Below are 56,038 nucleotides of genomic sequence, written 5' to 3'. Positions count from 1 at the left end.
TTTGCGCATCCGGCCCCCAGACTTTCTCTGGTTTTTTCTGACGAAAAACCCTGTAACTCCTTTCACAAGGGTTACGCATTATGGCAGGAATCGCTATTTAGTTGGGGGAAATGTTCTTAATTGGTTAAAAAACGGTGCAATTATCTGGATTAATGTGAAGGTAATCGCATTCATGAAAGAAACTAACGAAAGACTTTCAGTGAAAATCGATTCACTTCTCGGCAGCGGAATGCCTTAGCAATAAGGAATATTTATAAAAAAACGAGAATCTCCTTCTCTCAGGCGGTAAGAGAAGGAGAGCATGCTGGGGTTTCGGCGATCAATGTATCTGCGGATCTGCCGGAGCGGAGTTATTCCGAATTTCTGCGATGTCCATGGCGTTAAAGACGTAGTGGTTACCGCAGTAATCACAGTGCATGTCGATCTCGCCTTCGTCTGCCAGGATGCTGTTGATTTCTTCATCCGGTAACGTTTTCAGCGCGCCAGCACAACGTTCGCGTGAGCAGGTACATTTGAATTCCACGCCCTGCGGATCGTAGACCGTCACTTCTTCTTCATGGTACAGGCGCCACAGCACGTCGTTAGCGGGCAGTGAGAAGAGCTCTTCGGCTTTGATGGTGTCGGTCAGCGCCACCAGATGCTCGAAATCTGCCGTCTGTGCGTTCTGCGCTGGCATCACCTGCAGCAACATACCGCCCGCCGCCGGTTTACCGTCATGTTCGCCGGTACGGATGATCAGACGTGTTGGCAACTGTTCAGAGCGCAGGAAGTAATCTTCCAGGCATTCCGCCAGCGTCTCGCCTTCCAGACCGACAACGCCCTGATAGCGCTCGCCCTCGTCCGGAGAGATGGTGATCACCAGATAACCATTGCCCACCAGCGTTTTCAGCGACGCATCTTCCGGGACGTCGCCCTGCACACGGGCCACGCCGCGCAGCTGCTGATTGTTGTCGCCATTAATCACCGCCAGCGTCATCGGGCCATCGCCCTGCAACTGAACGGTGATATCACCGGCAAACTTCAGTGTGGCAGTCAGCAGACTGGTGGCGACCAGCAACTCTGACAGTACGTTTTTCACCGGCTGCGGGTAATTGTGGTTGGCGAGGATCTGATCCAGCGTTTCAGAGACTGTCACCAGTTCACCGCGTACGGCATAATTTTCAAACAGATAGCGGTGTAGTTGATCGTGTTGCGTCATAATTTTCTCTCTTACGGGTGACAATTATTCATTCTCACCATGCTTAAATCTCATCAGGTCGCGGCGTTCTTTTTTGTCCGGCCGCCTGTCGGGATGCGGCATCGTCAGCGCGTTCAGTTTCCGCGCCAGCGCCGTTTTCTCGCGCTTTTCGATGCTTTCAGGTGTTTCTTCATACAACAGCACCGCTTCGCTGGCAGGGCGTCGTTGCTCAGTAATGCCCTTAATCACCACGGTGCGCTCGTCGTTGCCCTGGCGTAGCGTCAGTACGGCATTGAGCTCTACCACTTTGCTAGGCTTACTTCGCTGGCCGTTGTAGTGCACTTTGCCGCCATCCACCATCTCTCTGGCCAGCGCGCGTGTTTTGTAAAAGCGGGCCGCCCAGAGCCACTTGTCGAGCCTGACAGCCTCGGTGGGTTTCTCTTTCATGGTCACTCCCTTACAGTGAGTGAGGGGATCAGCCGACGATAATCATTTAACCCCGGATGGCGCAGATACTGCTTTTCCGCCAGCCCGGAATCGGGGTTCGTCACGCCCAGGCAATAACGAATGCCAAACCGGGCTGCTGCATCCAGAATGGGTTCACTGTCGTCGATAAACAGCGTTTTTTGCGCCGCAAGCCCCGTCTCTTCTGCCACCGCCTGCCACAACCGCTGATCCTCTTTCGGATAACCAAATGTGTGGGTGGAAAGCAATAAATCAAGGTGCGAGGCGAGACCGGTATGTTCCAGCTTCACAGCCAGATTATGTGGATGCGCATTGGTCAGCAAAATGCGGCGCTTACCGCTGGATTTCAACGCATCAAGAAATGGCACCGTGTCATCGCGCAGTACCGCTTGCGGCCCCTGCGCGGTGGTCATCGCACAAATGTCCAGACCGAGGCGGTCGCTCCAGTAATCCAGACAGTACCAGTTTAGCGTATGCTGAACGGCGTGATACTCTTTGCGGATCACCGTCTGGGCTTCCTCTGCGCTGATGCCATGCAGGGCGCCATAGGTTTCCGGCACCAGTTTTTGCCAGAAATGATTGTCAAACGCGAGGTCGAGCAGGGTGCCGTCCATATCTAACAGTACGGTATCGACCTCCTGCCAGGCGATGTCAAAATGCATGGTGAAACTCCAGCGAGACGCAATGCGCGACAGGGTATCACAACCTGTCGCGCCCTGGTGTTAGTCGTGTGCTTCCTGAGAGGGGAGGAGAACCGGATTGTGGCAGCTCTCGTAATATTTATGGATCTCTTCCAGGCGCGTGCGGTGACGCTGATAACGACGGATAGCCTGAATACCGCTGTAGAGCGTGCAGGCCAGCATCGCCAGCATCAACAGCGTGGTGCCGATATAACGCCACAGTCCGGCGCTGTCGGGGATGCGGTGTAAGTTCACGTGGCGGGTGCCGTTGGCGTCGGTGTAGAGCGTGGTGACGATCCCTTCGGCCTTGAACGGCGTGTGCATTAACATTTGTGCCAGACGCTGGAATTCGCCCCACTGCTCGTGGGCAGGATAATCATACAGTGCAACGGGCGGATAGGGCTGAGAGACCAGATCGCTGCCTTCATCGCTGCTGATGAGGAACCCGCCAGGCGCCGGGCTGTTCAGTGCCTGCGCCGCGCGTGCGGTTTCGCGCATCACAAACGGCGCGGTAGACGAACTGACCAGGCTATCCAGCGATTCAGCCTGCACCGGGCGCAGGAGTACGTTTACGCCATCGAGTTTGCCGGAACTGGCGCGACGATTCAGCGCCTCCCAGTCTTTGGTATTGCCGAGGTTCACCAGCGCCGTTTTGAGGCGCACGCACTCGTCGCCACCGGAACAGAGATCCTGCGTTTTCAGCACGATATCCGCGAAGTCATCCAGCAGCACCATCCCTGATTTTTGAATGGCGGAACGCAATGCCGGGCTGACGCGCGAGCTGTCGTCCGGCGACGGATGCAACTGACGGCTCACTGCCTGCACCAGCGCGGTGGCTTTGGTGACGATTTCAGATTCCGGCAGTGGCAGCGGCGGTGCGTCGTTCCAGATGATCTGCGAGCAATCAAACGGCATAAACGGCGAGTTTTCCTGCGCGGTCCAGCTGCCCGGCGAATGAATATTACACATCCCGGTGCCGCGGATCCGCAACGTATCGCCGACGCGCAGGCCAGAATCTTCCAGTTGATTCACCGTGGTGGCTTCAATCGTCTGTGCGCCTTTCAGCCACGACAGCGTGAATTTAAACGGCATATTGAGCGGAACGCTGACCCACAACATCACCACCACTAACAGCGCGCCGCCCGCAATAACGGCGCTGCGCAGCCAGTGCTGTAACGGAAAGTTGCGCACTTCGTCGTGCAGCGACAGGAATCGCCCCTGACGTGCAACGTTGCGATCAAGGTAAATATCGATGTCGGTTTGCTGCCCGAGATCGTTCGCAATCCACGGCTGCCAGTGGCGGGGATAGATCAGATCAATAATGCCCAGCGAGATGTTGTTGAGCTGTTCCTGGTTGTTTTCGCCGAACAGCCCCCAGCGTTTCGGTGTGCCGCGCAGGCAGTGGATTTCACGCAGCGTGGTTTTCGCCGGTGGCGCAAAAAGCCCCCACAGCCCTGCCAGCAGCAGCAGGATAGCGCCGCCGAGCAGCCATGGAACGAACACGTCTGGCGCCAGCAGGCAAAAATAGGCAAGCAGAAACGCGCCGACAATCAGCACCGCTTCACGCAACCCGTCCGGGCGGCTGAGGGCATGCTCTTCGCGGGTTTCCTGGCGAATATTCAGCAGTTCAATCTGCTCGCTCTCTTCACCGCGAATCGAGGCCTGCGTTGATGAGGTTCTCTCCAGCGCATATTTGTGGGCTTCGTGGCGGTAATCGCTGAGCGTATGGCCGTTGAGCGAAATGACCAGCGGCAGCGAGTCGGTATAAATCAGTTCAACGCTGTTTTCGTCATTGATGTACTGCTCCCAGAACGGGGGCAGGTGGACTTCAACCGCGTCGAGAAAATAACGCCATTTGTTGGGATCGTCAGTGGTGATGCCGTAGCGGGTGATGGACTGGGTGACGGAATAGACTGTGCCGCTCTGCGCGTTAAGCGTCATCGCCACCGGGGCGACGCTGGCGCCGGATGCCGGAACCTGCTGAACGCGGCTTAACCCGTCGAGATAATTTTCAACCGCTGTGCGTTCTTCTTCGGTCAGCTTACGCGAGGCCGCGCCGGTAAAGGCATGCAACCACGGCAGGCGACGGCGTTGTGGTCGATGCAGGAAAAACCATCCCGCCGCCAGAACGCAGGCCAGTAATATGACAAAGAAGATCAAAAAGGTGCCCATGCGTTTCCTATCTTACTTTTTCTTACAGGTTTCGTTGGTTGCATAGTTACAGTTAACGTGAGCCCGTAGGTAGCTATCGGCACGTATCGCGTGATCTTGAAAGGTTAATTGCACTTAATCGCAACTTGCGAGCTTACCAGAGCAATTCCCTGGGCAATATCAGCAAATTCTCAATTCGATTTCAACCTCTTGACTTTTGTGTGTTATTAAGGACTGATAAGATAGGTTGCATAAATGTAAATAAACGGCAATTTGGATTGCCGAAACCGTGCAGCCTGTCGCACAATGATGCCTGTCATCACTGCAAAGACCCATCACAATGAGCAAATCATTACAGAAGCCCACTATCCTCAATGTCGAAACCGTCGCACGCTCGCGTCTTTTTAACGTCGAAAGTGTGGATCTGGAATTCAGCAATGGTGTGCGCCGCGTTTATGAACGCATGCGTCCGTCGAGCCGGGAAGCGGTAATGATTGTGCCGATTGTTGATGATCACCTGATCCTGATCCGCGAATATGCTGTCGGTACCGAATCCTACGAACTGGGGTTTTCGAAAGGGCTGATCGACCCGGGCGAAACGGTTTTCGAAGCGGCGAATCGTGAGCTGAAAGAAGAGGTGGGTTTTGGTGCGCAGGATCTGACGTTTCTGAAGAAACTGAGTATGGCGCCGTCCTATTTCTCCAGCAAAATGAATATCGTGGTGGCGGAAAATCTCTACCCGGAATCGTTGCCAGGTGATGAACCCGAGCCGTTGCCGCAGGTACGCTGGCCGCTGGCAAATTTGATGGAGTTGCTGGAAGAATCCGATTTCAACGAGGCCCGTAACGTCAGCGCGCTGTTCCTCGTCCGGGAATGGCTGAAAGCGCAGGGGCGGTTGTAGCAGAGCAAGAAAAAAGGCGCCAGCGGCGCCTTTTTTGATCAGAACAGTTCGTGGGTTTCACCGTTATCGATAATGGTGGTTCCCACCTCACGCACCGCCTGATGCGTCGGCTGCGTTCCCTCGATAAAGTATTCCGCACGGCTGTTGCCGCCACTGGACAGTTGCCCGGTGTAACGGTCAATGTTGATCGTCACCACGCCAGGCGGTGGCGTCAGTGGTTGTTCCTGCACCCCATCCAGCACGACTTTCATGAAATCGTCCCAGGCCGGTTGCGCGCTCTTGGCGCCGCCTTCGTAACCGGAAATCTGATCTTTGATCGCCCCGGACGCGGTGGTACGACCCAGATCGCGGCGGTGATCGTCAAAGCCAATCCACACCGACGTTACGACATCCGGGCCGTAACCGGAGAACCACGCGTCTTTAGAACTGTTGGTAGTACCGGTTTTGCCGCCGATATCGTGGCGTTGCAGATCGCGACCTGCGCGCCAGCCAGTACCCTGCCAGCCGGGTTCGCCAAAAATGTTGGTATTCAGCGCGCTTTTAATCAGGAACGCGAGCGGCGTGCTGATCACATGCGGCGCGTATTCCTGACCGCCGCTCTGTGCTACCAGCGCCTGGTTTGCCTGCTCAAGCTGCGGCATTGGCACTGTTGAGTTTTGTGGCGTCTGCGAGGTGGCGACATCTTCAACGTCTTTGTTTTCCAGCACGTCAGATTTCGCGGTATCGCCGTAAATCACCGGCAGATTACACTCGGCGCAGGCGATTTTCGGTTTCGCCTCAAAAATCACGCCGCCCTGATCGTTTTCGATTTTGGCGATGAAATACGGGTCCACCAGGAACCCGCCGTTCGCCATCACTGAATAGCCGCGCGCCACCTGTAATGGTGTGAACGATGCAGAACCCAGCGCCAGCGATTCGGTATGCACGATGTTTTGCGCCGGGAAGCCGAAGCGCTGCAGATATTCAGCAGCATAATCAACGCCCATGGCGCGCATCGCGCGAACCATCACCACGTTTTTCGACTGCCCCAGCCCCTGACGCAGACGAATCGGACCGGCATATTCGGCAGGCGAGTTTTTCGGTCGCCAGTCGGAGCCTGCACCGGCATCCCAGCGGGAAATCGGTACGTCGTTAAGGATGCTCGCGAGCGTCAGCCCTTTATCCATCGCCGCGGTATACAGGAACGGCTTGATGTTTGAGCCGACCTGACGCAGCGCCTGAGTTGCGCGGTTAAACTTGCTCTGGTTGAAATCAAAGCCGCCCACCAGCGCAATGATCGCGCCGTTTTGCGGATTAATGGAGACCAGCGCGGAGTTGACGTCCGGCACCTGTGCCAGCCACCAGTTCTCGTCTACGCGACGAACCCAGATCTGCTGCCCCGTCTGCACGGCGTCTGTCACTTTACGCGGCGTGGTGCCCTGCAGGGTATCCGAGCGGTACGGACGCGCCCAGCGGATGCCTTCCATGCGTAATGAAATCGAGGTGCCGTCAGCCATCATCGCTGTGGCTTCCTGCGGATTCGCCGCCGTCACCACCGCAGGAACGAGTGGTCCGTAGGTCGGCAGACTTTTGAGCGAATCAGTAATGCGTTTGCTGTCCCACGCGGCTTCGCCCACTTTCCACAATACATTCGACGGGCCGCGATAGCCGTGGCGCATGTCGTAATCCATCACGTTCTTGCGCAGTGCATCCTGCGCAGCAAGCTGCGTCTTGCGGGTGATGGTGGTGTAAATGCGATAACCGTCTTCATACGCCAGTTCACCATAACGGCTGACCATCTCCTGGCGCACCATTTCCGTCAGATACGGTGCAGAGAAGGCGATTTCCGGCGTGTGATAGCTGGCATCGATAGGCTCGCGGAGAGCCTGATCGTACTGCGGCTGGGTGATGTAGCCTTCGCTCAGCATACGCGACAGCACCACATTGCGGCGGGCCGTGGCGCGTTCCATGGAGTAGAGCGGGTTAAAGGTCGATGGCGCTTTTGGCAAACCGGCAATCATCGCCATTTCGCTGAGGTTCAGTTGCGCCACGGATTTGCCGAAATAGACCTGCGCTGCGGCGCCAACGCCATACGCGCGATAACCGAGATAGATCTTATTCAGGTAGAGTTCGAGGATCTCATCTTTATTCAGCAGTTGCTCAATGCGGATGGCCAGGAACACTTCCTTAATTTTACGCATCAGCGTTTTTTCAGGGCTCAAGAAGAAGTTACGCGCCAACTGCTGCGTGATGGTACTCGCCCCCTGTGAGGCGTGCCCCGAGAATAACGCGACACTGGCGGCACGGAAGATCCCCACCGGATCGACGCCGTGATGCTCATAGAAGCGGCTGTCTTCCGTGGCGATAAACGCTTTTACCAGTTGCGGGGGCATTTCACTCAGCGTGACCGGAATACGTCGCTTCTCGCCATACTGGGCAATCAGTTCACCGTCAGCGCTGTAAACCTGCATTGGAATTTGCAGGCGCACGTCTTTGAGCGTCGCAACATCAGGGAGTTGCGGCTCTATATACTTGTAGAGGCCGTAGATCGAGCCTGCTCCCAGCAGAATGCAACAGACTGCAAGGATCAATAAATACTTTACGAACTTCACCGGAGAATTCCCATTAAGTTTCACTTGGGCAGTTTATAAGCAAACGCGCGGTAGTATAAAGGCAAGCCTGATGCATTGATAGCCGTTAAGGTGACGGCGGATAAGGAGATCGCAAATATGGCATTCAGGTGCTGGCAGGTGGGTTTGCATATTCAGCACGAGCGAATCGTGATTGTGGCAGTACAGCGAGAGCGTGTGGGCTGGGCGCTGCGCCGCTGGTGGTCGATTCCGTTACCCGACAGCGCGGCGGAACGGGGCATCATTATCCGGTCTGACGACATGGTTAACGCACTCCGATCCTGGCGGCGCGAATTGCCGCTTCAGCATCAGGTGGCGCTAGCGTTTCCCGCCAGCAGGACACTGCAAAAAACTATCCCGCGCCCGGCAATGACCCTCCGTGAACGGGATTCCACCCAGTGGGTGGCAAGCAATATGGCGAAGCGGATGGAAATGGACGCTGCGGCGCTCTGTTTTGATTACGCGCCTGATGAATCGCCCCGCGAATATCGGGTGACGGTGGCGCAGCAGCGGGAAGTCGTCGCGCTGCAACAGGTGGCGCAGAAACTCAATCTGCGGGCCGTCGCGATCACGCCGGATGCCAGCACGCTGCACTATTTTCTTCCTTTCCTGCCTGAACCGGAGCAGGGCGTGGCCTGGCGTGACGCCGATGCCTGGCTGTGGGCGACGCGTAATCGTTGGGGCGCGACGGGGTTTACGCAGGCGGCAACGCTCAACGAGCTTCACTCGCATGTACAACAGCCGCTGACGCTCTGCTCCGCGCAACCAGCAACGCAACCGCATCTTGATCCGTGGAGCCTCATCGTTAAACGCCAGCCGCCGTTGCCACCCGATAGCGACGCGTTCGCTGTTGCCATCGCGCTGGCGCTGGGAGTGCACGCATGGTGATGCATCAGGTGAATTTTCTCCCCTGGCGCGAACGCCGACAGCAGCGCTGTTTGCGTTTCTGGACGCTGATTTTTCTCAGCACCCTTTTCGTCATCACGCTTGTCTGGCTGCTGACCCGAGTGACGCTGGAGAACTCGCAGCGCATTGCTGATCTATGTTCAACGGCGAACCGCGAGCTGGAGCAGGCGCTGGCGCAGCGTGAAAAACCACTCCGGCTGGCGCTACAGCAGGCGGAAGCCCGTCAGCAGTGGCAGGCACGGCGCGCCATGACGCAGGCGTGGCAGCCACGGTTACAGACGATCGCGACGCGTTTTCCTGAGCAGGCATGGCTGACGGAACTGTCCTGGCAACACAACGCGTTGACGCTGAACGGCTACGCCTCTGCCTTTCCGGCACTCGCCGCGCTGAATGATGCGTTGCGGGAACTGCCAGGCCTGAAACCAGCGAAGGCCGGGAAAACTGAGCGGGATGCGCAGGGGCGCTGGCAGTTTACCCTGCGGCTGGAGGGTGCTGATGCGGCAACTCCCTGAACGCTGGTGTGGCCTCACGCCATTCACCCGCTTCGGCTGCTGGCTGGGTGCGGTACTTTTATTATCGGCCGCTGGCGGTTATTGCCTGCCGTGGTCAGGGGCGGCGTTGAGTACCGCTTCTCCGCTCCGCCAGTGGCAAACGCTGCGGGCGCTGCAAATGCAGGCGGCGCAATATCAGCAGACCCTGCCCGACGCGGTGCCCTTTTCACCACTGGATTTTCAGCGCGAGGGTACGCATCTGGCGCGCTGGCAGCCTGCGGAAACGGGCGGGGAAATGGTGCTGGAAACGCAGTGGCAGCAGATCCCGTCAGTTTTCCTGCGTCTTGCTGAGCGCAATATGCAGGCCGCCGCGTTCAGCATTCGCCCAGCGGATGGCAGATTGCGGCTGACGTTACAGCTGGAGGTGATTGATGGCGAGTAAAGCAGTCACCGTGCTGCTGATTGTTCTGCTGCCTGCCCTGACGGGAATGCGCGACCCGTTCGCGCCACCGGTCGACCGCTGTCACACGGCGGAACTGACGCAGTGGCATTACAGGGGAAGCGTCGGCCATCAACAGCGACGCATTGGCCTGATAAAAGACGGCGGCGGGAAATGGCATCGGGTGGAGCCGGGCGAACGGTTCGCCACCGGCTGGCGTCTGGTGGCGCTTACCGAATCCGACATGACCGTCGACATGGGCGAAGGGTGTGACCCTGCGCGCTGGACCTGGATCAAGGAAGGAGAAAAAAATGAAAGTATGGATAAGCCTGTGGATCTGTCTGCTGGCGCCGCTGGCGCTGGCCGAAAAGAACGTCTCGCTGGTGGTTGATGAGGTTCCCGTCGCGCAGGTTCTGCAAAGCCTTGCGGCGCTGGAGCAACGCAACCTGGTGGTGGGGCCCGAGGTGAGTGGTGTGATTTCACTGCATCTGACAAACATCCCCTGGAAACAGGCACTGTACACAGTGGTGAACAGCGCCGGTCTGGTGCTGTCGCAGGAGGGGCGCGTTCTCTCGGTGCATTCGCAGTCATGGCAGAAAGAAAAGCTGGCGCAGCGGGAAGCGGAAAATGCCAGGCAGCAACTCGCCACGCCACTGGTAGGGCAGAGCATTCCGCTGGAATACGCCGATGCGGCAGAACTGGCGAAAGCGGGGGAAAAACTGCTCTCTGCGCGCGGGAATCTGACGGTAGACAAACGCATGAACCGGTTGGTTGTCCGCGACGACAAAAACCATACTCAGGCGCTGGCAGCGTGGGCGAAAGAGATGGATCTGCCGGTGGGGCAGGTTGAGCTGGCGGCGCATATTGTCACTATCAATGAAAAGAGTCTGCGGGAACTGGGCGTGAAGTGGAGTCTGGCAGAAGCGGAAGGTGCTGTGGGCAATGGAAAGCTCACAACGCTTGGCAGCGATTTGTCCGTCGCAGAAGCGCCCACCCGTGTGGGATTCAATATCGGCCATATTAACGGGCGGTTGCTTGAGCTGGAACTTTCGGCGCTGGAGCAAAAGCAGAAGGTGGATATCATCGCCAGCCCGCGTTTACTGGCTTCACACCTGCAGCCCGCCAGCATTAAACAAGGCAGCGAGATCCCCTATCAGGTGTCCAGCGGCGAGAGCGGCGCCACCTCGGTGGAGTTCAAAGAGGCGGTGCTCGGCATGGAAGTGACGCCGACAGTGTTGCAGAACAACCGTGTGCGACTAAAGTTACGCATTAGCGAAAATATGCCGGGTCAGGTACTTCAGCAGGCGGATGGCGAAGTGCTGGCGATTGATAAGCAAGAAATTGAAACGCAGGTGGAAGTTAAAAGTGGCGAAACGCTGGCATTGGGTGGAATATTTTCGCAAAAGAACAAATCTGCCCGCGACAGCGTCCCGTTACTTGGCGACATTCCATGGCTCGGGCAACTCTTTCGTCACGACGGGAAAGATAATGAACGACGTGAGCTGGTGGTGTTTATCACCCCGCGTATTGTTTCTGTTCACTAAGCAGTAAGCCAGACGGCTTTTTTACGCTGAACACGTTTCAGGTGTTTGACGTACGGATGGATTTAGCATACAAGGGGTACCGATTTTGAGCGTCAGTGGCGAGCCCCATCCCTGAAGTGGGTATGCCCGTAGCCCGGCGATCTTTACTGTTGCCAAACCCGCCGGAGTATTGAGATAATTTTTAGTCTGACTCTCGCACTATCGCATATGAGGTTTCAGTTCATGTCCCACTGCGCAGGATGTAAGCGACGTGGGTTTACCATTAACGAATAGTCTTAGTAGTACCGAAAAAATGGCAGAGAAACGCAATATCTTTCTGGTTGGGCCTATGGGTGCCGGCAAAAGCACTATTGGGCGCCAGTTAGCTCAACAACTCAACATGGAATTTTACGATTCTGATCAAGAGATTGAGAAACGCACTGGTGCAGATGTAGGCTGGGTCTTCGATGTAGAAGGCGAAGAAGGTTTCCGCGATCGTGAAGAAAAGATCATCAACGAACTCACGGAAAAACAGGGTATTGTGCTGGCCACTGGCGGCGGCTCTGTAAAATCCCGCGAAACCCGTAATCGTCTCTCCGCGCGTGGGGTGGTCGTCTACCTGGAAACCACTATCGAAAAGCAACTGGCGCGCACTCAGCGCGACAAAAAACGTCCTTTGCTGCAGGTGGAAACGCCGCCGCGCGAGGTGCTTGAAGCGCTGGCCGACGAGCGTAATCCGCTGTACGAAGAGATTGCTGACGTAACAATCCGTACTGACGATCAAAGCGCGAAAGTCGTGGCAAACCAGATCGTTCATATGCTGGAAAGCAACTGATTCTGGCAACAGAAATACGCCAGCGAAAAACAAGCAAATAAGGTGGATGCGCGTTATGGAGAGGCTCACTGTCACGCTCGGGGAACGTAGTTACCCGATCACCATCGCGGCTGGTTTGTTCGACGAATCAGCATCGTTCTTGCCACTGAAATCAGGCGACCAGGTCATGCTGGTCACCAATGAAACGCTGGCGCCGCTGTATCTGAATACGCTGCGCGCCGTGCTTGAAAAGGCAGGCGTGAAGGTCGACAGCGTCATCCTTCCTGATGGCGAGCAGTACAAAAGCCTGACCGTCCTGGATCAGGTCTTTACCGCGCTCCTGCAAAAACCTCATGGCCGTGACACCACGCTGGTGGCGTTGGGCGGCGGTGTGGTGGGTGATCTCACCGGTTTCGCCGCAGCCAGCTATCAACGCGGCGTGCGCTTTATTCAGGTGCCGACTACGCTGTTGTCGCAGGTTGATTCCTCCGTGGGCGGCAAAACTGCCGTTAACCATCCGCTCGGCAAAAATATGATTGGTGCCTTCTGGCAACCCGCCTCCGTGGTGGTTGATCTGAACTGCCTGAAAACCCTGCCGACGCGTGAACTCTCTTCGGGTCTTGCTGAAGTCATTAAGTACGGCATCATTCTTGATGGCGACTTTTTTGACTGGCTGGAACAGAATATTGATGCGCTGATGGCGCTGGATGAAAAAGCAATGGCGTACTGTATTCGCCGTTGTTGTGAGCTGAAAGCCGAAGTTGTTGCAGCAGACGAGCGCGAAACCGGCTTACGTGCTTTACTGAATCTTGGGCATACGTTTGGTCACGCCATTGAAGCCGAAATGGGGTATGGCAACTGGCTGCATGGCGAGGCCGTGGCCGCCGGGATGGTGATGGCGGCGCATGCTTCAGAACGTCTTGGGCAGTTTAATGCTCAGGATACGCAGCGTATCATTGCGTTGCTCAAGCGGGCAGGGCTTCCGGTCACGGGGCCGCGGGAGATGTCTGCGCAGGCGTATTTGCCTCACATGATGCGCGATAAGAAAGTACTGGCTGGCGAGCTGCGTTTAGTGCTGCCGCTGGCGATAGGGAAAAGTGAAGTGCGCGGCGGAGTGTCGCACCAGGTAGTTCTGGATGCAATTGCTGATACTCAGCAGGAGCTCAAATAAAAAAGTCAGTTTCAGGTGATGTGCAACAGTCTCAGGCACAAGCCTTTTAGTGGGGTGTTAAATGGATGAATTCAAACCAGAAGACGAGCTGAAGCCCGATCCCAGCGATCGTCGTGCTGGTCGTTCTCGTCAGTCTTCCGACCGCGATAACGAGCCACAGATCAACTTTGATGATGTGGACTTTGATACGGACGATCGTCGTCCGACGCACGCCCGCCGGGCGCGTGAAGAGGAAGAAGAATATTACGAATCTGACGACGAGTATGAAGAGCAGGACGCTCCGGTTGAGCGCCGCCCCCGTAAACGTAAAAAAGCCGCTGCCAGTAAACCGGCGTCTCGCCAGTACATCATGATGGGTCTGGGGATCCTGGTTCTGCTGCTGCTCATTATCGGCATCGGCTCTGCGCTGCAGGCGCCATCCTCTCCATCTTCAAACGAACAAATCGCGTCTACCGAGCGCAGCATCGATCTCTCCGGTAGCACAGCGACTGATCAAGCGAACGGCGCACAACCAGCCCCGGGCGACACCGCGGGCGGCCAGACGGCAAATAATGCACCGCAGGACGTCTCCGTACCGCCGATTTCCTCTACGCCGACGCAAGGCCAGGTTAACACGGCGCCGGAAGGTCAGCAGCGTGTGGAAGTCCAGGGCGACCTGAACAATGCGTTGACCCAACAGCAGGGCCAGATTGACAACGCCGCGGTCGGCTCTACGTTACCGACGGAACCGGCAACCGTTGCGCCAGTGCGTAATGGCGCCGCGGGAACGGCAGGTACGACACCGCGCCAGACAGCAACGACTGAAACAGCGCCGCGCCAGACGACGCCTGCCCGCCCGGAACGCAAACAAGCGGTGATTGAAGCGAAACCACAAACGAAACCGCAGGCCACCGCGAAAACCACCACCACCGCGCCGAAACCGGTCGCGCAGCCAAAACCGACCAGCACTCCGGTCAGTACGCCAGCGGCGACCGCGCAGACGAAACCTGCCGCGACAGCCACCACGGCACCGGCGGCGACTTCTGGCGGCAAAACGGCAGGTGATGTGGGTTCGCTGAAGTCTGCGCCGTCAAGCCATTACACGCTGCAGCTCAGCAGTTCGTCTAACTACAACAACCTGAATGGTTGGGCGAAGAAAGAAAACCTGAAAAATTACGTCGTCTATGAGACTACCCGCAATGGTCAGCCGTGGTACGTGCTGGTGAGCGGTGTTTATGCCTCGAAAGATGACGCGAAACGCGCGGTAGCCACGTTGCCTGCTGATGTTCAGGCAAAAAACCCGTGGGCAAAACCGCTGCACCAGGTCCAGGCCGATCTGAAGTAATGCATGGGCAAACGCCCGGAGCGCAGGATGCTGTCGGAGCCCTTCTCCACAGCCGGAGAAAGTGTGTAAGTAGCCAGACAGCATGAAAAAAAATCGCGCTTTTTTGAAATGGGCAGGGGGCAAATACCCCCTGCTCGACGACATCAAAAAGCATTTGCCGAAAGGCGAGTGCCTGATTGAGCCTTTTGTGGGCGCCGGATCAGTGTTTCTCAACACTGATTTCTCCCGTTATATCCTTGCGGATATCAACAGCGATCTGATCAGTCTCTATAACATCGTTAAGACGCAAACGGAGACGTATGTTACCGCCGCGCGTGAAATGTTTACGCCAGCGACTAACACCTCCGAGGTGTACTATCGCTTTCGTGATGAATTCAACCAGTGCCAGGATCCGCTGCGACGCGCGGTGCTGTTTTTGTATCTCAACCGGCATGGTTACAATGGCTTGTGCCGTTACAACCTGAAGGGCGAGTTCAACGTGCCGTTTGGTCGTTATAAAAAGCCCTACTTCCCGGAAGCTGAGTTGTATCATTTTGCGCAAAAGGCGCAGAATGCTTACTTCTATTGCGAGTCCTACGCGGACAGCCTGGCACGCGCCGACAACAAAACCGTCGTTTATTGCGATCCGCCGTATGCGCCGCTTTCCGCGACCGCTAATTTTACGGCGTATCATACAAACAGCTTTAGTCTGGAACAGCAGGCGCACCTGGCGCAACTCGCGGAAGGGCTGGTGAATAATCACATTCCGGTGCTGATTTCGAATCATGATACGGCGCTGACGCGCGAATGGTATCAACTGGCCAAACTGCATGTCGTGAAGGTGCGACGCAGCATCAGCAGTAATGGCGGCACACGTAAAAAGGTGGACGAACTACTGGCGCTGTATCGCCCAGTCAACGTATCGACCGCTAAAAAATAATGCACGCGCCGGTCTGCCCGGCGTCCAAGGAGATGCGGATGAAACAGTATTTGATTGCCCCCTCAATTCTGTCGGCTGATTTTGCCCGCCTGGGTGAAGACACGGCGAAAGCGCTGGCGGCCGGTGCGGATGTCGTTCATTTCGACGTCATGGACAACCACTACGTTCCGAACCTGACCATTGGCCCGATGGTGCTGAAATCGCTGCGCAAATACGGCATCACGGCGCCGGTGGATGTGCATCTGATGGTTAAACCGGTCGATCGCATCATTCCTGATTTTGCCGCGGCTGGTGCCAACATCATTACTTTCCACCCGGAAGCGTCCGAGCATATCGACCGTTCCCTGCAACTGATCAAAGAGAACGGCTGTAAAGCGGGGCTGGTGTTTAACCCGGCCACGCCGCTGACTTATCTCGACCATGTGATGGACAAACTTGACGTCATTCTGCTGATGTCCGTCAACCCGGGTTTTGGCGGCCAGTCGTTCATTCCGCATACGCTGGAAAAACTGCGTGAAGTGCGCCGCCGCATTGATGAATCCGGTTATGACATTCGTCTTGAAGTGGATGGTGGTGTTAAGGTAAGCAATATCGCGGAAATCGCCGCGGCAGGCGCCGATATGTTTGTCGCGGGGTCCGCTATTTTCGATCAGCCAGACTACAAGAAAGTGGTCGATGAAATGCGTAGTGAACTGGCAAAGGTACGTCATGATTAATATGCAGTTGATAAAAGGCGTTGCGTTCGATCTCGACGGGACGCTGGTTGACAGCGCGCCGGGGCTCACTGCCGCCGTTGACAGCGCGCTGTATGCGCTGGAGCTGCCGGTCGCGGGCGAAGAACGCGTCATCACCTGGATTGGTAACGGTGCGGATGTGTTGATGCAGCGCGCGCTGACCTGGGCGCGTCAGGAGCGGGCAACACTGCGCGCCACGATGGGAAAACCGTCGGTGGATGACAGCGATATTCCCGCGGAAGAGCAGGTGCGTATTCTGCGCAAGCTGTTTGATCGTTACTATGCCGAACATGCCGAAGCGGGCAGTTTCCTGTTCCCGGCGGTGGCCGAAACGCTCGGTGCACTGCATGCCAGCGGTCTGCCACTGGCGCTGGTGACCAACAAGCCGACGCCGTTTGTCGCGCCGATCCTCGACGCGCTGGGCATTGCGCATCTGTTTGACGTTATCATTGGCGGCGACGATGTGCAGAACAAGAAACCGCATCCCGAACCGCTGCTGCTGGTCGCCGAACGTTTGGGCCTCGCGCCGGAAGCGTTGCTTTTTGTCGGCGATTCCCGCAATGATATCCTTGCGGCGAAAGCCGCGGGTTGCCGTTGTGTCGGATTGACCTACGGCTACAACTATGGCGAATCGATCGCACTCAGCGAACCCGATGTGATTTTTGATCGTTTCGATGAACTACTGCCCGCACTCGGGCTTCCGTACAGTGAACTTCAGGAATTGAAAAATGACTAAGCCCGTTGTTTTTAGTGGCGCACAGCCCTCAGGTGAATTGACCATTGGCAACTATATGGGTGCGCTGCGTCAGTGGGTGAACATGCAGGACGACTATCACTGTATTTACTGCATCGTTGACCAGCACGCCATCACCGTGCGTCAGGATCCGCAACAGTTGCGTAAAGCGACGCTGGACACTCTGGCGCTGTATCTGGCCTGTGGCATTGACCCGGAAAAAAGCACGATTTTCGTGCAGTCTCATGTGCCGGAACATGCGCAACTGAGCTGGGCGCTGAACTGCTACACCTATTTCGGTGAGCTGAGTCGTATGACGCAGTTTAAGGATAAATCAGCCCGTTACGCGGAAAACATCAACGCCGGTCTGTTTGATTACCCGGTACTGATGGCGGCAGATATTCTGCTGTATCAGACCAATCAGGTGCCGGTGGGCGAAGACCAGAAACAGCATCTGGAACTGAGCCGTGATGTCGCCCAGCGCTTTAACGCCATCTACGGCGATATCTTCAAAGTGCCAGAGCCGTTTATTCCGAAAACCGGCGCGCGCGTGATGTCGCTGCTGGAGCCGACGAAGAAGATGTCCAAGTCTGACGATAACCGCAACAACGTGATCGGGCTGCTGGAAGATCCGAAATCGGTGGTGAAGAAAATCAAACGTGCGGTGACCGACTCTGACGAGCCGCCAGTGGTGCGTTACGACCTGCAAAACAAAGCCGGGGTGTCGAACCTGCTGGATATTCTCTCTGCCGTCACCGGCAAGAGCATTCCTGAGCTGGAGCAGCATTTCGAAGGCAAAATGTACGGTCACCTCAAAACCGAAGTGGCTGATGCCGTCGCCGGTATGCTGGGCGAGTTGCAGGAGCGTTATCACCGCTACCGCAACGACGAAGCCTTCCTGCAACAGGTGATGAAAGCAGGCGCAGAGAAAGCGCGTGCGCGGGCATCGGTTACGCTGAAAGCGGTCTATGACGCGATTGGTTTTGTCGCGCATCCGTAAGTGATGCCAATAAAAAAACCGGGGAAACCCGGTTTTTTTATGCCGTGTGCAGCAGGTGGCGCGATTATTGATCCGCCGCCGGGCCGCAGCCGCCGATGATTTTCGAAATAGAAATGGCGGGATGTAAGAGATAATCGTAACTGCAGTTTTTGCTTTTATTGTCGATGTGACCCGTACAGGCGGTCAGCGTTGACAGTGCGCCAAGCAGCGCAATGATTTTAATGGTTTTTCCCATCATGACATCCTTGCTGGTAATGTATTGAATATCCACAGCGCATGAATTACGCAATGGTTTAAAGGATTAATCCGTTAATAATTCACGATGAATCCAGCCGGGGAATTTAAGCAATTATCCCAGGCGCGACAATGGATTACGGGCTGAAATCGGAGTAATAATCCGGACTTGAAATAACGATATTGTTGATGTCGGCTTCCTTTCCCAATGTATGCCGCGATAGTCATTGCATTTAGTTATGTGACGCGATTCGCTGTTTACACTTTCCTGACTTGTGCTTTATCTTCACTTTAATGAATATAAAAATATTCAATTTACTGAAGATTTGTAATGCGCAGAACATTCATCAAGAAAGAGGGCATGACGTTAACCACGCTTGCGCGCTACCTGTTAGGGCAGAAATGTGGTAACCGATTGAAAACCATCGAAGAACTGGCTACGGAATGTGGCTCATCGGTGGGATTAACCCAGGCGGCCCTGAAAACGCTGGAATCCGAAGGGGCGATTCGCATTGAGCGACGCGGGCGCAATGGAAGCTACCTGGCCGACATGAATCATAAAGCGCTGTTGTCGCATGTGGATATCCGCAATGTCGTGTGTGCCATGCCACTGCCCTACACCCGGTTATACGAAGGGTTGGCCAGCGGCCTGAAATCACAGTTTGAGGGCATTCCTTTTTATTTTGCCCACATGCGCGGCGCGGATGTTCGCGTGGAGTGTTTGCTGAACGGCGTGTACGACATGGCGGTGGTGTCGCGACTGGCCGCCGAAAACTATCTGCACAGCAACGCGCTTTGTATGGTGCTGGAGCTGGGGGCGCAAACCTACGTGGGCGAACACCAGTTGATTTGCCGGAAGGGCGAAGCCAAAAACGTGCGGCGCGTGGGCATCGATAACCGGTCTGCCGACCAGAAAATCATGACCAGCCTGTGGTTCTGCGAGCGCGAGATTGAGCGGGTTGATGTGCCGTATCACGAGAGCTTACACCGCATTGTGAAGGGCGATATTGACGGTGTTATCTGGAACGTCGCGGTCGAATCGGAACTTGTGGTGCTGGGGCTGGAGGCGATCCCGCTGAAAGGCGACCCGCGTTTTGTTCAGGCGACGGAAGCGGTGGTGCTGACCCGGGCGGATGATTATCCGATGCAGCATCTGATTGAAACCGTGGTGGATAAGCCTGCGTTGCTGGCTCATCAGCAGCGGGTGGTGAATGAAGAGCAGGATCCCAGCTATTGAGGAGTGCGGGATGGAAAATCGACTCAACCTGCTGTGTCAGGCGGGCGTGATCGACCAGGACATCTGCGACGGCATGTTGCAGGTGGTACGGCAGATGGACACAGAATTATCCCTGCCGGTGTTTAGCGAGCAGGGGGAAATGGCGGTAACGCACATGGCCAATGCGCTGATGCGCAGCCGCCGCGGCGAAGTGATTGCGCCGCTGGATGCGGAACTGCTTGAGGAAATGCAGCAGTCCACGTTCTGGCCGCAGATCCTCACCGCGCATCAGGCGTTGTTGCAGGGGTTTACGGTGCAGCTTCACGCCAATGAAGAGGGGTATTTGCTGGCTAATCTGTATGGATTATGGCTGGCGGCAAACGAAGGTCATTCATGATGACGCAGCGTGTTTTATCAGAACGTAAATATTCAAAAAAATGAATATTTGGCATTCAGGGAACAGAAACTGAGGCTTACATGTTTATAAACGCATTGAAACGTCAGAATCCCGCGTTGATTACTGCGGCACTCCGGCTCTGGCAGCAGGGCAGCATTGCGCCAGACAGTTGGGTGATCGATGTCGATCAGGTGCTGGAAAACGGCAAACGGTTGCTGAGCGTGGCCAGCCAGCACGGCATCTCGTTGTATCTGATGACCAAGCAGTTCGGGCGTAATCCCTGGCTGGCGGAGAAATTGCTGGCGCTCGGTTATCAGGGCGTGGTCGCTGTCGATTTTAAAGAAGCCCGGGTAATGCGTCGCGCCGGGCTGAAGGTCGCGCATCAGGGGCATCTGGTGCAAATTCCGCATGATCAGGTGGCGGACGCTGTCGCACAGGGAACCGACATCATCACGATCTTTACCCTGGAAAAGGCGCGTGAAGTGTCGAAGGCCGCGGTGAGCGCAGGCCGGACGCAGGCGGTGATGCTGAAAGTGTATGGCGAGAACGACGCCCTCTACCCAGGACAGGAGAGCGGTTTTTCGCTGGCAGAGCTGGAAGGTGTTGTCGCTGAGTTGCGCCAGTTGCCGGGGCTACAACTGACCGGACTGACGCATTTCCCCTGCCTGCTGTGGGATGAGTCGCTGGGCGAAACGGTACCGACGCCAAATCTGCTGTCGCTGGTTACAGCGCGCAAACGGCTGAAGGAGGCGGGCGTTGAGATTACCCAACTGAACGCGCCGTCGGCCACGAGTTGTTCTACATTGCCGCTGCTGGCGTCGTTTGGCGTCACTCACGGCGAACCCGGGCATGCGCTGACCGGCACCATGCCGGCGAATCAGCAGGGTGATCAGCCTGAGCGTATTGCCATGCTGTGGCTGAGCGAAATCTCGCATGACTTTCAGGGCCACAGTTATTGCTATGGCGGCGGCTACTATCGCCGGGGGCATGCCCGCAATGCGCTGGTCTTCCCGCACGACAGCGACACGCCGCTGGACGCGACGCTGAAGCCTTTTAACGACAGCAGTATCGATTATTACCTGGCGCTTAACGAACGGTTCCCTGTCAGCAGCGCCGTGATCTGCTGTTTCCGTACGCAAATTTTTGTCACCCGTAGTGATGTGGTGCTGGTGGAAGGTATCCAGCGCGGTGAACCGCACATCGCTGCCCGCTATGACAGTCTGGGAAATCTTCTGGAGGCGTAATGGCGCGTTTCGTGGTGTTGGTAATAGACAGTTTTGGGGTTGGCGCAATGGACGATGTACCTCGGGTCAGGCCGCAGGATCTCGGTGCGAATACGTGCGGTCATATCCTTGAGCATCTGCCGACGCTGCGGCTCCCCACGCTTGAAAAACTCGGCCTGATGAACGCGCTGGGCGCGACGCCTGGCGTCATGCGACCTTCTCCTGGCGCCAGCTGGGGTGTGGCAGAGTTGATGCATGAAGGCGGCGATACGTTTATGGGGCATCAGGAAATTCTCGGCACCCTGCCGCGTACGCCGCTGCGAATGCCGTTCAACCAGGTGATCGACAAGGTTGAGGCCGCGCTTCGTGCGGAAGGCCGGAAAACACAGCGCTGTGGCGATGGCCCGTACTGGCTGCTGGTCGGTGATGCCGTGGCGATTGGCGACAATCTCGAAGCCGATCTGGGGCAGGTTTACAACATTACCGGCAACCTCAGCGAGATGTCATTCGACGAGGTAAAAGCGATTGGCCGGATTGTGCGCCAGCAGGTGGAGGTCGGGCGCGTGATTGCTTTCGGTGGGCTCCTCGCCAGCACGCAGCAACTGTGGGACGCCGCGGAAACCCGCGACGGCACTTATGTCGGCATCAACGCACCGCGCTCTGGCGCCTATGACAACGGATTCCAGGTGGTGCATATGGGTTATGGCGTTGATGACAGCGTTCAGGTGCCTGCCCGGCTACACGCCGTCGGTGTTCCCACGGTGCTGGTCGGTAAAGTGGCCGATATCGTCAATAATCCTCATGGTGAAAGCTGGCAAAACCTGGTGGACAGCCAGCGGATCATGGAGATCACGCTTGATGCGCTGAACCGCCAGCAAAACGTGTTTATTTGCACCAACATCCAGGAAACCGATCTGGCAGGTCATGCGGAAGACGTTGAGCGCTACGCTGACCGGCTCCAGTTGGTTGACCGGTATCTGGCCCAACTGATGGCGGCGATGCACCCGGACGATTGCCTCGTGGTCATGGCCGATCATGGCAACGACCCGACCATTGGTCACAGCCGACACACCCGCGAGAAAGTGCCGGTGCTGGTCTGGCAGCCAGACTTACCGCCCGCTGAACTGGGCGTACGCACTTCGCTTTCGGACATCGGCGCCACCGTCTGCGATTTCTTTGGCGCCCACCCGCCAGAAAATGGCCGCTCTTTCCTTCCGCTCCTGAAAACCGCGAGGAACCGACATGATTGACAGCACCGGGTATACCTACGCGCACGAACACCTTCATATCGATTTATCGGGTTTTAAGGGCGATATCGATTGTCGGCTGGATCAGTACGCGCTCATTTGCGATGAGATGCGCACGCTGATGAACCTGGGTGTGCGCAATATTATCGAAATGACGAACCGTTATATGGGCCGCAACCCGCAGTTTATGCAGGATCTGATGCGCGACACTGGCATCAACGTCGTGGCCTGCACCGGCTATTATCAGCATGATTTTTACCCTGAGCATGTGGCGACCCGCAGTGTCAGGCAACTGGCGCAGGAGATGATCGATGAGATCGAAAAGGGCATTGAGGGCAGCGAGCTAAAAGCGGGCATCATTGCGGAAATCGGCTCCAGCAAAGGGACGATCACCGATCTGGAGAAAAAGGTCTTTTACGCCGCGGCGGTAGCGCATCACGAGACCGGCCGCCCGCTTTCCACGCATACGTCGTTCAGCACGATGGGGCTGGAACAACTGGCGCTGCTCTCCGGCTATGGCGTGGATCTCTCCCGCGTGGTCATCGGGCATTGCGATCTGAAAGACAACATTGATGACATTCTGCGGATGATCGATCTCGGCGCTTACGTGCAGTTCGATACCATCGGCAAAAACAATTATTACCCGGATGCGAAACGCATCGACATGCTGCATACCTTGCGCGACAGAGGCTTACTTCATCGCGTGATGCTCTCCATGGACATTACCCGACGCTCTCATCTGAAGGCCAATGGCGGCAATGGCTACAGCTATCTGCTCACCAATTTTGTGCCGCTGTTGCGTCAGTCCGGTTTCAGCCAGGCGGATGTGGATGTGATGTTACGTGACAACCCTTCGCAATTTTTCCAGTGAGGACAGAGAAATGAAAAAGATCGGTGTGGCTGGTTTACAGCGTGAACTTATCAAAAAGACCATCGAAACGTCTGCGCCTGGCTGTTTTGAAGTGTTTATTTACAACGACATGGAAGCAGCGATGAAGGTCAAGGCAGGGCAGCTGGATTACTACATTGGAGCCTGTAATACCGGGGCGGGTGCGGCGTTGTCGATAGCCATCGCCGTTATTGGATTTAACAAGAGTTGTACCATCGCCAAACCCGGTATCAAGGCAAAAGAGGATCACGTCGCGAAGATGGTCGCAGAAGGGAAAGTGGCATTCGGCCTTTCTGTTGAGCATATCGAGCACGCGATTCCAATGCTTATCAACTACTTAAAATAAAAAGGCACGTCTATGGCCCTTTACATACAAATAATAGTGGTCGCTTTGCTTACCGGGATGACGGCGTTACTGGCGCATCGTTCCGCCGCAGTTTTTCATGACGGGATCCGCCCGATCCTGCCGCAGCTGATCGAAGGTCATATGAATCGCCGTGAGGCGGGCAGTATCGCTTTCGGTTTAAGCATCGGCTTCGTCGCCTCGGTGGGGATCTCCTTTACACTGAAAACCGGGTTGCTGAACGCCTGGCTGCTGTTCCTCCCTACCGATATCCTCGGCGTTCTGGCGGCAAACAGCATTCTGGCATTTGGACTGGGCGCTATCTGGGGCGTTCTGATCCTCACCTTCCTGCTGCCGGTTAACCATTTGCTCACCTCGCTGCCGGTGGATGTGCTGGGGTCGCTCGGTGAACTGAGCTCGCCGGTGGTCTCCGCTTTCGCCCTCTTCCCGCTGGTGGCGATCTTCTACCAGTTTGGCTGGAAAAACAGCGTGGTTGCCGCGGTAGTGGTACTGGCGACGCGTGTGCTGGTGGTGCGTTTCTTCCCACATCTGAATCCGGAATCGATTGAGATCTTCGTCGGGATGGTCATGCTGCTGGGGATCGCCATTTCTCACGACCTGCGTCATCGCGACGAACAGGACATGGACATGAGTGGGATTTCGGTGTTTGAAGAGCGAACCTCCCGCATCATCAAAAATCTGCCTTACATTGCCATCGTCGGGGCGCTGATCGCCGCGGTTGCCTGCATGAAGATTTTTGCCGGGAGTGAAGTGTCGATTTTCACCCTCGAAAAAGCGTATTCCGCAGGCATTACACCAGAAGAGTCACAGACGCTGGTGCATCAGGCGGCGCTGGCCGAATTTATGCGCGGCCTCGGTTTTGTCCCGCTGATTGCCACCACCGCGCTGGCGACCGGGGTGTACGCCGTTGCCGGGTTCACCTTCGTCTACGCGGTCGGCTATCTGGCACCTAACCCGTGGATTGCCGCCCTTCTCGGCGCGATCGTCATTTCCGCGGAAGTGCTGCTGCTGCGCTCGATCGGTAAATGGCTGGGGCGCTACCCGTCGGTGCGTAACGCGTCGGACAACATTCGTAACGCCATGAATATGTTGATGGAAATGGCGCTGCTGGTTGGCTCTATCTTCGCTGCCATCAAAATGGCGGGCTATACCGGTTTCTCCATCACCGCCGCGCTCTATTTCCTCAACGAGTCGTTAGGGCGCCCGATTCAGCGTATGGCGGCACCGGTGGTGGCAGTGATGATCGCCGGTATTGTGCTCAACATTCTCTACTGGTGCGGATTGTTTATTCCCGCGTAGCGCTGAGGTCGTGTGATGAAGACGTTTCCCCTCAAAAGCATGTCGCTGGTTGAGGCTCAACAAAAACAGTTTGCGCTGGTGGACGCCATCTGCCGCCATTTCCCCGGGGCAACGTTCCTGAACGGCGGCGATCGGGGGCTGGTGCCTGGGCTTAACCAGCCGCAGACGACGCAGCGCGTGGAAGCGGTACTGGCGGATTTTTTCCACGCGGACGCGGCGGTGCTGGTGCAGGGCGCAGGTACGGGCGCGATCCGCGCCGGACTGGCGGCGCTGATCAAACCGGGAGGCCGGTTGCTCATTCATGATGCGCCGGTCTACCCGACCAGCGCCACGCTCATCGAACAGATGGGGCTGTCGTTGATTCGGGTTGATTTCAACAACACGCGGGCGCTGGCGATGGCGCTCGCCCGTCAGCAACCGGATGCGGCGTTAGTGCAGCATACCCGGCAACGGCCAGAGGACAGTTATGTTCTGGAAGACGTGCTGACACAACTGGCGCAAGCCGGTGTCCCCACGCTGACAGACGATAACTACGCGACGTTAAAAGTGGCGCAGATTGGTTGTGAATGCGGCGCAACGCTGTCGACTTTCTCCTGCTTCAAGTTGTTTGGCCCGGAAGGCGTCGGCGCGGTTGTCGGTGAAGCGCAGGCCGTGGCGCGCATTCGCGCCATGATGTATTCCGGCGGCAGCCAGATCCAGGGGCCACAGGCGCTGGAAGTGCTGCGCGGACTGGCGTTCGCGCCGGTCATGCATGCGGTACAGTCGGAGGTGACAGAACGCCTGATGCTGGCGCTGAACCGGGGGACGATCCCGCAGGTGAAACAGGCGACGATTGCCAATGCGCAGTCTAAAGTGCTGCTGGTGACCTTCTATCAACCGATAGCAGAACAGGTACTGGAAAAAGCCAGCCAGCTCGGAGCGCTGCCGTGGCCGGTCGGGGCGGAATCAAAATACGAACTTCCGCCGCTGTTTTACCGTCTCTCCGGCACGTTTCGCGAGGCAAATCCGGGCATGGAGCACACGACCATTCGCATCAACCCGAATCTGTGCGGTGACGAGACGATCCTGCGGATTTTGCGCCAAAGCTGCGAAGGGATGTAACGTGATACGCCCGCCCGGCAACCGTGGCTGCCGGGCGCGGCAAGTTAGTGATAAGAAAACCAATTCAGTTTTTCACGCAGGCTGACCACGCGGCCGATGATAATCAATGACGGGCTGACGACCTGTTGCGCCAGTTCGCCAAGCTCCGCCAGCGTACCGTCCACCACGCGTTGTTTGATGGCAGTGCCATTCTCCACCAGCGCCACCGGCATGTCTGCTTCCATCCCGTGTTCCAGCAGTTTTTGTTGAATGGTCGCGGCCTGATTCAGCCCCATGTAGAACACCAGCGTCTGCTTTTCGGCGGCCAGATTATGCCAGTCGAGTTCGCTGCCGGTTTTCAGGTGGCCGGTGACCAGACGGACGCTCTGCGCATAGTCACGGTGCGTCAGCGGGATCCCCGCATAGGCGGAACAACCGGACGCGGCGGTGATCCCCGGTACAACGGAGAAGGGGATCCCGGCGTTGCACAGCGTTTCCAGCTCTTCGCCACCGCGACCGAAAATAAAGGGATCGCCCCCTTTCAGGCGCACCACGCGTTTGCCTTTTTGCGCCTCGCGCAACAGGATCTGGTTAATCTCCTCCTGCGGTACGCAGTGATAACCGGCGCGTTTGCCAACAAACACACGATCGGCGTCGCGACGCACCAGGTTCATGATGTCATCCGAGACCAGACGGTCATAAACCACGATATCCGCCTGCTGGATCTGCTGCAGCCCTTTCAGCGTCAGCAACCCGGCGTCGCCCGGCCCGGCGCCGACCAGCACCACTTCGCCACGATGGTCCAGATCTTCGCTGAGCAACTGCTCAGTCGTTTCGCTAATGGCCTGCTGATCCTGATTCGCCAGCGACTGCGCCAGCCTGTCGTTCACAAACAGCTTTTCCCAGAAGCGACGACGCTCACTCATGGTGGCGAACTGTTTTTTCACCCGCGCGCGCAACTGACCAGCATAGTGCGCCACCTGACCCAGATGCTGCGGCAGGATCGCTTCCAGTTTTTCGCGCAACAGACGCGCCAGCACGGGCGAGGTTCCGCCGGATGAGACGGCGACCATCAACGGCGAACGGTCGATGATCGACGGCATGATAAAGCTCGCCTGCTTTGGCGCGTCGACCACGTTACAGAAAATACGGCGCGCTTCCGCCGCCTGGCTGACCTGCTCGTTAACCTGTTCATCGTCGGTGGCGGCAATCACCAGCCAGCAGGTATCGAGCAGGGATTCATTAAAATCGCCCTTCACCAGCGTCACCCTGCCGCTTTCGGCCCAGACGGCGAACTGAGGGACAACATCACGGGCATTGACGGTCAGTCGTGCGCCTGCATCCAGCAGCAATCTGGCCTTGCGCTCGGCAACATCGCCGCCGCCGACCAGTAAACAGTCGCGATCGCGCAGTTGGCAGAATATTGGCAGGTGATCCACGGGGTAACCTCACGGAGTGAACAAGAGAAATGCGGGGATGCGTAATGGCGGTAAGGATAACAGCAGTCATCGTCCGGAATACACGATTTTTCCTGCTGCTATCCTGCTCCATTCATACGTTTTTGGTATTACTTATTCCTAAAACGTTCAGGCCTTCAACTGCACCTGACCGTCTTTAACGCGCGCGTCAAAATGGGCGACGGAGTGGTTTTCGTCTTCCATGCACGTGCCGTCGCGCAGGCGGAAGCGCTGTTTTTTCAGCGGGCTGGCGACCCACAGATCACCGTCATGCTCGGCAATCAGACCGCGGGACAACACGCTGGCCTCAAAGAACGGATCGATGTTGCTGATGGCGAACACCTGCTCGTCACGGTGCGGACGGAAAACCGCCACCTGCTGGTGGCCCAGCAGGGCGCAGACGCCGGTTTGCGGCAGGATATCGTCGATACTACAGATGGTTATCCACTGGCTCATGCGTTTTCCTCCACCAGAGTGACCGGAATGCGCTCATACGGCGTGGCCGGGCGATGCTGTGCACGTTCAGGAACGACCTGTACGTTCGGGTCGCGCTGAGCGCTGTTGATAAAGTGTCTGAAGCGAACCTGTGCCGCCGGGTTGTTGACGGTTTCCGTCCATTCGCAGGCGAATGCCGCGCGCAGGCGTTCCAGCTCGGCTTCCAGTTGCGCATTCAGGCCGAGTTTGTCGTCAATAATGACGCTTTTCAGGTAGTCGATGCCGCCTTCCATCGCGTCCAGCCACGGCGCAGTACGCGTCAGCTTATCGGCGGTGCGGATGTAAAACATCATGAAGCGATCGAGGTAGGTGATTAGCGTGTCGCGATCGAGATCAGCGGCCAACAGATCGGCATGGCGCGGTTTCATCCCACCGTTGCCGCAGACGTACAGGTTCCAGCCTTTCTCGGTCGCGATGATCCCCACGTCTTTGCCCTGCGCTTCCGCACATTCACGGGTGCAGCCGGAGACGCCGAACTTCATTTTGTGCGGGGTGCGAATGCCTTTGTAGCGGTTTTCCAGTTCAACGCCGAAGCCGACGCTGTCGCCCACGCCATAACGACACCAGGTGCTGCCGACGCAGGTTTTCGCCATACGCAGCGCTTTGGCATACGCGTGACCGGTTTCGAAGCCTGCATCAATCAGCTGACGCCAGATTTCCGGCAGATCATCTTTCTGTGCGCCAAACAGACCGATACGCTGGGACCCGGTGATTTTGGTATACAGGTTAAATTCGGCAGCGATACGACCAACCGCCATCAACCCTTCCGGGGTGATTTCACCGCCCGCTGAGCGCGGAATGACCGAATAGGTGCCGTCTTTCTGGATGTTCGCCAGGAAGTTGTCGTTGGTATCCTGTAACGGTGTCAGTTCCGGCTTCAGGACATAGTCGTTCCAGCAGGAGGCCAGCAGCGAGCCAACGGTAGGTTTACACACTTCACAGCCGTAGCCCTGACCGTGTTTTTCCAGCAGCTCGTCGAAAGTTTTGATGCCTTCCACGCGGATCAGGTGATACAGCTCCTGACGCGAATAAGCAAAGTGCTCGCACAGGTTGTGGTTCACTTCGATGCCCTGTTTCGCCAGCTCGGCGTTCAGCACCTGCGTCACCAGCGGAATACAGCCGCCGCAGCCGGTCCCGGCTTTGGTTTCCGCTTTCAGCGCGGCCACGGTGTGGCAGCCTTTGTTGATGGCGGCGATCAGCGCGCCTTTGGTGACGTCAAAGCAGGAGCAAATTTGCGCGCTGTCCGGCAGCTTATCCACGCCGATCGCCGGTTTGCCGCCTGCGGCATGCGCGGGCAGGATCAGCGAGTCCGGGTTTTCCGGCAGTTCGATAGCGTTCAGCACCAGTTGCAGCAGGTTGCCGTAGTCGCTGGTGTCGCCCACCAGCACAGCGCCGAGCAGCGTTTTGTTGTCGGCGCTGACGATCAGGCGTTTATAGACTTCTTTGCTTTCGTCGAGATAGACGTAGCTGCGGCACGCTGGCGTGCGGCCATGCGCATCACCAATGCCGCCCACATCCACACCCAGCAGCTTCAGTTTGGCGCTGAGATCGGCGCCCTCAAAAACATTTTCGCGACCAATGATATGGTCAACCGCCACCTGCGCCATTTTGTAGCCTGGCGCCACCAGACCATACACGCGGTTGTTCCAGCTGGCGCATTCGCCGATGGCGTAGATATCCGGGTCGGACGTCTGGCAACTGTCGTTGATCATGATGCCGCCGCGCTGCGCGACCGCCAGACCGCACTGGGTGGCGAGTTTATCGCGCGGACGAATGCCGGTTGAGAAGACGATGAAGTCCACTTCCAGCTCGCTACCGTCAGCAAAGCGCATGGTTTTACGCGCGTCGGTGCCTTCCTGAACGATCTCTTTGGTGTTTTTGCTGGTGTGCACGCGCACACCCATGCTTTCGATTTTGCGCTTCAGTTGCTCGCCGCCCATCTGGTCGAGCTGTTCGGCCATCAGCATCGGCGCGAATTCGATGACGTGAGTTTCAACACCGAGGTTTTTCAACGCGCCAGCGGCTTCCAGACCAAGCAGACCACCGCCCACCACTGCGCCGCGCTTGCTGCGACGGGCGCAGGATTCGATCGCGTTGAGATCTTCGATGGTGCGATACACGAACGTGTCCTGCGTTTCTGAACCCTTGATCGGCGGGATCCACGGATAAGAACCGGTCGCCATGATCAGTTTGTCGTAGAACACCGTGCGGCCCGCGCTGGAGTGGATCACTTTCTCCTGGCGGTTGATGGTGATCGCCCGTTCACCGACCAGCACCTTAATGCCATGCTTCTCATAAAATCCTTCGCGGACCAGCGAAAGTTCTTCCGCTGTGTGGTGAGAGAAGTAAGATGACAGGTGGACGCGGTCGTAGGCGATGCGGGGTTCTTCACAGAACACGGTAATGTCGAACTGGTCGGCGGGCGCTTTATCAAGGAGATCCTCAATAAAGCGGTGACCGACCATGCCGTTACCGATGATAGCGAGTCTGACTTTGCTCATTTTTGCCTCGATTTCTTTTCTATTACCGCCTACCTTAACGATTCAGCAACCCCGCTTATTGATGTAAATCAAATGCGCCTTCACCTACCACTTAATGAGTATCTCTATGATTTGTCAGGATTTTAATAAGTTGTGGAAAAGGCATGCTTTTTTATTTTGTGCTTTTTGTGTACAAAATGAGGTTAAAAAATACGCAAGCCATATCGGGCAGCATAACCCCGGATCCACAGGAGAGAAGGCATGACAACCGCACCACTCTGGCTGATACAAAATGTCCATTTAGCGGATCGCGAGGGTTTGTGGCAGATAGCGATCGATAAAGGCCGTTTCGGCGCCATTACCCCTATGGGAGAAGCCAGAAACGAAAACTATGAAGTGCTGAATGCCCGTGGCGGGCTGGCGATCCCGCCGTTTATCGAACCGCATATCCATCTCGATACCACCCAGACGGCAGGCGAGCCACACTGGAATCAGTCAGGCACGCTGTTTGAGGGGATCGAGCGCTGGGCTGAACGCAAGGCGCTGCTCAGCCATGAAGATGTTAAAGCCCGCGCCTGGAAAACGCTGAAGTGGCAAATCGCCAACGGCATCCAGTTTGTGCGTACTCATGTCGATGTTTCTGATCCGACGCTTACCGCGCTGAAGGCGATGCTGGAAGTGAAGCAGGAAGTGGCGCCGTGGGTGGATCTACAGATTGTGGCGTTTCCCCAGGAGGGGATCCTCTCTTATCCCAACGGCGAGGCATTGCTTGAAGAAGCGCTGCAGCTCGGTGCTGATGTGGTCGGGGCGATCCCGCATTTCGAATTTACCCGCGAGTATGGCGTTGAGTCGCTGCACATCGCCTTTGCGCTGGCGAAGAAGTACAACCGCCCGCTGGATATCCACTGCGATGAAATTGACGACGAACAGTCGCGCTTCGTCGAAACCGTGGCCGCGCTGGCGCATAAAGAGGGCATGGGCGCGCGCGTCACCGCCAGCCACACCACCGCCATGCACTCCTACAACGGCGCTTACACATCGCGTCTCTTCCGCCTGCTGACGTTGTCAGGGATTAACTTTGTCGCCAATCCGCTGGTGAATATTCATTTGCAGGGGCGCTTTGACGACTACCCGAAACGCCGTGGCATCACGCGCGTGAAAGAACTGCTGGCGGCGGACATTAACGTCTGTTTTGGTCATGATGACGTGTTCGACCCGTGGTACCCGCTGGGTACTGGCAATATGCTGCAGGTGTTGCACATGGGGCTGCATATCTGCCAGATGATGGGCTACGGGCAAATCAATAATGGCCTGAAACTTATCACCCACAACAGCGCGCGCACTTTCGGGCTGAACGACTACGGTATTGCGACGGGAAACCCGGCGAACCTGGTGATACTGCCTGTGGAGAATGGGTTTGAAGCGGTACGGACGCAGTCGCCAGTGCGCTGGTCCATTCGTCAGGGAAGAGTGATTGCCACGACGCAACTGGCGCAGACGTGGGTGCAAACGGACAGCGGTGGCGAAGAGGTCTTTTTTACCCGCAACAGCCCCTTTGCCAGCGACAAAGGGGCATAAAGGCTTAGTGAGACGCCGTTGCTGCCACGCTGTGCTGGCGGTGACGGCTGACAAAGCCAAGGACGAAGCACATCACGAACACCACGGCGTACAGACCGTTCGCCGTCATCAGCGCCGCCTGTGGGCCGCTGTGCGCGACGATCGGGCCAGTGACAACGAAGGTCAGCATGGTGCCGATGGTGCCGCAGGTCAGCACGAAGTTGACCAGCTTCGGTGAAGCCACTTTGGTTTGCTGAGAGCCGAGCGTGATGATCGAGGTGTAAATGGCGCTGGAGAAGAAGCCGAGCGTCAGAATGAACCACGGCATATGCTCCGGCGAACCGCTGATGAACAGATACATCAGCACGGTCGCCATCCCGGCCAGAACGGTCAGAATGCGTTGCAGATCGAAGAAACGCAGGATGAAGCTGAACGCCCACATGCCGAACATGTACGACATCCAGAAGTCACTCACCAGTTTACCCGCGTCGTTCAGGCTCATGCCCAGACCTTTCGCATATTCCGGTACCCAGGAGATGAAGCCCAGCTGGCCGAGGATATAGCACAGCGCGGCAATCGACAGAAACAGCACACCAATGCCCCATTTCTCTTTCACCACCGGCTCGTCGCTGACCTGCGCTTTTTTACCCAGTACCGGGAATTCACAGCCAAAGGTCAGCAGGAAAATAGCGACGTAAACCAGGCCGATGCAGGCGTAAACCCAGTACCACTCGATGCTGCGCGCCAGCAAAATAGCGGCAACCATCGGGAAGATCATTCCGGCCATGCTGAAAAAGGAGTCGGTGAACAGCAGACGCGCGCCACGCTGACGACCTTCGTACATATGGGTAATCAGGAAGGTGCCGATCGACATGGTGATCCCGCTGACCAGACCCAGCACAAACATGGCGGCGGAGAACAGCGCCAGGCTGTGGCTGAGCATCAGGCCCGCAACGGCCAGCACCATCAGGATAAAGCCAAATCGCAACTGTGTTTTTAATGGCACAATTTCCATCAGCCAGGCATTCAGGAAAATTGAAATCAGAATGCCTGCGTTGAGGAAGGTGAAAGTGTTACTCATACTGGATACAGGCAGATGGAAGTAGTCCGCGATGTTCCCCATCACCATCCCGGTGACGATCACCAACGCACCAGTGAGGGCGTAGGAGAAAAAGCTGATCCATGTAAGCTTGATTCGGTTGCTGTTAGTCATTGACTGGCCTGTGAATAGAGGTGTAAAGCGCATTGACATCGCGCTGAGCGAACAGATTTTATTCGTTCGGGTGATGTAATTAAATGTTTATTCTGAAATGAAAGGATAATTGCAAACATTTTCGTGACTACCATCACGTTTTAATGACAGGAAAAGCGGGGCCCGGGCCGTTACAATTGTGTCAGTCAGGTAAAATTAGGTAAATCACTGGCCTGGGGTGAGAAGGCTCTTTAGAATCAAGCCACTCGCTACTGTTACTGCACCCGTTAAGGAACACGCATGCTCAAATCAACACTGGCGGCGGTCGCGGCCGTCTTCGCATTCTCAGCTATTTCTCCTGCGGCTCTGGCAGCAAAGGGCGATCCGCATGTGTTGCTGACGACCTCTGCGGGGAATATTGAGCTGGAACTGGATAAGCAGAAAGCGCCGGTATCGGTCGAAAACTTCCTCAACTATGTGAACAGCGGTTTCTATAACAGCACCACATTCCATCGCGTCATCCCTGGCTTCATGGTTCAGGGCGGCGGTTTTACCGAGCAGATGCAGCAGAAACAGCCGAATCCGCCGATCAAAAACGAAGCTGATAACGGCCTGCGCAACACCCGCGGCACCATCTCCATGGCGCGTACCGCTGACAAAGACAGCGCCACCAGCCAGTTCTTTATCAACGTCGCCGATAACGCCTTCCTCGACCACGGCCAGCGCGATTTTGGTTACGCGGTATTTGGTAAAGTGGTGAAAGGGATGGATGTGGCAGACAAAATTTCCCAGGTCCCTACGCATGATGTCGGTCCGTACCAGAATGTGCCGTCAAAACCGGTCGTCATTCTTTCTGCGAAAGTCCTGCCGTAATACCCCCTCGCGCGGGTGGCAGCACCCGCGCAATGTGACCTCCCTGCGTAACTGATAATTGCTGCTTATACTTGTGGCAAACAGGGGACGATCAGTGAGGTCACATGAAACCACTCACCGAAAAGCAAAAATCCCGATGCTGGGAACGAAGCCGTAATATCAATTTTCAGGCCAGCCGCCGCCTGGAGCGTGTGGATATTCCGCTCATTACGCTGAATGCGGATGAGATAGCGGAACGTCTTGACGCGCTGAGGAGGCATTATGAGCGATAAATACGGCAACGATCGCGATCCTTATCTCTACCCCGGTCTGAATGTGATGCGAAACCGCCTGAACATCCACCAGGCCGACCGGCTGGAGCAGGCCGCGTATGAAATGACCGCACTGCGCGCCGCAACGCTGCAACTTGGCCCGCCTGCGCGGGGGTTGCCGCATCTGTGCGCGATTCACCATCATCTGTATCAGGACATCTTCGACTGGGCGGGCGACTATCGTGAAGTCGATATTTATCAGGGTGATACCCGCTTCTGCCATTTCGCCTATATCGAAAAAGAGGGCAACGCCCTGATGCAGGATCTGGAAGAAGAGGACTATCTCGTCGGTCTGGACAACGACGAGTTTGTTGCGCGCCTCAGCCACTACTATTGCGAAATCAATGTGCTGCATCCGTTCCGGCTGGGCAACGGGCTGGCGCAGCGGATTTTCTTTGAGCAACTGGCGATCCATGCGGGCTATCAGCTTGACTGGCGGGATATCAATCCTGCGGCCTGGGCGCAGGCCAACCAGAACGGTGCCATGGGTGATCTGAGCGAACTAAACGCAATCTTCCGTAAAGTGGTCAACGAAGCGCGGGAAAGTGAGTAGAATAGGGCGGTTTTTTGTTCCGGAGCCGCCATGATCCTGCTGATTGATAACTATGATTCGTTTACCTGGAATCTCTACCAGTATTTTTGCGAGCTCGGCGCAGAGGTGGTTGTTAAGCGTAACGACGAGATTACGCTTGCGGACATCGCGGTGCTGGCGCCGGAAAAAATCGTTATCTCCCCGGGCCCCTGCACGCCGGATGAATCCGGTATTTCGTTAGAAGTGATTCGTCACTACGCCGGTAAACTGCCGATCCTCGGTGTTTGCCTCGGGCATCAGGCCATCGGCCAGGTGTTCGGCGCGACCATCGTGCGGGCCGCCAGAGTCATGCATGGTAAAACCTCGGCCATTACGCACAATAATCAGGGTGTTTTTCGCGGGCTGAATAACCCGCTTACCGTCACGCGCTACCATTCTCTGGTGATCGACCCACCGACCTTACCTGATTGTTTTGAGGTGACAGCGCGCAGCGATAGCGGTGAAATCATGGGGATCCGCCACCGCGAATGGGATCTGGAAGGGGTGCAGTTTCACCCGGAAAGCATTCTCAGTGAACAAGGGCATGACCTGCTGGCCCGGTTTATCCATCGCTGAATTGTAGTTGCCTTTGACTGATTTTTTATGCATATTTTATGAGTAATTTCTCACAATTTGCTGCATGAAAGGTGGTCAAGGCATGGCAACTGAACAACCTGCAATTACCCGCGCAACATTCGATGAAGTGATATTGCCCATTTATGCACCGGCGGAATTTATCCCGGTGAAGGGCAAAGGCAGCCGGGTATGGGATCAGCAGGGCAAAGAGTACGTTGATTTTGCGGGCGGTATTGCGGTCACCGCGCTGGGGCATTGTCATCCGCAACTGGTGGCAGCGCTGCATGCGCAGGGCGAGACGCTGTGGCATACCAGCAATGTGTTCACCAATGAACCGGCGCTGCGTCTTGGTCGCAAGCTTGTCGACGCCACCTTTGCCGAGCGCGTGGTGTTTATGAACTCCGGCACCGAAGCGAACGAAACCGCCTTCAAGCTGGCGCGTTATTATGCCTCGACGCGCCACAGCCCTTATAAAACCAAAATCATCGCCTTCCATAACGCATTTCACGGGCGCTCGCTGTTTACCGTTTCCGTCGGCGGGCAACCGAAGTATTCCGACGGTTTTGGCCCGAAACCGGCCGATATCATCCACGTACCGTTCAACGATCTGCATGCGGTTGAAGCGGTGATGGACGATCACACCTGCGCGGTGGTGGTGGAGCCGGTTCAGGGTGAAGGCGGCGTCACGGCGGCAACCCCCGAGTTTCTGCAAGGGCTGCGCGACCTGTGCGATAAGCATCAGGCGCTGCTGGTGTTTGATGAAGTGCAGTGCGGCATGGGGCGCACCGGTTCGCTGTTCGCTTATATGCACTATGGTGTGACGCCGGATATTCTCACCAGCGCGAAAGCGTTGGGTGGCGGTTTCCCCATTAGCGCAATGCTGACGACGGAAGAGATCGCCAGTGCGTTTCATGTGGGTTCCCATGGCTCCACCTACGGCGGTAACCCGCTGGCCTGCGCGGTGGCTGGCGCGGCGTTTGACATCATTAATACGCCGGAAGTGCTGCACGGTATTCAGGTGAAACGTGAGCGCTTTGTGCAGCATTTACAGCAGATCGACGCACAGTACGATCTGTTCAGCGATATTCGTGGAATGGGGCTGTTGATTGGTGCAGAGCTGAAACCGCAGTATCAGGGTCGTGCGCGGGACTTCCTCTACGCCGCCGCAGATGCCGGGGTGATGGTGCTCAATGCCGGGCCGGATGTTATGCGTTTTGCGCCATCGCTGGTGATTGACGAGGCCGATATTGACGAAGGCATGGCACGCCTGGCGCAGGCGGTGAAAACCGTTATTGCGGCGTAGTTTTCCCGACGCGTTTGGTCAGCCAGATCCCGTGATGTGGGCGCTGGCGCCAGGCCACCGAGGAAATAGTGTGCATCGTATTCAGATGACCCAGTACGCGCTGAAGATGCTGTTCCATGGTGCTTAGCGCCCCGTGGGACAGCGTTTCCGGCGACTCCATAATGTTCGCATCGCCGCTGCTTCCCGCCTCATCATATTCCAGTCGCTGTTGACAGCGCTGTAGGGCAATTTCGCAGGATTGCAAATACCGTTGCGCCAGATCGGGCGTCAGCATCGTGTGCTCGCGTGCCAGCGTGGTCATGGCGTTGATATGCTCGACGATAAACTGGCTGTGCGTGACCCACAGTTTCATATCTTCCAGATAACGGGTGTTGAAACCGGGCTCCTGCATCGCCTGATTGAGCGAGTTAAACAGGGCGTTATGCGCCTGATTGACGCGCATCCGCTGATACGCCAGCGCCGGGGCTTGTGGATCATCGCTCAGAATTAAGCGGATCGCGTCCTGATCAGCTTCCAGCGCATCCATGGCGTTTTTCCGCAGCAGACCGCTTTGCCATTGCGGCCACAGCCAGACCATGCCGCCGAACGCAATCAGACAGCCAATCACCGTATCGATAAAACGGGCGACGATAAACTCTTCACCGTTCAGCGTCAGTATCTGGATGGTGAATACGGCGGTGACCGTAAAACCGACCGTCGCCCAGCCGTAGTTTTTGCGGATAATCAGATAGCTGACGAGCGTAATCACCAGCATCGCCGACAGCGTATAGCCTTCGGGAACGTGAAAGTGCAGCGCGCTGCCGACAATAAACAGCCCCACCAGCGTCCCGATGGCGCGGTGGAAAATGCGCACGCGTGTCGCGCCATAGCCGTTTTGCGTTACCAGCAGAATGGTCATCAGGATCCAGTACGGTTTGGGCAGATGCAGCGCCACACCCATCAGACTGGCGATGCTTAACATAACACTGATGCGCGCGGCGCTACGCAGCGCGGAGGATTTCAGCGACAGATAACTTTTTAGCGCCGGGATCAACGGCAGACGGCGCGTTTTGTCGGCCATCAGATCACGCGGGTAGAGCGGTCGTTGGGTGCGCAGGACGCGGGCAATACGGCTGAAGTGCCAGGCGCAAAACTGGCCGACCGGGTTATTGGGGTGCTGATCGGCGATTTTTTCCAGCGCGCCGATTTGCTTATCCATACTGAAGCGGCTGGGGTAGCGATGATAGAGGATATCGTCCGCCAGCACGCGCAGACGCGCGGCGACGGTCTGCGCGTTCCAGCGAATTACCGCTTCCGCATGGCTGCGCTCCACCAGTTTCTGCACCTCTTCGGGCTGGTGGAGGCTGACGGAAATATGTTCCTGTAAATCCAGACCAACCTGAAACGCGCGCAGCAACCGTTTGTAATCGCGGTTTTTATTGGCGGCAAGCATATGAAGCTGCTGGTAGCACTGGGTTATCAAATCCACCGTTTTTTGCTGGCGCGACAACAACGGCGGCAGCGCGGTGTTCGGATCGGTATGCTGCGTCAGCATGCTGTATTTGGCTTCGCAGTATTCCGCCAGTTGCCGGTAAAACAGGCTCAGGGATTCGCGCAGCGGCTGCTCTTTCCACATCCAGAACCAGAACCAGTTAAACAGCCCGTACCACAGCGTACCGAGCGCGTAGAGCAACAGCGGCTGCCAGACCGGCATGTTTCCCGCCAGGCTGAGCGTAAAAATGGCGGCGATCAACGAGGCGGGCAGCAGGCGGGCATGCAGCGGGCTGATTTCCGCTGTTACGCCCAGTAGCATAGTCAGACCGGTAAGGATAACGGGCAGCGGAACGTCCCGGGCCAGCAACAGCTGGACTATCAGGCTGCAGCCCGCGAACAGCGTGCCGCCAATAATCAGGCGTTTGAAAAAGCGTTTGTGCGGTGTATCAAGCCCGGCGATGTTGCAGCAGGCGGGCACCAGCGAGAAGAGTAAACCGTGCTGTAGCTGACCGAGAAGCAGACCCACAATCACAGGGAGAGACAACACCAGCGTCTGTCGCAGTGCGTAGTTAACTTCCGGGTGATAGATCAGTCGACGCCACATGAAGAAAACAAAACGGCGCGTTGTGTTCGGCAACGCGCCGTCGGGCTGTATTAGCGGGTACCGTATACGACGATGGTTTTACCGTGTGCGGAGATCAGGTTTTGATCTTCCAGCATTTTCAGGATACGACCCACCGTTTCGCGGGAGCAGCCAACGATCTGACCGATTTCCTGACGGGTGATTTTGATCTGCATGCCGTCCGGATGGGTCATGGCGTCTGGCTGTTTGGCCAGGTTCAGCAGCGTCTGTGCGATACGGCCGGTAACGTCCAGGAAGGCGAGGTTGCCCACTTTCTCGGAGGTGACCTGCAGACGACGCGCCATCTGAGACGAGAGGCGCATCAGGATGTCAGGGTTAACCTGGATGAGCTGACGGAATTTTTTATAGGAAATTTCAGCCACTTCACAAGCCGTTTTGGCGCGCACCCACGCACTACGTTCCTGCCCCTCTTCAAAGAGGCCTAATTCACCGATGAAATCGCCCTGGTTCAGGTAAGAAAGAATCATCTCTTTACCCTCTTCATCCTTGATGAGTACAGCCACCGAGCCTTTCACGATGTAATACAACGTTTCTGCTTTTTCACCCTGGTGAATCAGCGTGCTCTTAGACGGGTACTTATGAATGTGGCAATGAGACAAGAACCATTCGAGTGTCGGGTCTGTTTGCGGTTTGCCAAGCACCATGTGCGATTATCCTCTGTTATAAGCTGTCTCCAGCGGCATCAGCTACAGCCACTGGGTTGCAATCGAATTCTTCCCGATACCTGGGAAGGGGCTGATAAAATAAAAATAATCAGCCAGTAATGTGATGTCCTCTGCATACATGCACTACTTCATAAGTATCACTGTAGCATCTCGTCTGTTTTAGCATAGCTTTTCCCGCCTGTCTCCTGGTGTCTCGCTTCAGCATGACGCAGGTCGACTTCCGTTGCGAGAAAAGTTATGTGCGCGTAATCTGAGAAGAAAATTACGAACCGGGAGTTAAAAAATATGCAAGCGCGTGTGAAGTGGATTGAGGGGCTGACCTTCCTCGGCGAGTCAGCCTCAGGACATCAAATTCTTATGGATGGGAACTCCGGGGATAAGGCTCCCAGTCCGATGGAAATGGTGCTGATGGCCGCAGGCGGCTGTAGCGCTATCGACGTGGTTTCTATCCTGCAAAAAGGGCGTAACGACGTGACCGATTGTGAGGTAAAACTGACCTCAGAACGTCGCGAAGAAGCTCCCCGTTATTTCACCAGTATTAACCTTCATTTCATTGTGACGGGAAAAAGTCTGAAAGACGCAGCGGTGTCCCGCGCGGTGGATCTTTCCGCGGAAAAATACTGCTCTGTGGCATTGATGCTCGAAAAAGCCGTGACGATCACGCATTCGTACGAAGTGATCGAAGGCTAAGTGTCCAGGCGGGTAACCATGCGTTTACCCGCCTGCGTGGTTAACCGATTTTCTTGCCTTCCATAATCCGCTTCACCAGCGGCATCATGATCAGTTCCATCGCCAGTCCCATTTTGCCGCCCGGCACCACCAGTGTATTCATATGCGAAATGAACGAGCCCTGCAGCATAGCCAGCAGCCAGGGGTAATCAATGCCTTCAAGATTGCGGAAATGAATGACAACAAAGCTTTCATCCAGAGACGGAATATCTTTGGCCGCGAACGGGTTGGAGGTGTCGATAGTCGGCACGCGCTGGAAGTTGATATGGGTGCGTGAGAACTGCGGCGTAATGAAGTTGATGTAGTCTTCCATCGAACGAACGACAGAATCCATCACCGCTTCACGCGAATGGCCGCGCTCGCTGGTATCGCGGATGAGTTTCTGGATCCACTCCAGGTTGACGATGGGCACCACGCCGACCAGTAAATCCACATGGCTGGCGACATCATGATCGTGCGTGACGACGCCGCCGTGAAGCCCTTCATAGAACAATACGTCGGTCGGTTCCGGCAGCGGTTGCCAGGGGGTAAAAGTCCCTGGTACCTGATTCCAGGGAACGGCTTCGTCATAGGTGTGCAGATATTTCCGCGACTGGCCCTTTCCGGACAGCCCGTATTCGCGGAAGGTCTGCTCCAGCAGACCAAAGTCATTCGCTTCCGGGCCAAAATAGCTGATGTGCTTTCCCAGGTCGCGCGCCTTACGGATGGCCATGTCCATTTCCGGGCGGGTATAGCGGTGAAAACTGTCGCCTTCCACTTCGGCCGCATGTAAATCAAGCTGGGCGAAGATCTTACGAAAGGCGAGGCTGGTGGTCGTGGTTCCAGCACCACTGGAGCCTGTGACGGCAATCACCGGATGTTTGGCAGACATAGCGAACAACTCCCTGAATGGGTTCTTAGTCGGGTGAGTCGCGGAACTGCGAGCGGGGCATGATATTGACCGTCTCGTGAAGTTCAGACCAGATAAGCACGGCCTCACCGTTTTGTAACTGTCGTCTGACGTCAGCGACTTTATCTTTTAGCGAACGTTCATGTTCACCATAGTCGGTGCCTTCCCGTAAGACAAAGCTTTCAATAAGATTATCCAGTGTCTCGGGCGGTAACTCCTGCCAGGGAATCAACATGGCTGCACCCCCAACCAGCGGCTCAGCCAGTCCGGAATGCGCGTTTCCAGCCACATTTCCGGCTTACGCCATGTGCCTCCCACAAACCCCACATGGCCGCCGTGCTCAGTCAGTTGATACTCCACGTTCACCGGCAAATGCGTTTTCGGCGGAATGGAGTGGTGATCCATAAACGGATCGTCTTTTGAGTGGATAATCAGCGTCGGTTTCGTCACGTGGCTTAAGACCGGCATTGCGCTGCACTGGCGATAATAGTCCAGCGCATCGGCGAAACCATGGATTTTCGCGGTGATCAAATCGTCGAACTCACGAATGCGGCGCACGGCTTTCAACTGGCGTAAATCAACGGGCAACGTGCCGGGGTAGGCCTTCAGCTTCCGCGCGGCGTTGGCTTTCAGCAGGTTCAACAGATAGCGCTGATAGACGCGGGAAAAGCCCTTGTTCATGTGGTAGCTACAGGCTTCGAGCATAAATGGCGCGGAGACGATGACGGCGGCCTCCAGCGGAACCGCATCGCCCTCTTTCGCCAGCAGACAACCGAGCATATTGCCGCCGAGGGAATAACCCACCGCTGCCGTCGGCACGTCGCCAAATTCACGACGCAACCAGTGCAGAAACCAGGTGCCGTCTTCGGTTTCGCCGGAATGATAAATGCGTTCGTTGCGGTTCGGTTCGCCGCTGCAACCGCGAAAATGCATCACCACGCCCAGCCAGCCGCGCTGTTTCGCCGCATTGATCAGGCCATGCGCATAAGGGCTGTGCAGGCTGCCTTCCAGACCGTGGAATACTACCAGTCGGGGTTTATGCCGCGCCTGCGCGGGATCTTCGCTCCAGGCCAGATCGACGAAATCACCATCGGGGAGCTCCAGCCGTTGCCAGTGCGGAGTGAACTGTAACTTCCGGCGGATGAGCCGAGGCAGCATGGTTTGCAGGTGGCGATTGCTGCCGCCCCGCATGGGAATAAACGCGGCACTGTCGTCCGGCGGAATGTCGATTTCAACAGGGGTAATCTGAGCCATAATTGTGCGATGTCTTCAAATAATCAGTGTTTACTATACCGTCACTCTACGTTTGTGTTTATGAAAACGAGGCAAATGATGGAGATTTACGCGGTTACCCCCGTTTTTGTGCGCGGAGGCACGAATTGCGCCAGTTGCTGCAAAAAACATGGTATTTTTTGTGGTTATACTTAAGGCCAATTCATTCCGGGAGGGAACGATGTCCAGAAAATTATTGCAGATCCATTTCAGTTTTAACGGCCCGTTTGGCGAGGAAATGTCCCGTCAACTGGTGGATCTTGCCAGATCGATTAATGAGGAGCCGGGGTTCATCTGGAAGATCTGGACGGAGAGCGAAAAGAACCACGAAGCCGGTGGTATTTACCTGTTTGAATCCGAAGAGACGGCGCTGGCGTACGTGAAAAAACATGCGGCGCGTCTGAAAACGTTTGGCGTTGAGGAGGTGATTTTCAAACTCTTTGACGTGAATGCAACGCTCACCGGCATTAACCACGGCACGCTGTGATCCTCAGGTAAAATCAGGCTTTGTCATCAACAAAGCCTGATTTCCACACTTAGTTTTCCTGTTGCATCTGTTCGAGCTGTTCCTGCGCCTCCAGCCATGCCATTTCACAGGTCTCAAGACCGGACTTAGCGCTGGCCTGTTGTTGCAGGCATTCCGTCAGCTCGTTTTTGCGTTCGGGATCGTACAGCCCGCTGTCACCGAGTTTCTCCTCCGCCAGCGCCAGTTGCGCGTGCAGTTTTTCCATCTCTTTTTCCAGACGGGCGATCTCTTTGCGCAGCGGCTGGGTTTGCGCGCGAAGTTCAGCGTCACGACGCTTCTGATCTTTACGCGCCTGCGCACTGTTCGCATTCTCTTTTGACGTCTCCGCGGGCTGGTTTTCCTGTTTCTGAACATCGCTCAGCCATTGCTGATAATCATCCAGATCGCCGTCGAAAGGTTCCACTTTGCCGTCATGCACCAGATAAAGATCGTCGGTCGTTGAACGCAGCAGATGGCGGTCGTGCGATACCACCACCAGCGCGCCTTCGAATTCGATCAACGCTTCGGTCAGCGCCTGACGCATGTCGAGATCGAGGTGGTTGGTCGGTTCGTCGAGCAGCAGCAGATTGGGGCGCTGCCAGACGATCAGCGCCAGCACCAGCCGCGCCTTTTCGCCGCCGGAGAAGCGGGCGGTGTGCTCGCTGACCTTATCGCCCTGAAAACCAAAGCCGCCGAGATAGTCGCGGAGCTTCTGTTCCAGTTCCTGCGGTGCAAGACGGGCAAGGTGCTGGAGCGGGGATTCATCGGCGCGTAAGAACTCAAGCTGATGCTGCGCGAAGTAACCAAGCTTAATGCCTTTCGCCAGACCAATGTCGCCGCTCACCGGCGCCAGTTCGCCCGCCAGCAGCTTAATCAGCGTCGATTTCCCCGCGCCGTTACGGCCCAGCAGGCCGATGCGCGAGCCAGGCACCAGATTCAGCTTGATGGAGTCGAGGATAATCCGCTCGCCATAGCCCGCGCTGACCTTTTCCATCTTCAGTAACGGGTTCGGCAGGCTTTCCGGCGCGCGGAAACTGAAATGGAACGGGTTATCGACGTGCGCAGGCGCGATGAGCTCCATACGCTCGAGCATTTTAATGCGGCTCTGCGCCTGACGGGCTTTTGTCGCTTTGGCGCGGAAACGCTCGATGTAGCTTTGCAGATGCGCCACGCGCTGCTGCTGGCTTTCATACATCGCCTGTTGCTGCGCAAGACGCGTCGCGCGCTGGCGCTCGAACGAGCTGTAGTTGCCGGTATATTCGAACAGGGTTTCCTGTTCGATATGAATAATTTTATCGACCACCGGATCCAGAAAGTCGCGATCGTGAGAGATCAGAATCAGCGTGCCCTGATAGCTTTTCAGCCATTTTTCCAGCCAGATCACCGCGTCGAGATCGAGGTGGTTGGTCGGTTCATCAAGCAGCAGCAGATCAGAGCGGCAAATCAGCGCCTGCGCAAGGTTCAGGCGCATGCGCCAGCCACCGGAGAAATCGCTGACCGGGCGTTCCAGCTGTTCATTGCTGAACCCCAGACCGTGCAGCAGGCTGGAGGCGCGGGCGCGGATGGTCCAGGCGTCGATGGCGTCCAGTTTGCCGTGGACGGTTGCAATCGCATGACCGTCGTTGCGCTCGTTGGCCACCTGAAGCTCGGCTTCCAGTTGGCGATATTCGCGATCGCCGTCGATCACATAGTCTAAAGCGGGTTCCGGCAACGCCGGTGTTTCCTGATTCACCCACGCCAGTTGCCAGTTCCCCGGGTAAGTAAAACTACCGGCATCGGCAGTGATCTCATTTTTTAGCAGCGCCAGCAGCGTGGATTTACCACAGCCGTTTTTACCCACCAGACCGACTTTTTGCCCGGGGTTGATGGTTGCTGTGGCGTTTTCCAGCAGGACGCGAACGCCGCGACGAATTTGTAACGAGGAGAAAACAATCATAAGGCGCCGTATGTTCAGACTATGTTAATTTGTCATTATGATAATGTAAGGTGTGGGCAATTTGCCGCACCGGGGCGACATGGTAGCCCAAAACGACAACGATAGACAAAACCGGGAGGGGAATGATGTCCCAGCCAGCGAAAGTTTTGCTGCTGTATGCCCATCCGGAATCTCAGGACTCGGTGGCGAACCGGGTTCTGCTTAAGCCGGCACTGCAGCTCAGTAACGTAACGGTACACGACCTTTACGCACACTATCCTGACTTCTTTATTGATATCCCTCGCGAGCAACAGTTGCTGCGCGAGCACGAGGTGATCGTTTTTCAGCACCCGCTGTATACCTATAGCTGCCCGGCATTACTGAAAGAGTGGCTCGACCGCGTACTGAGTCGGGGGTTCGCCAGCGGAGTGGGAGGGAACCAACTGGCGGGAAAGTACTGGCGTAGCGTCATCACCACCGGTGAGCCGGAAGCGGCGTATCGGCACGACGGGCTGAATCGCTATCCGATGAGCGACATTCTACGGCCATTTGAATTAACGGCGGCGATGTGTCGTATGCACTGGATGAATCCGATCATTGTTTACTGGGCCCGCCGTCAGCCGACGGAAGCGTTGGCCAGCCATGCTAAAGCCTATGGCGAATGGCTGGCATCACCCACTGTCACAGGAGGTCTTTAATGGAAGGATCGGATCTGCTGCTGGCGGGAGTGATATTTTTGTTTGCGGCGGTGGTGGTGGTGCCGTTTGCCGCGCGCCTGGGCATCGGCGCGGTATTGGGTTATCTGCTCGCCGGGATCGCCATTGGCCCGTGGGGGTTAGGGTTCATCAGCGATGTCGATGAAATCCTCCATTTCTCCGAGCTTGGCGTGGTGTTCCTGATGTTCATCATCGGTCTGGAACTGAACCCGTCAAAGCTCTGGCAACTACGACGCTCTATTTTTGGCATTGGCGCGCTGCAGGTCGCGCTCAGCGCGGCGATCCTGGCGGGGTTGCTGATTCTGACACAGTTTTCCTGGCAGGCGGCAGTCGTTGGCGGTATCGGGCTGGCGATGTCGTCTACCGCGATGGCGCTGCAACTGATGCGTGATAAAGGCATGAACCGCAGCGAGGCCGGGCAACTGGGATTTTCGGTGCTGCTGTTCCAGGATCTGGCTGTTATCCCCGCGCTGGCGATGGTGCCGCTGCTGGCAGGAAACGGCGACGATCATCCTGACTGGATGAAAATCGGCCTGAAGGTGCTGGTGTTTGCCGGGGTGCTGGTTGGCGGGCGATTCCTGCTGCGACCGGTATTCCGCTTCATTGCGGCTTCGGGCGTGCGGGAAGTGTTTACCGCCGCCACGCTGTTGCTGGTGCTGGGGTCGGCGCTGTTTATGGACGCGCTGGGACTGTCAATGGCGCTGGGGACGTTTATCGCCGGGGTGCTGCTGGCGGAGAGCGAGTATCGCCACGAACTGGAAATCGCTATCGATCCGTTTAAAGGCCTGTTATTGGGGCTCTTCTTCATCTCTGTTGGCATGGCGCTGAACCTCGGCGTGCTGTATACGCATCTGCTGTGGGTGGTGGTCAGTGTGATGGTGCTGGTGGCGGTAAAAGCACTGGTACTTTACGTACTGGCGCGGGTTAACGGTCTGCGCAGTTCGGAACGGATGCAGTTTGCCGGGGTGCTGAGTCAGGGCGGTGAATTCGCTTTTGTGCTGTTTTCCAGTGCCTCATCGCAGCGGCTGTTTCAGGATGATCAAATGGCGCTGCTGCTGGTGACTGTCACGCTGTCGATGATGACCACGCCGTTGTTGATGAAAGCGATTAACGCGCTGCTCTCCCGTCGCCTGAATACGCCGGAAGAAGAGGACGAAGCGCCCTGGGTGGAAAACGATAAACCGCAGGTGATCGTGGTGGGTTTTGGCCGTTTCGGTCAGGTGATTAGCCGCTTGCTGATGGCCAATAAAATGCGCATCACCGTGCTGGAGCGTGATATCAGCGCCGTCAACCTGATGCGAAAATATGGCTATAAAGTGTATTTCGGCGATGCCACGCAGGTGGAACTCCTGCGTTCCGCTGGCGCGGAGGAGGCACAGTCCATCGTGATCACCTGCAATGAGCCGGAAGATACCATGAAGCTGGTGGAAATCTGTCAGCAGCATTTTCCGCATCTGCATATTCTGGCGCGAGCGCGCGGGCGCGTTGAAGCCCATGAATTGCTGCAGGCGGGTGTTAAACTTTTCTCCCGCGAGACCTTTTCCAGTGCGCTGGAACTGGGGCGCAAGGCGCTGATTTCTTTGGGCATGCACCCGCATCAGGCGCAGCGTGCTCAACTGCATTTCCGGCGGCTCGACATGCGCATGTTGCGCGAGCTGATGCCGGTACATACGGATACTCAGCAGATCTCCCGCGTGCGGGAAGCAAGACGCGAACTGGAAGAGATTTTCCAGCGAGAGATGCAACAGGAACGACGCCAGCTGGATGGCTGGGACGAATTTGAATAGAAGGTGAACGATGAGCGTGCGTAAACGTTTTATTGCAGGGGCGAAATGCCCGGCATGCCAGGCGCAGGATTCTCTCGCCATGTGGCGTGAGAATAATGTTGATATTGTTGAGTGTGTTAAGTGCGGACACCAGATGCGCGAGGCGGATAAAGAGGCTCGCGAGCACGTTCGCAAAGACGAGCAAGTGATTGGCATTTTTCATCCGGAGTAGCGATCTGCGCCGTCTTTTTTTAAGCTAGTGGGTACACGGGTGCAGAATTCCGCTACAATCTGCGCCACTATTCTTCCCATGCTCAGGAGATATCATGAAAGTAGCAAAAGACCTGGTGGTCAGCCTGGCCTATCAGGTACGTACAGAAGACGGTGTGTTGGTTGATGAGTCTCCGGTGAGTGCGCCGCTGGACTACCTGCATGGTCACGGTTCCCTGATTTCCGGCCTGGAAAACGCGCTGGACGGTCACGAAGTGGGCGACAAATTTGATGTTGCTGTTACCGCAAACGATGCATACGGCCAGTATGATGAAAACCTGGTGCAGCGTGTGCCGAAAGACGTCTTCATGGGCGTTGACGAACTGCAGGTAGGTATGCGTTTCCTGGCGGAAACCGACCAGGGTCCGGTTCCGGTTGAAATCACTGAAGTTGAAGACGACCACGTCGTGGTTGATGGCAACCATATGCTGGCTGGCCAGAACCTGAAATTCAACGTTGAAGTGGTTGCGATTCGCGAAGCGACGGCGGAAGAACTGGCTCACGGCCACGTTCACGGAGCGCATGATCATCACCACGATCATGATCACGACCACGAAGGTTGCTGCGGCGGCCACGGCCATGACCACGAACATGGTAAAGGTGGTTGTGGCGGTCACGGCGGTTGCGGCTGCCACTAAATACCCGCTGTCTTTCAGGCTGCAGGGGTGTTGTTAAAAGATAAAGCGGGGAAATCCCCGCTTTTTTTCGCCTTAATAATGGGGCGGCGGCGTCTCTTCGGACTGCGCCGCAATCTGCGAAGGCTGGCTGGCTTTAAGCTTTTCTGTCATCAGACGAATATGATCGCGCAGTTTTGCCATCTCCATCTCATGAGCCGTCACGGTTTGATTCAGGTCTTCAATGGTGACCTCCTGAAACGCCAGTCGACTCTCTAATTCTGCCAGTCGCGCTTCCATTGTTTTGTCGCTCATCATTGACCCCCTGTTCTGAAATAGTCGCGGCGGATTCTACTTAACTTTACGATTCTTCGCAGCTTTCCGTCGCCGACCAGGAAACTAATTTACACAAAAATAGTCTGAAAAGACGCGATATTCAGGAGCGTTCGTATGTAGATTTCTTTTGCAACGTTTTATAGTACGCTTCTCATTTACGTTAACCCTGGGGCGAGAGATGCCCCGGCCCTGGAGAGATGGATGAAATCATTTTTTAAAGTAACGCTTCTGGCAACCACAATGGCTGTAGCCCTGAACGCGCCGCTGGCATTTGCTGCTGATGCTGCAAAACCTGCCGCGGCTGCCGACAGCAAAGCCACGTTCAAAAACGACGACCAGAAGTCCGCTTACGCCCTGGGAGCATCATTGGGTCGTTACATGGAGAACTCCCTGAAAGAGCAAGAGAAACTGGGCATTAAGCTGGATAAAAATCAGCTGATCGCCGGTGTTCAGGATGCTTTTGCCAATAAAAGCAAACTCTCCGATCAGGAAATCGAACAGACCCTGCAGGCTTTTGAAACCCGCGTGAAGACCTCTGCTCAACAGAAAATGGAGAAAGACGCGGCAGATAACGAAGCAAAAGGCAAAACCTACCGCGACACCTTCGCCAAAGAGAAAGGCGTGAAAACCTCCTCTACCGGTCTGTTGTATAAAGTAGAGAAAGAAGGTACCGGCGATGCGCCGAAAGACAGCGACACTGTGGTCGTGAACTACAAAGGTACGCTGATCGACGGTAAAGAGTTCGATAACTCTTATACCCGTGGCGAACCGCTGAGCTTCCGTCTGGACGGCGTTATTCCAGGCTGGACTGAAGGCCTGAAGAACATCAAGAAAGGCGGCAAGATCAAGATGGTCATTCCGCCGGATCTGGCTTACGGTAAAACCGGCGTTCCGGGTATCCCGGCTAACTCTACGCTGGTCTTTGATGTCGAGTTACTGGATATCAAACCTGCGCCGAAAGCAGATGCTAAACCTGAAGCTGCCGCGGATGAAAAAGCCGCTGAAACCAGCAAAAAATAAGGCAATCAAAACCGCCGCCTCACAGGCGGCGGTTTTTTTATTTCAGGGCAGATATAATTAACACTGGAAAGCGCCTCATGCGCTGTATTACCTTAGATGCCCTTAGAATGATGATGATGAGCCTGCCCTGACCATCTAACGACAGGCTCCTGAAAAGGAGTGCTTTTTTTCATGTCCAGGTCGCTATTAACCAATGAAACCAGTGAACTTGATTTACTGGATCAACGTCCTTTTGAGCAAACCGACTTCGATATTCTCAAATCCTACGAAGCGGTCGTGGACGGGTTAGCGATGCTTATCGGCTCCCATTGTGAAATTGTGTTGCACTCTTTGCAGGACCTTAAGTGTTCGGCCATCCGTATTGCCAACGGCGAGCACACCGGGCGCAAAATCGGATCGCCCATTACCGATCTTGCTCTGCGCATGCTGCACGATATGACCGGAGCAGATAGCAGCGTTTCCAAATGCTATTTCACTCGCGCTAAAAGCGGCGTGTTAATGAAGTCTGTCACCATTGCCATTCGCAATCGCGATCAGCGCGTCATCGGCCTGCTGTGCATTAATATGAATCTGGATGTTCCGTTCTCCCAGATTATGGGCACCTTTATTCCGCCGGAAACACCGGAAGTGAATTCGCAGGTCAACTTTGCCTCTTCCGTTGAAGATCTGGTGACTCAGACGCTGGAGTTCACCATCGAAGAGGTTAATGCCGATCGTAACGTTTCCAATAACGCCAAAAATCGCCAGATCGTCCTTAATCTTTATGAAAAAGGGATCTTCGATATTAAAGACGCCATCAACCAGGTGGCTGACCGTCTGAATATTTCAAAGCACACGGTGTACCTCTATATTCGCCAGTTCAAAAGCGGCGACTTCCAGGGGCAAGATAAGTAATGCGATTTGCCCTGATGGTGACGGGCCCGGCCTACGGTACGCAACAGGCCAGCAGCGCGTTGCAGTTTGCACGCGCGCTGGTTGCGCAAGGGCATGAGCTTGTCAGCGTCTTCTTCTATCGGGAAGGGGTCTATAACGCGAATCAGTTGACCTCGCCCGCCAGCGATGAATTTGACCTGGTGCGCGCGTGGCAACAGCTTCATGAGCAACAGGGCGTTGCACTGCATATTTGTGTGGCCGCCGCGCTGCGTCGTGGCGTCACCGATGAAACCGAAGCGCGTCAGCTTGGGCTTCCGGCGTCTAACCTGCAGCCGGGCTTTACGCTGAGTGGTCTGGGCGCGCTGGCTGAAGCCACCTTAACCTGCGATCGCGTGGTGCAATTCTGATGAAACGCGTCGCCTTTGTCTTTTCAACCGCACCACACGGCAGCGCGTCAGGACGTGAAGGGCTGGATGCGCTGCTGGCCACCTCCGCGCTGACGGACGAGATCGGCGTGTTTTTTATCGGCGATGGCGTCCTGCAAATCCTCGACGGGCAACATCCGCAAACGGTGCTGGCGCGGGATTACATCGCGACCTTCAAACTGTTGCCGTTGTACGATATCGAACAGTGCTGGATGTGCGCGGCCTCGCTGCGTGAGCGCGGCATTGGCGGCGACGCGAAATGGGTGGTTGACGCTGAAGCGCTGGAGCCAGAGCCGCTCCGCCAGCAGCTCGATCGTTTTGACGTCATTCTCCGCTTCTGAGGCGCCCATGCTCCACACGTTACGTTGTTCTCCCTGGCATGCTGACATCGACGCGCTTTTGCGGCTGGTGAAAGAGGGCGACGACCTGCTGTTGCTCTCCGATGGCGTGCTGGCCGCTGTTGAGGGCAGCCGTTTTATTGAAATTCTTAAAAAGGCCCCCATATCGCTTCATGTCCTACAGGAAGATGTTGAAGCCCGGGGGCTTTCCGGTCAAATTTCGAGCAGTGTCGTCAGGGTTGACTATACTGATTTCGTCAGGCTCACCGTCAAACATCCAGGGCTGCTGGCCTGGTGAAGACCAGAACGTTGTATATTTCTTGACACCTTTTCAGCGTGGCCCTAAAATTTCGCGTCCTCATATTGTATGAGGTCGTTTTATTACGTGTTTACGAAGCAAAAGCTAAAACCAGGAGCTATTTAATGGCAACAGTTAACCAGCTGGTACGCAAACCACGTGCACGCAAAGTTGCAAAGAGCAACGTGCCTGCGCTGGAAGCATGCCCGCAGAAACGTGGCGTATGTACTCGTGTATATACCACCACTCCTAAGAAACCGAACTCCGCACTGCGTAAAGTTTGCCGTGTGCGTCTGACTAACGGTTTCGAAGTCACCTCCTATATCGGTGGTGAAGGTCACAACCTGCAGGAGCACTCCGTGATCCTGATCCGTGGCGGTCGTGTAAAAGACCTCCCGGGTGTTCGTTACCACACCGTTCGTGGTGCGCTTGACTGCTCTGGCGTTAAAGACCGTAAGCAGGCTCGCTCCAAGTATGGCGTGAAGCGTCCTAAGGCTTAATGGTTCTCCGTTAAGTAAGGCCAAACGTTTTAAATTAATGTCAAACTAAACTCTTTGAGTTTTGGACAATCCTGAATTAACAACGGAGTATTTCCATGCCACGTCGTCGCGTCATTGGTCAGCGTAAAATTCTGCCGGATCCGAAGTTCGGATCAGAACTGCTGGCTAAATTTGTCAATATCCTGATGGTAGATGGTAAAAAATCTACTGCAGAATCAATCGTATACAGCGCGCTGGAGACCCTGGCTCAGCGCTCTGGTAAAAATGAACTGGAAGCTTTCGAAGTCGCTCTCGAAAACGTGCGCCCGACTGTCGAAGTTAAGTCTCGCCGCGTTGGCGGTTCTACTTATCAGGTACCAGTTGAAGTCCGTCCGGTTCGCCGCAATGCTCTGGCAATGCGTTGGATCGTTGAAGCTGCTCGTAAACGCGGTGATAAATCTATGGCCCTGCGTCTGGCGAACGAACTCACTGACGCTGCAGACAACAAAGGTACTGCAGTGAAGAAACGTGAAGACGTTCACCGTATGGCAGAAGCCAACAAGGCGTTCGCACACTACCGCTGGTAATCCCATCGGAGTTTTAGTCACCAGGCGGGCGCTTCAGGTAAGCTGCCCGCACTGGGTTACTTAATCTGAACGCCTAAAGAGACAAACGAGGAATCAAATGGCTCGTACAACACCCATCGCACGTTACCGTAACATCGGTATCAGTGCGCACATCGACGCCGGTAAAACCACTACTACCGAACGTATTCTGTTCTACACCGGTGTAAACCACAAAATCGGTGAAGTTCATGACGGCGCCGCAACCATGGACTGGATGGAGCAGGAGCAGGAACGTGGTATCACCATCACTTCCGCTGCGACTACTGCATTCTGGTCTGGTATGGCTAAGCAGTATGAACCGCACCGTGTCAACATCATCGACACCCCGGGGCACGTTGACTTCACTATCGAAGTAGAACGTTCCATGCGTGTACTCGATGGTGCGGTAATGGTTTACTGCGCAGTTGGTGGTGTTCAGCCGCAGTCTGAAACCGTATGGCGTCAGGCGAACAAATATAAAGTTCCACGCATTGCGTTCGTTAACAAAATGGACCGCATGGGCGCGAACTTCCTGAAAGTTGTTGGTCAGATCAAAACCCGTCTGGGCGCGAACCCGGTTCCGCTGCAGCTGGCTATTGGTGCTGAAGAAGCTTTCACCGGCGTTATCGACCTGGTGAAAATGAAGGCCATCAACTGGAACGATGCTGACCAGGGCGTTACCTTCGAATACGAAGATATCCCGGCTAACATGCAGGAACTGGCTGACGAATGGCACCAGAACCTGATCGAGTCCGCAGCTGAAGCTTCTGAAGAGCTGATGGAAAAATACCTGGGTGGTGAAGAACTGACTGAAGAAGAGATCAAAAAAGCTCTGCGTCAGCGCGTTCTGAACAACGAAATCATCCTGGTAACCTGCGGTTCTGCGTTCAAGAACAAAGGTGTACAGGCGATGCTGGATGCGGTAGTTGACTACCTGCCATCCCCGGTAGACGTTCCTGCGATCAACGGTATTCTGGACGACGGTAAAGATACTCCGGCTGAGCGTCACGCCAGCGATGATGAGCCTTTCTCTGCACTGGCATTCAAAATCGCTACTGACCCGTTCGTGGGTAACCTGACCTTCTTCCGCGTGTACTCTGGTGTGGTTAACTCCGGTGATACCATCCTGAACTCCGTGAAAGCGGCTCGTGAACGTTTTGGTCGTATCGTTCAGATGCACGCCAACAAACGTGAAGAGATCAAAGAAGTTCGCGCAGGCGACATCGCTGCAGCGATCGGTCTGAAAGACGTGACCACAGGTGATACCCTGTGTGATCCGGATCATCCGATCATTCTGGAGCGTATGGAATTCCCGGAACCGGTAATCTCCATCGCCGTAGAACCGAAAACCAAAGCTGACCAGGAAAAAATGGGTCTGGCTCTGGGCCGTCTGGCTAAAGAAGACCCGTCTTTCCGCGTATGGACTGACGAAGAATCTAACCAGACCATTATCGCTGGTATGGGTGAACTGCACCTCGACATCATCGTTGACCGTATGAAACGTGAATTCAACGTTGAAGCGAACGTCGGTAAACCTCAGGTTGCTTACCGCGAAGCAATTCGTGCGAAAGTTACCGATATCGAAGGTAAACACGCCAAGCAGTCTGGTGGTCGTGGTCAGTACGGTCATGTTGTTATCGACATGTACCCGCTGGAGCCGGGCTCAAACCCGAAAGGTTACGAGTTCATCAACGACATCAAAGGTGGTGTAATTCCTGGTGAATACATCCCTGCCGTTGATAAAGGCATCCAGGAGCAGCTGAAGTCTGGTCCGCTGGCGGGTTACCCGGTAGTTGATCTCGGTGTGCGTCTGCACTTCGGTTCTTACCATGACGTTGACTCCTCTGAGCTGGCGTTTAAACTGGCGGCTTCTATCGCCTTTAAAGATGGCTTTAAGAAAGCAAAACCTGTTCTTCTTGAGCCGATCATGAAGGTTGAAGTTGAAACGCCGGAAGAGAACACCGGTGACGTTATCGGTGACTTGAGCCGTCGTCGCGGTATGCTGCGTGGTCAGGAATCCGAAGTGACTGGCGTTAAGATCCACGCTGAAGTTCCGCTGTCTGAAATGTTCGGATATGCAACTCAGCTGCGTTCTCTGACCAAAGGTCGTGCATCATACACCATGGAATTCCTGAAGTATGATGATGCGCCGAACAACGTTGCTCAGGCCGTAATTGAAGCCCGTGGTAAATAAGCCGCAGGGTTAAAACCAAAGTCCCGTGCTCTCTCCACGAGGGGAGAGCACTATAGTAAGGAATATAGCCGTGTCTAAAGAAAAATTTGAACGTACAAAACCGCACGTCAACGTCGGTACTATCGGCCACGTTGACCATGGTAAAACTACCCTGACCGCTGCAATCACTACCGTACTGGCTAAAACCTACGGTGGTGCTGCTCGCGCATTCGATCAGATCGATAACGCGCCGGAAGAAAAAGCTCGTGGTATCACCATCAACACCTCTCACGTTGAATACGATACCCCGACTCGCCACTACGCACACGTAGACTGCCCGGGCCACGCCGACTATGTTAAAAACATGATCACTGGTGCGGCACAGATGGACGGCGCAATCCTGGTAGTTGCTGCGACTGACGGCCCGATGCCGCAGACTCGTGAGCACATCCTGCTGGGTCGTCAGGTAGGCGTTCCGTACATCATCGTGTTCCTGAACAAATGCGACATGGTTGATGACGAAGAGCTGCTGGAACTGGTAGAGATGGAAGTTCGTGAACTGCTGTCTCAGTACGATTTCCCGGGCGACGACACGCCGATCATTCGTGGTTCTGCTCTGAAAGCGCTGGAAGGCGACGCAGAGTGGGAAGCGAAAATCATCGAACTGGCTGGCTTCCTGGATACTTACATTCCGGAACCAGAGCGTGCGATTGACAAGCCGTTCCTGCTGCCGATCGAAGACGTATTCTCCATCTCCGGTCGTGGTACCGTTGTTACCGGTCGTGTAGAGCGCGGTATCATCAAAGTAGGTGAAGAAGTTGAAATCGTTGGTATCAAAGAGACTGCGAAGTCAACCTGTACTGGCGTAGAAATGTTCCGCAAACTGCTGGACGAAGGCCGTGCTGGTGAGAACGTAGGTGTTCTGCTGCGTGGTATCAAACGCGAAGAAATCGAACGTGGTCAGGTACTGGCGAAGCCGGGCACCATCAACCCGCACACCAAGTTCGAATCTGAAGTGTACATTCTGTCCAAAGACGAAGGCGGCCGTCATACTCCGTTCTTCAAAGGCTACCGTCCGCAGTTCTACTTCCGTACAACTGACGTGACTGGCACCATCGAACTGCCGGAAGGCGTTGAGATGGTAATGCCGGGCGACAACATCAAAATGGTTGTTACCCTGATCCACCCGATCGCGATGGACGACGGTCTGCGTTTCGCAATCCGTGAAGGCGG

At 55.7% G+C, this 56,038-nt stretch carries 59 protein-coding genes; 42 read left to right on the top strand and 17 right to left on the bottom strand.

What is annotated here, in order from left to right; all coding sequences use genetic code 11:
- Positions 1-319: 319 nt before the first annotated feature.
- Genes hslO through AOY23_RS00275 form a run of 4 tightly spaced genes read right to left on the bottom strand, consistent with a single transcriptional unit; the run spans position 320 to position 4,494 of the window.
- A complete protein-coding gene (hslO, locus tag AOY23_RS00290) occupies positions 320-1,198 on the bottom strand; it encodes an Hsp33 family molecular chaperone HslO (protein WP_054177876.1) in 879 nt (292 codons plus the stop codon).
- Positions 1,199-1,222: 24 nt separating this feature from the next.
- Entirely contained in the window at positions 1,223-1,624 is a 402-nt protein-coding gene (gene hslR / locus AOY23_RS00285; RefSeq protein ID WP_054177875.1) for a ribosome-associated heat shock protein Hsp15, read from the bottom strand.
- 2 nt (positions 1,625-1,626) lie between these two features.
- Positions 1,627-2,304: a GMP/IMP nucleotidase gene (yrfG, locus tag AOY23_RS00280; protein WP_054177874.1), complete on the bottom strand. Its 678-nt coding sequence runs from the start codon at positions 2,302-2,304 to the stop codon at positions 1,627-1,629.
- 60 nt (positions 2,305-2,364) lie between these two features.
- The gene (locus AOY23_RS00275) at positions 2,365-4,494 is read right to left on the bottom strand and encodes an intracellular growth attenuator family protein (RefSeq protein ID WP_054177873.1); all 2,130 of its coding nucleotides are present in this window, start codon (positions 4,492-4,494) and stop codon (positions 2,365-2,367) included.
- Between the two features lie 319 nt (positions 4,495-4,813).
- Between AOY23_RS00275 and nudE the strand changes: the two genes are divergently transcribed.
- Entirely contained in the window at positions 4,814-5,374 is a 561-nt protein-coding gene (gene nudE, locus AOY23_RS00270) for an ADP compounds hydrolase NudE (protein WP_054177872.1), read from the top strand.
- A gap of 38 nt (positions 5,375-5,412) precedes the next feature.
- Here nudE and mrcA read toward each other — a convergent pair whose 3' ends face one another.
- Positions 5,413-7,965 carry a peptidoglycan glycosyltransferase/peptidoglycan DD-transpeptidase MrcA gene (gene mrcA, locus AOY23_RS00265; protein WP_054177871.1) on the bottom strand — a complete coding sequence of 851 codons (2,553 nt, stop codon included), beginning with the start codon at positions 7,963-7,965 and terminating at the stop codon, positions 5,413-5,415.
- A 117-nt stretch (positions 7,966-8,082) separates the two neighbouring features.
- Between mrcA and AOY23_RS00260 the strand changes: the two genes are divergently transcribed.
- The 12 genes from AOY23_RS00260 (at position 8,083) to trpS (ending at position 18,037) form a co-directional block, all read left to right on the top strand.
- Positions 8,083-8,871 (top strand): type IV pilus biogenesis protein PilM, encoded by a 789-nt coding sequence (locus AOY23_RS00260; RefSeq protein WP_054177870.1) that lies wholly within the window; start codon positions 8,083-8,085, stop codon positions 8,869-8,871.
- The gene (locus AOY23_RS00255; protein ID WP_054177869.1) at positions 8,865-9,401 is read left to right on the top strand and encodes a PilN domain-containing protein; all 537 of its coding nucleotides are present in this window, start codon (positions 8,865-8,867) and stop codon (positions 9,399-9,401) included. The genes AOY23_RS00260 and AOY23_RS00255 overlap by 7 nt, the downstream gene beginning before the upstream one ends.
- Complete coding sequence (locus AOY23_RS00250; protein WP_054177868.1) at positions 9,385-9,822, top strand: HofO family protein; 438 nt, start codon at positions 9,385-9,387, stop codon at positions 9,820-9,822. Before AOY23_RS00255 ends, AOY23_RS00250 begins: the two co-directional genes overlap by 17 nt.
- The gene (locus AOY23_RS00245; protein ID WP_054177867.1) at positions 9,812-10,210 is read left to right on the top strand and encodes a HofP DNA utilization family protein; all 399 of its coding nucleotides are present in this window, start codon (positions 9,812-9,814) and stop codon (positions 10,208-10,210) included. The genes AOY23_RS00250 and AOY23_RS00245 overlap by 11 nt, the downstream gene beginning before the upstream one ends.
- Positions 10,131-11,363: a DNA uptake porin HofQ gene (hofQ, locus tag AOY23_RS00240; RefSeq protein WP_054177866.1), complete on the top strand. Its 1,233-nt coding sequence runs from the start codon at positions 10,131-10,133 to the stop codon at positions 11,361-11,363. Before AOY23_RS00245 ends, hofQ begins: the two co-directional genes overlap by 80 nt.
- Before the next feature lie 292 nt (positions 11,364-11,655).
- On the top strand, positions 11,656-12,177 hold the full coding sequence (aroK, locus tag AOY23_RS00235) for a shikimate kinase AroK (protein ID WP_049847064.1): 522 nt from the start codon (positions 11,656-11,658) through the stop codon (positions 12,175-12,177).
- A gap of 55 nt (positions 12,178-12,232) precedes the next feature.
- Positions 12,233-13,327, top strand: a complete 1,095-nt coding sequence (gene aroB, locus AOY23_RS00230) for a 3-dehydroquinate synthase (RefSeq protein WP_054177865.1) — start codon at positions 12,233-12,235, stop codon at positions 13,325-13,327.
- 61 nt (positions 13,328-13,388) lie between these two features.
- The gene (gene damX / locus AOY23_RS00225; protein ID WP_054177864.1) at positions 13,389-14,651 is read left to right on the top strand and encodes a cell division protein DamX; all 1,263 of its coding nucleotides are present in this window, start codon (positions 13,389-13,391) and stop codon (positions 14,649-14,651) included.
- 82 nt (positions 14,652-14,733) lie between these two features.
- Positions 14,734-15,570 (top strand): adenine-specific DNA-methyltransferase, encoded by an 837-nt coding sequence (dam, locus tag AOY23_RS00220; protein WP_054177863.1) that lies wholly within the window; start codon positions 14,734-14,736, stop codon positions 15,568-15,570.
- A 38-nt stretch (positions 15,571-15,608) separates the two neighbouring features.
- Positions 15,609-16,286 (top strand): ribulose-phosphate 3-epimerase, encoded by a 678-nt coding sequence (rpe, locus tag AOY23_RS00215; protein ID WP_054177862.1) that lies wholly within the window; start codon positions 15,609-15,611, stop codon positions 16,284-16,286.
- Entirely contained in the window at positions 16,279-17,040 is a 762-nt protein-coding gene (gene gph / locus AOY23_RS00210; protein WP_054177861.1) for a phosphoglycolate phosphatase, read from the top strand. Before rpe ends, gph begins: the two co-directional genes overlap by 8 nt.
- On the top strand, positions 17,033-18,037 hold the full coding sequence (gene trpS / locus AOY23_RS00205) for a tryptophan--tRNA ligase (protein WP_054177860.1): 1,005 nt from the start codon (positions 17,033-17,035) through the stop codon (positions 18,035-18,037). The genes gph and trpS overlap by 8 nt, the downstream gene beginning before the upstream one ends.
- A 64-nt stretch (positions 18,038-18,101) precedes the next feature.
- On the opposite strand, the gene AOY23_RS21355 is transcribed toward trpS, so the two are convergent.
- The gene (locus tag AOY23_RS21355) at positions 18,102-18,272 is read right to left on the bottom strand and encodes a YhfL family protein (protein ID WP_038158705.1); all 171 of its coding nucleotides are present in this window, start codon (positions 18,270-18,272) and stop codon (positions 18,102-18,104) included.
- 330 nt (positions 18,273-18,602) lie between these two features.
- On the opposite strand from AOY23_RS21355, the gene yhfZ reads away from it, so the two are divergent.
- The 8 genes from yhfZ (at position 18,603) to AOY23_RS00165 (ending at position 26,007) form a co-directional block, all read left to right on the top strand.
- Positions 18,603-19,508 (top strand): GntR family transcriptional regulator YhfZ, encoded by a 906-nt coding sequence (yhfZ, locus tag AOY23_RS00200; RefSeq protein ID WP_054177859.1) that lies wholly within the window; start codon positions 18,603-18,605, stop codon positions 19,506-19,508.
- A gap of 10 nt (positions 19,509-19,518) precedes the next feature.
- Positions 19,519-19,884, top strand: a complete 366-nt coding sequence (locus AOY23_RS00195; protein ID WP_054177858.1) for a hypothetical protein — start codon at positions 19,519-19,521, stop codon at positions 19,882-19,884.
- An 80-nt stretch (positions 19,885-19,964) separates the two neighbouring features.
- Entirely contained in the window at positions 19,965-21,128 is a 1,164-nt protein-coding gene (locus AOY23_RS00190) for a YhfX family PLP-dependent enzyme (RefSeq protein WP_054177857.1), read from the top strand.
- Complete coding sequence (locus tag AOY23_RS00185; RefSeq protein WP_054177856.1) at positions 21,128-22,357, top strand: phosphopentomutase; 1,230 nt, start codon at positions 21,128-21,130, stop codon at positions 22,355-22,357. Before AOY23_RS00190 ends, AOY23_RS00185 begins: the two co-directional genes overlap by 1 nt.
- Entirely contained in the window at positions 22,350-23,225 is an 876-nt protein-coding gene (locus AOY23_RS00180; RefSeq protein WP_054177855.1) for a phosphotriesterase-related protein, read from the top strand. The genes AOY23_RS00185 and AOY23_RS00180 overlap by 8 nt, the downstream gene beginning before the upstream one ends.
- Positions 23,226-23,235: 10 nt before the next feature.
- Positions 23,236-23,589 carry a DUF2620 domain-containing protein gene (locus AOY23_RS00175; protein ID WP_038158686.1) on the top strand — a complete coding sequence of 118 codons (354 nt, stop codon included), beginning with the start codon at positions 23,236-23,238 and terminating at the stop codon, positions 23,587-23,589.
- Between the two features lie 12 nt (positions 23,590-23,601).
- Positions 23,602-24,906: a YhfT family protein gene (locus tag AOY23_RS00170; RefSeq protein ID WP_054177854.1), complete on the top strand. Its 1,305-nt coding sequence runs from the start codon at positions 23,602-23,604 to the stop codon at positions 24,904-24,906.
- Between the two features lie 15 nt (positions 24,907-24,921).
- Positions 24,922-26,007, top strand: a complete 1,086-nt coding sequence (locus AOY23_RS00165) for an aminotransferase class I/II-fold pyridoxal phosphate-dependent enzyme (protein WP_054177853.1) — start codon at positions 24,922-24,924, stop codon at positions 26,005-26,007.
- Positions 26,008-26,051: 44 nt separating this feature from the next.
- On the opposite strand, the gene cysG is transcribed toward AOY23_RS00165, so the two are convergent.
- From cysG to nirB, 3 genes are all read right to left on the bottom strand, one after another.
- Positions 26,052-27,425 carry a siroheme synthase CysG gene (cysG, locus tag AOY23_RS00160; protein ID WP_054177852.1) on the bottom strand — a complete coding sequence of 458 codons (1,374 nt, stop codon included), beginning with the start codon at positions 27,423-27,425 and terminating at the stop codon, positions 26,052-26,054.
- Between the two features lie 147 nt (positions 27,426-27,572).
- The gene (gene nirD, locus AOY23_RS00155; protein ID WP_054177851.1) at positions 27,573-27,899 is read right to left on the bottom strand and encodes a nitrite reductase small subunit NirD; all 327 of its coding nucleotides are present in this window, start codon (positions 27,897-27,899) and stop codon (positions 27,573-27,575) included.
- Positions 27,896-30,439 (bottom strand): nitrite reductase large subunit NirB, encoded by a 2,544-nt coding sequence (gene nirB / locus AOY23_RS00150; protein WP_054177850.1) that lies wholly within the window; start codon positions 30,437-30,439, stop codon positions 27,896-27,898. The genes nirD and nirB overlap by 4 nt, the downstream gene beginning before the upstream one ends.
- A 240-nt stretch (positions 30,440-30,679) precedes the next feature.
- Here nirB and AOY23_RS00145 point away from each other — a divergent pair, with 240 nt between their 5' ends.
- Positions 30,680-31,996 carry a cytosine deaminase gene (locus AOY23_RS00145; protein ID WP_054177849.1) on the top strand — a complete coding sequence of 439 codons (1,317 nt, stop codon included), beginning with the start codon at positions 30,680-30,682 and terminating at the stop codon, positions 31,994-31,996.
- 4 nt (positions 31,997-32,000) lie between these two features.
- Here the strand turns inward: AOY23_RS00145 and tsgA are convergent, their stop codons facing one another.
- On the bottom strand, positions 32,001-33,188 hold the full coding sequence (gene tsgA / locus AOY23_RS00140; RefSeq protein ID WP_054177848.1) for an MFS transporter TsgA: 1,188 nt from the start codon (positions 33,186-33,188) through the stop codon (positions 32,001-32,003).
- 279 nt (positions 33,189-33,467) lie between these two features.
- Here tsgA and ppiA point away from each other — a divergent pair, with 279 nt between their 5' ends.
- The 5 genes from ppiA (at position 33,468) to argD (ending at position 36,801) form a co-directional block, all read left to right on the top strand.
- Entirely contained in the window at positions 33,468-34,040 is a 573-nt protein-coding gene (gene ppiA, locus AOY23_RS00135; RefSeq protein ID WP_054177847.1) for a peptidylprolyl isomerase A, read from the top strand.
- Between the two features lie 104 nt (positions 34,041-34,144).
- Positions 34,145-34,312 carry a YhfG family protein gene (locus AOY23_RS21350; RefSeq protein WP_072170891.1) on the top strand — a complete coding sequence of 56 codons (168 nt, stop codon included), beginning with the start codon at positions 34,145-34,147 and terminating at the stop codon, positions 34,310-34,312.
- Positions 34,302-34,904 (top strand): putative adenosine monophosphate-protein transferase Fic, encoded by a 603-nt coding sequence (locus AOY23_RS00125; protein ID WP_054177845.1) that lies wholly within the window; start codon positions 34,302-34,304, stop codon positions 34,902-34,904. Before AOY23_RS21350 ends, AOY23_RS00125 begins: the two co-directional genes overlap by 11 nt.
- Before the next feature lie 30 nt (positions 34,905-34,934).
- Positions 34,935-35,498 (top strand): aminodeoxychorismate synthase component 2, encoded by a 564-nt coding sequence (gene pabA, locus AOY23_RS00120; protein WP_054177844.1) that lies wholly within the window; start codon positions 34,935-34,937, stop codon positions 35,496-35,498.
- Between the two features lie 82 nt (positions 35,499-35,580).
- Positions 35,581-36,801, top strand: a complete 1,221-nt coding sequence (argD, locus tag AOY23_RS00115) for a bifunctional acetylornithine/succinyldiaminopimelate transaminase (protein WP_054177843.1) — start codon at positions 35,581-35,583, stop codon at positions 36,799-36,801.
- Here argD and AOY23_RS00110 read toward each other — a convergent pair.
- Both AOY23_RS00110 and crp read right to left on the bottom strand, forming a co-directional pair.
- Positions 36,788-38,878, bottom strand: coding sequence for a YccS/YhfK family putative transporter (locus AOY23_RS00110; RefSeq protein WP_054178132.1), 2,091 nt, complete (start codon positions 38,876-38,878; stop codon positions 36,788-36,790). The genes argD and AOY23_RS00110 overlap by 14 nt on opposite strands.
- Positions 38,879-38,928: 50 nt before the next feature.
- On the bottom strand, positions 38,929-39,561 hold the full coding sequence (gene crp / locus AOY23_RS00105; RefSeq protein WP_000242758.1) for a cAMP-activated global transcriptional regulator CRP: 633 nt from the start codon (positions 39,559-39,561) through the stop codon (positions 38,929-38,931).
- A gap of 306 nt (positions 39,562-39,867) precedes the next feature.
- On the opposite strand from crp, the gene AOY23_RS00100 reads away from it, so the two are divergent.
- The gene (locus AOY23_RS00100; RefSeq protein WP_054177842.1) at positions 39,868-40,272 is read left to right on the top strand and encodes an OsmC family protein; all 405 of its coding nucleotides are present in this window, start codon (positions 39,868-39,870) and stop codon (positions 40,270-40,272) included.
- 40 nt (positions 40,273-40,312) lie between these two features.
- On the opposite strand, the gene AOY23_RS00095 is transcribed toward AOY23_RS00100, so the two are convergent.
- The 3 genes from AOY23_RS00095 to AOY23_RS00085 are packed head-to-tail and all read right to left on the bottom strand — an operon-like array spanning position 40,313 to position 42,454.
- Complete coding sequence (locus AOY23_RS00095) at positions 40,313-41,182, bottom strand: phosphoribulokinase (RefSeq protein ID WP_054177841.1); 870 nt, start codon at positions 41,180-41,182, stop codon at positions 40,313-40,315.
- Between the two features lie 25 nt (positions 41,183-41,207).
- Positions 41,208-41,435 (bottom strand): YheU family protein, encoded by a 228-nt coding sequence (locus AOY23_RS00090; protein ID WP_054177840.1) that lies wholly within the window; start codon positions 41,433-41,435, stop codon positions 41,208-41,210.
- Entirely contained in the window at positions 41,429-42,454 is a 1,026-nt protein-coding gene (locus AOY23_RS00085; RefSeq protein ID WP_054177839.1) for a hydrolase, read from the bottom strand. The genes AOY23_RS00090 and AOY23_RS00085 overlap by 7 nt, the downstream gene beginning before the upstream one ends.
- 199 nt (positions 42,455-42,653) lie before the next feature.
- Between AOY23_RS00085 and AOY23_RS00080 the strand changes: the two genes are divergently transcribed.
- The gene (locus tag AOY23_RS00080; RefSeq protein ID WP_054177838.1) at positions 42,654-42,959 is read left to right on the top strand and encodes a monooxygenase; all 306 of its coding nucleotides are present in this window, start codon (positions 42,654-42,656) and stop codon (positions 42,957-42,959) included.
- Between the two features lie 49 nt (positions 42,960-43,008).
- Here AOY23_RS00080 and AOY23_RS00075 read toward each other — a convergent pair whose 3' ends face one another.
- Entirely contained in the window at positions 43,009-44,913 is a 1,905-nt protein-coding gene (locus AOY23_RS00075) for an ABC transporter ATP-binding protein (RefSeq protein ID WP_054177837.1), read from the bottom strand.
- Between the two features lie 122 nt (positions 44,914-45,035).
- On the opposite strand from AOY23_RS00075, the gene kefG reads away from it, so the two are divergent.
- The 4 genes from kefG (at position 45,036) to slyD (ending at position 48,282) form a co-directional block, all read left to right on the top strand.
- On the top strand, positions 45,036-45,590 hold the full coding sequence (gene kefG, locus AOY23_RS00070; RefSeq protein WP_054181221.1) for a glutathione-regulated potassium-efflux system ancillary protein KefG: 555 nt from the start codon (positions 45,036-45,038) through the stop codon (positions 45,588-45,590).
- Positions 45,590-47,395 carry a glutathione-regulated potassium-efflux system protein KefB gene (gene kefB, locus AOY23_RS00065; RefSeq protein ID WP_054177835.1) on the top strand — a complete coding sequence of 602 codons (1,806 nt, stop codon included), beginning with the start codon at positions 45,590-45,592 and terminating at the stop codon, positions 47,393-47,395. Before kefG ends, kefB begins: the two co-directional genes overlap by 1 nt.
- Before the next feature lie 10 nt (positions 47,396-47,405).
- A complete protein-coding gene (locus AOY23_RS00060; protein ID WP_038158617.1) occupies positions 47,406-47,606 on the top strand; it encodes a YheV family putative zinc ribbon protein in 201 nt (66 codons plus the stop codon).
- A gap of 94 nt (positions 47,607-47,700) precedes the next feature.
- The gene (gene slyD / locus AOY23_RS00055) at positions 47,701-48,282 is read left to right on the top strand and encodes a peptidylprolyl isomerase (protein WP_054177834.1); all 582 of its coding nucleotides are present in this window, start codon (positions 47,701-47,703) and stop codon (positions 48,280-48,282) included.
- Positions 48,283-48,354: 72 nt separating this feature from the next.
- Here the strand turns inward: slyD and AOY23_RS00050 are convergent, their stop codons facing one another.
- Positions 48,355-48,573: a protein SlyX gene (locus AOY23_RS00050; protein WP_038158611.1), complete on the bottom strand. Its 219-nt coding sequence runs from the start codon at positions 48,571-48,573 to the stop codon at positions 48,355-48,357.
- A 222-nt stretch (positions 48,574-48,795) separates the two neighbouring features.
- Between AOY23_RS00050 and fkpA the strand changes: the two genes are divergently transcribed.
- The 9 genes from fkpA to tuf all read left to right on the top strand — a co-directional run.
- Positions 48,796-49,614 carry an FKBP-type peptidyl-prolyl cis-trans isomerase gene (gene fkpA / locus AOY23_RS00045; protein WP_054177833.1) on the top strand — a complete coding sequence of 273 codons (819 nt, stop codon included), beginning with the start codon at positions 48,796-48,798 and terminating at the stop codon, positions 49,612-49,614.
- A gap of 171 nt (positions 49,615-49,785) precedes the next feature.
- Positions 49,786-50,508, top strand: coding sequence for a helix-turn-helix transcriptional regulator (locus AOY23_RS00040; RefSeq protein WP_054177832.1), 723 nt, complete (start codon positions 49,786-49,788; stop codon positions 50,506-50,508).
- Positions 50,508-50,894, top strand: coding sequence for a sulfurtransferase complex subunit TusD (gene tusD / locus AOY23_RS00035; RefSeq protein WP_054177831.1), 387 nt, complete (start codon positions 50,508-50,510; stop codon positions 50,892-50,894). The genes AOY23_RS00040 and tusD overlap by 1 nt, the downstream gene beginning before the upstream one ends.
- A complete protein-coding gene (tusC, locus tag AOY23_RS00030) occupies positions 50,894-51,253 on the top strand; it encodes a sulfurtransferase complex subunit TusC (protein ID WP_054177830.1) in 360 nt (119 codons plus the stop codon). The genes tusD and tusC overlap by 1 nt, the downstream gene beginning before the upstream one ends.
- 7 nt (positions 51,254-51,260) lie before the next feature.
- Positions 51,261-51,548 (top strand): sulfurtransferase complex subunit TusB, encoded by a 288-nt coding sequence (gene tusB, locus AOY23_RS00025; protein WP_054177829.1) that lies wholly within the window; start codon positions 51,261-51,263, stop codon positions 51,546-51,548.
- Between the two features lie 125 nt (positions 51,549-51,673).
- Positions 51,674-52,048 carry a 30S ribosomal protein S12 gene (gene rpsL, locus AOY23_RS00020; RefSeq protein ID WP_000246815.1) on the top strand — a complete coding sequence of 125 codons (375 nt, stop codon included), beginning with the start codon at positions 51,674-51,676 and terminating at the stop codon, positions 52,046-52,048.
- Positions 52,049-52,143: 95 nt separating this feature from the next.
- Positions 52,144-52,614, top strand: coding sequence for a 30S ribosomal protein S7 (rpsG, locus tag AOY23_RS00015; protein ID WP_013364441.1), 471 nt, complete (start codon positions 52,144-52,146; stop codon positions 52,612-52,614).
- Positions 52,615-52,711: 97 nt separating this feature from the next.
- On the top strand, positions 52,712-54,826 hold the full coding sequence (gene fusA, locus AOY23_RS00010) for an elongation factor G (protein ID WP_038158586.1): 2,115 nt from the start codon (positions 52,712-52,714) through the stop codon (positions 54,824-54,826).
- Positions 54,827-54,896: 70 nt separating this feature from the next.
- Positions 54,897-56,038 (top strand): elongation factor Tu (tuf, locus tag AOY23_RS00005; RefSeq protein WP_054177828.1); only part of this gene is annotated, 1,142 nt, incomplete at its 3' end.

Source organism: Trabulsiella odontotermitis (assembly GCF_001297775.1).
Taxonomy (GTDB): Bacteria; Pseudomonadota; Gammaproteobacteria; order Enterobacterales; family Enterobacteriaceae; genus Trabulsiella; species Trabulsiella odontotermitis.
This window is presented reverse-complemented; position numbering and strand designations above follow the sequence as displayed.

Bases quoted from the DNA above. Each gene is read 5' to 3' on its own strand.
- AOY23_RS21355 (WP_038158705.1), bottom strand. From the start codon at position 18,272: ATGGGAAAAACCATTAAAATCATTGCGCTGCTTGGCGCACTGTCAACG.
- AOY23_RS00190 (WP_054177857.1), top strand. From the start codon at position 19,965: ATGTTTATAAACGCATTGAAACGTCAGAATCCCGCGTTGATTACTGCG.
- slyD (WP_054177834.1), top strand. From the start codon at position 47,701: ATGAAAGTAGCAAAAGACCTGGTGGTCAGCCTGGCCTATCAGGTACGT.
- pabA (WP_054177844.1), top strand. From the start codon at position 34,935: ATGATCCTGCTGATTGATAACTATGATTCGTTTACCTGGAATCTCTAC.
- AOY23_RS00090 (WP_054177840.1), bottom strand. From the start codon at position 41,435: ATGTTGATTCCCTGGCAGGAGTTACCGCCCGAGACACTGGATAATCTT.
- gph (WP_054177861.1), top strand. From the start codon at position 16,279: ATGATTAATATGCAGTTGATAAAAGGCGTTGCGTTCGATCTCGACGGG.
- AOY23_RS21350 (WP_072170891.1), top strand. From the start codon at position 34,145: ATGAAACCACTCACCGAAAAGCAAAAATCCCGATGCTGGGAACGAAGC.
- AOY23_RS00175 (WP_038158686.1), top strand. From the start codon at position 23,236: ATGAAAAAGATCGGTGTGGCTGGTTTACAGCGTGAACTTATCAAAAAG.
- tusB (WP_054177829.1), top strand. From the start codon at position 51,261: ATGCTCCACACGTTACGTTGTTCTCCCTGGCATGCTGACATCGACGCG.
- AOY23_RS00110 (WP_054178132.1), bottom strand. From the start codon at position 38,878: ATGTGGCGTCGACTGATCTATCACCCGGAAGTTAACTACGCACTGCGA.
- AOY23_RS00180 (WP_054177855.1), top strand. From the start codon at position 22,350: ATGATTGACAGCACCGGGTATACCTACGCGCACGAACACCTTCATATC.
- nirB (WP_054177850.1), bottom strand. From the start codon at position 30,439: ATGAGCAAAGTCAGACTCGCTATCATCGGTAACGGCATGGTCGGTCAC.
- hslO (WP_054177876.1), bottom strand. From the start codon at position 1,198: ATGACGCAACACGATCAACTACACCGCTATCTGTTTGAAAATTATGCC.
- AOY23_RS00260 (WP_054177870.1), top strand. From the start codon at position 8,083: ATGGCATTCAGGTGCTGGCAGGTGGGTTTGCATATTCAGCACGAGCGA.
- AOY23_RS00145 (WP_054177849.1), top strand. From the start codon at position 30,680: ATGACAACCGCACCACTCTGGCTGATACAAAATGTCCATTTAGCGGAT.
- AOY23_RS00195 (WP_054177858.1), top strand. From the start codon at position 19,519: ATGGAAAATCGACTCAACCTGCTGTGTCAGGCGGGCGTGATCGACCAG.
- rpe (WP_054177862.1), top strand. From the start codon at position 15,609: ATGAAACAGTATTTGATTGCCCCCTCAATTCTGTCGGCTGATTTTGCC.
- hofQ (WP_054177866.1), top strand. From the start codon at position 10,131: ATGAAAGTATGGATAAGCCTGTGGATCTGTCTGCTGGCGCCGCTGGCG.
- fkpA (WP_054177833.1), top strand. From the start codon at position 48,796: ATGAAATCATTTTTTAAAGTAACGCTTCTGGCAACCACAATGGCTGTA.
- kefB (WP_054177835.1), top strand. From the start codon at position 45,590: ATGGAAGGATCGGATCTGCTGCTGGCGGGAGTGATATTTTTGTTTGCG.
- AOY23_RS00125 (WP_054177845.1), top strand. From the start codon at position 34,302: ATGAGCGATAAATACGGCAACGATCGCGATCCTTATCTCTACCCCGGT.
- AOY23_RS00095 (WP_054177841.1), bottom strand. From the start codon at position 41,182: ATGTCTGCCAAACATCCGGTGATTGCCGTCACAGGCTCCAGTGGTGCT.
- AOY23_RS00250 (WP_054177868.1), top strand. From the start codon at position 9,385: ATGCGGCAACTCCCTGAACGCTGGTGTGGCCTCACGCCATTCACCCGC.
- trpS (WP_054177860.1), top strand. From the start codon at position 17,033: ATGACTAAGCCCGTTGTTTTTAGTGGCGCACAGCCCTCAGGTGAATTG.
- kefG (WP_054181221.1), top strand. From the start codon at position 45,036: ATGATGTCCCAGCCAGCGAAAGTTTTGCTGCTGTATGCCCATCCGGAA.
- ppiA (WP_054177847.1), top strand. From the start codon at position 33,468: ATGCTCAAATCAACACTGGCGGCGGTCGCGGCCGTCTTCGCATTCTCA.
- fusA (WP_038158586.1), top strand. From the start codon at position 52,712: ATGGCTCGTACAACACCCATCGCACGTTACCGTAACATCGGTATCAGT.
- AOY23_RS00100 (WP_054177842.1), top strand. From the start codon at position 39,868: ATGCAAGCGCGTGTGAAGTGGATTGAGGGGCTGACCTTCCTCGGCGAG.
- AOY23_RS00245 (WP_054177867.1), top strand. From the start codon at position 9,812: ATGGCGAGTAAAGCAGTCACCGTGCTGCTGATTGTTCTGCTGCCTGCC.
- tusC (WP_054177830.1), top strand. From the start codon at position 50,894: ATGAAACGCGTCGCCTTTGTCTTTTCAACCGCACCACACGGCAGCGCG.
- AOY23_RS00165 (WP_054177853.1), top strand. From the start codon at position 24,922: ATGAAGACGTTTCCCCTCAAAAGCATGTCGCTGGTTGAGGCTCAACAA.
- rpsL (WP_000246815.1), top strand. From the start codon at position 51,674: ATGGCAACAGTTAACCAGCTGGTACGCAAACCACGTGCACGCAAAGTT.
- tusD (WP_054177831.1), top strand. From the start codon at position 50,508: ATGCGATTTGCCCTGATGGTGACGGGCCCGGCCTACGGTACGCAACAG.
- aroB (WP_054177865.1), top strand. From the start codon at position 12,233: ATGGAGAGGCTCACTGTCACGCTCGGGGAACGTAGTTACCCGATCACC.
- nirD (WP_054177851.1), bottom strand. From the start codon at position 27,899: ATGAGCCAGTGGATAACCATCTGTAGTATCGACGATATCCTGCCGCAA.
- yrfG (WP_054177874.1), bottom strand. From the start codon at position 2,304: ATGCATTTTGACATCGCCTGGCAGGAGGTCGATACCGTACTGTTAGAT.
- AOY23_RS00060 (WP_038158617.1), top strand. From the start codon at position 47,406: ATGAGCGTGCGTAAACGTTTTATTGCAGGGGCGAAATGCCCGGCATGC.
- AOY23_RS00170 (WP_054177854.1), top strand. From the start codon at position 23,602: ATGGCCCTTTACATACAAATAATAGTGGTCGCTTTGCTTACCGGGATG.
- yhfZ (WP_054177859.1), top strand. From the start codon at position 18,603: ATGCGCAGAACATTCATCAAGAAAGAGGGCATGACGTTAACCACGCTT.
- nudE (WP_054177872.1), top strand. From the start codon at position 4,814: ATGAGCAAATCATTACAGAAGCCCACTATCCTCAATGTCGAAACCGTC.
- argD (WP_054177843.1), top strand. From the start codon at position 35,581: ATGGCAACTGAACAACCTGCAATTACCCGCGCAACATTCGATGAAGTG.
- aroK (WP_049847064.1), top strand. From the start codon at position 11,656: ATGGCAGAGAAACGCAATATCTTTCTGGTTGGGCCTATGGGTGCCGGC.
- dam (WP_054177863.1), top strand. From the start codon at position 14,734: ATGAAAAAAAATCGCGCTTTTTTGAAATGGGCAGGGGGCAAATACCCC.
- AOY23_RS00185 (WP_054177856.1), top strand. From the start codon at position 21,128: ATGGCGCGTTTCGTGGTGTTGGTAATAGACAGTTTTGGGGTTGGCGCA.
- crp (WP_000242758.1), bottom strand. From the start codon at position 39,561: ATGGTGCTTGGCAAACCGCAAACAGACCCGACACTCGAATGGTTCTTG.
- AOY23_RS00255 (WP_054177869.1), top strand. From the start codon at position 8,865: ATGGTGATGCATCAGGTGAATTTTCTCCCCTGGCGCGAACGCCGACAG.
- AOY23_RS00085 (WP_054177839.1), bottom strand. From the start codon at position 42,454: ATGGCTCAGATTACCCCTGTTGAAATCGACATTCCGCCGGACGACAGT.
- hslR (WP_054177875.1), bottom strand. From the start codon at position 1,624: ATGAAAGAGAAACCCACCGAGGCTGTCAGGCTCGACAAGTGGCTCTGG.
- AOY23_RS00275 (WP_054177873.1), bottom strand. From the start codon at position 4,494: ATGGGCACCTTTTTGATCTTCTTTGTCATATTACTGGCCTGCGTTCTG.
- rpsG (WP_013364441.1), top strand. From the start codon at position 52,144: ATGCCACGTCGTCGCGTCATTGGTCAGCGTAAAATTCTGCCGGATCCG.
- AOY23_RS00040 (WP_054177832.1), top strand. From the start codon at position 49,786: ATGTCCAGGTCGCTATTAACCAATGAAACCAGTGAACTTGATTTACTG.
- damX (WP_054177864.1), top strand. From the start codon at position 13,389: ATGGATGAATTCAAACCAGAAGACGAGCTGAAGCCCGATCCCAGCGAT.
- AOY23_RS00075 (WP_054177837.1), bottom strand. From the start codon at position 44,913: ATGATTGTTTTCTCCTCGTTACAAATTCGTCGCGGCGTTCGCGTCCTG.
- AOY23_RS00050 (WP_038158611.1), bottom strand. From the start codon at position 48,573: ATGAGCGACAAAACAATGGAAGCGCGACTGGCAGAATTAGAGAGTCGA.
- AOY23_RS00080 (WP_054177838.1), top strand. From the start codon at position 42,654: ATGTCCAGAAAATTATTGCAGATCCATTTCAGTTTTAACGGCCCGTTT.
- tsgA (WP_054177848.1), bottom strand. From the start codon at position 33,188: ATGACTAACAGCAACCGAATCAAGCTTACATGGATCAGCTTTTTCTCC.